The sequence below is a fragment of the Erwinia sp. 009765445 genome, from assembly GCF_058137865.1.
Genome location: NZ_JBYUWC010000005.1, coordinates 1 through 56,931, shown reverse-complemented (window position 1 = coordinate 56,931; position 56,931 = coordinate 1). Strand labels below are relative to the sequence as shown.

51 protein-coding genes and 3 pseudogenes (1 of these 54 only partly in view) are annotated in these 56,931 nt (G+C 56.3%); 22 read left to right on the top strand and 32 right to left on the bottom strand.

Features of this window, described 5'->3' with window-relative positions; translation table 11 throughout:
• Both hutG and hutI read right to left on the bottom strand, forming a co-directional pair.
• A protein-coding gene (gene hutG, locus AC3Y5R_RS06335) for an N-formylglutamate deformylase (RefSeq protein ID WP_489920628.1) crosses the window boundary here: on the bottom strand, positions 1 to 743 show its 5' portion. Its footprint begins 37 nt before the window's first position; the window shows 743 of its 780 coding nt (coding positions 1-743); the start codon lies at positions 741 to 743; its stop codon lies off the left edge, out of view.
• Positions 740 to 1,960 carry an imidazolonepropionase gene (gene hutI, locus AC3Y5R_RS06330; RefSeq protein ID WP_489920627.1) on the bottom strand — a complete coding sequence of 407 codons (1,221 nt, stop codon included), beginning with the start codon at positions 1,958 to 1,960 and terminating at the stop codon, positions 740 to 742. Before hutI ends, hutG begins: the two co-directional genes overlap by 4 nt.
• Positions 1,961 to 2,036: 76 nt before the next feature.
• Between hutI and AC3Y5R_RS06325 the strand changes: the two genes are divergently transcribed.
• Positions 2,037 to 3,392 (top strand): formimidoylglutamate deiminase, encoded by a 1,356-nt coding sequence (locus AC3Y5R_RS06325; protein WP_489920782.1) that lies wholly within the window; start codon positions 2,037 to 2,039, stop codon positions 3,390 to 3,392.
• Positions 3,389 to 3,943 (top strand): HutD/Ves family protein, encoded by a 555-nt coding sequence (locus AC3Y5R_RS06320; protein WP_489920626.1) that lies wholly within the window; start codon positions 3,389 to 3,391, stop codon positions 3,941 to 3,943. Before AC3Y5R_RS06325 ends, AC3Y5R_RS06320 begins: the two co-directional genes overlap by 4 nt.
• A gap of 71 nt (positions 3,944 to 4,014) precedes the next feature.
• Here AC3Y5R_RS06320 and hutC read toward each other — a convergent pair whose 3' ends face one another.
• Complete coding sequence (gene hutC, locus AC3Y5R_RS06315; RefSeq protein WP_489920625.1) at positions 4,015 to 4,770, bottom strand: histidine utilization transcriptional repressor HutC; 756 nt, start codon at positions 4,768 to 4,770, stop codon at positions 4,015 to 4,017.
• Between the two features lie 371 nt (positions 4,771 to 5,141).
• On the opposite strand from hutC, the gene hutH reads away from it, so the two are divergent.
• From hutH to AC3Y5R_RS06300, 3 genes are all read left to right on the top strand, one after another.
• Positions 5,142 to 6,701: a histidine ammonia-lyase gene (gene hutH, locus AC3Y5R_RS06310; RefSeq protein WP_489920624.1), complete on the top strand. Its 1,560-nt coding sequence runs from the start codon at positions 5,142 to 5,144 to the stop codon at positions 6,699 to 6,701.
• Positions 6,702 to 6,711: 10 nt separating this feature from the next.
• Positions 6,712 to 8,397 carry a urocanate hydratase gene (gene hutU, locus AC3Y5R_RS06305; RefSeq protein WP_489920623.1) on the top strand — a complete coding sequence of 562 codons (1,686 nt, stop codon included), beginning with the start codon at positions 6,712 to 6,714 and terminating at the stop codon, positions 8,395 to 8,397.
• A gap of 137 nt (positions 8,398 to 8,534) precedes the next feature.
• Entirely contained in the window at positions 8,535 to 9,707 is a 1,173-nt protein-coding gene (locus AC3Y5R_RS06300) for a M20 aminoacylase family protein (protein WP_158783215.1), read from the top strand.
• 159 nt (positions 9,708 to 9,866) lie between these two features.
• On the opposite strand, the gene ybiB is transcribed toward AC3Y5R_RS06300, so the two are convergent.
• The 3 genes from ybiB to AC3Y5R_RS06285 all read right to left on the bottom strand — a co-directional run bounded on the left by ybiB (position 9,867) and on the right by AC3Y5R_RS06285 (position 14,055).
• Positions 9,867 to 10,838: a DNA-binding protein YbiB gene (ybiB, locus tag AC3Y5R_RS06295; RefSeq protein WP_489920622.1), complete on the bottom strand. Its 972-nt coding sequence runs from the start codon at positions 10,836 to 10,838 to the stop codon at positions 9,867 to 9,869.
• An 86-nt stretch (positions 10,839 to 10,924) separates the two neighbouring features.
• Complete coding sequence (dinG, locus tag AC3Y5R_RS06290; protein WP_489920621.1) at positions 10,925 to 13,087, bottom strand: ATP-dependent DNA helicase DinG; 2,163 nt, start codon at positions 13,085 to 13,087, stop codon at positions 10,925 to 10,927.
• A gap of 68 nt (positions 13,088 to 13,155) precedes the next feature.
• Positions 13,156 to 14,055 (bottom strand): LysR family transcriptional regulator, encoded by a 900-nt coding sequence (locus AC3Y5R_RS06285; RefSeq protein WP_489920620.1) that lies wholly within the window; start codon positions 14,053 to 14,055, stop codon positions 13,156 to 13,158.
• 132 nt (positions 14,056 to 14,187) lie between these two features.
• Between AC3Y5R_RS06285 and speB the strand changes: the two genes are divergently transcribed.
• The 4 genes from speB (at position 14,188) to AC3Y5R_RS06265 (ending at position 17,409) form a co-directional block, all read left to right on the top strand.
• Positions 14,188 to 15,150, top strand: coding sequence for an agmatinase (gene speB, locus AC3Y5R_RS06280; RefSeq protein ID WP_489920619.1), 963 nt, complete (start codon positions 14,188 to 14,190; stop codon positions 15,148 to 15,150).
• A 37-nt stretch (positions 15,151 to 15,187) separates the two neighbouring features.
• Entirely contained in the window at positions 15,188 to 16,276 is a 1,089-nt protein-coding gene (locus AC3Y5R_RS06275) for an iron-containing alcohol dehydrogenase family protein (protein WP_158783220.1), read from the top strand.
• A gap of 198 nt (positions 16,277 to 16,474) precedes the next feature.
• Positions 16,475 to 17,014 carry a hypothetical protein gene (locus AC3Y5R_RS06270; RefSeq protein WP_489920618.1) on the top strand — a complete coding sequence of 180 codons (540 nt, stop codon included), beginning with the start codon at positions 16,475 to 16,477 and terminating at the stop codon, positions 17,012 to 17,014.
• A complete protein-coding gene (locus AC3Y5R_RS06265; protein WP_489920617.1) occupies positions 17,011 to 17,409 on the top strand; it encodes a putative T6SS immunity periplasmic lipoprotein in 399 nt (132 codons plus the stop codon). The genes AC3Y5R_RS06270 and AC3Y5R_RS06265 overlap by 4 nt, the downstream gene beginning before the upstream one ends.
• A 79-nt stretch (positions 17,410 to 17,488) precedes the next feature.
• Here the strand turns inward: AC3Y5R_RS06265 and AC3Y5R_RS06260 are convergent, their stop codons facing one another.
• The 10 genes from AC3Y5R_RS06260 to argH all read right to left on the bottom strand — a co-directional run bounded on the left by AC3Y5R_RS06260 (position 17,489) and on the right by argH (position 25,880).
• The gene (locus AC3Y5R_RS06260; RefSeq protein ID WP_489920616.1) at positions 17,489 to 18,265 is read right to left on the bottom strand and encodes a DUF3750 domain-containing protein; all 777 of its coding nucleotides are present in this window, start codon (positions 18,263 to 18,265) and stop codon (positions 17,489 to 17,491) included.
• A gap of 165 nt (positions 18,266 to 18,430) precedes the next feature.
• Positions 18,431 to 18,607: a type II toxin-antitoxin system RelE/ParE family toxin gene (locus AC3Y5R_RS06255; RefSeq protein WP_489920615.1), complete on the bottom strand. Its 177-nt coding sequence runs from the start codon at positions 18,605 to 18,607 to the stop codon at positions 18,431 to 18,433.
• Complete coding sequence (locus tag AC3Y5R_RS06250) at positions 18,607 to 18,915, bottom strand: type II toxin-antitoxin system prevent-host-death family antitoxin (RefSeq protein ID WP_489920614.1); 309 nt, start codon at positions 18,913 to 18,915, stop codon at positions 18,607 to 18,609. Before AC3Y5R_RS06250 ends, AC3Y5R_RS06255 begins: the two co-directional genes overlap by 1 nt.
• Positions 18,852 to 20,210 (bottom strand): MmgE/PrpD family protein, encoded by a 1,359-nt coding sequence (locus AC3Y5R_RS06245; protein WP_489920613.1) that lies wholly within the window; start codon positions 20,208 to 20,210, stop codon positions 18,852 to 18,854. Before AC3Y5R_RS06245 ends, AC3Y5R_RS06250 begins: the two co-directional genes overlap by 64 nt.
• A complete protein-coding gene (locus AC3Y5R_RS06240; RefSeq protein WP_489920612.1) occupies positions 20,207 to 21,088 on the bottom strand; it encodes a polysaccharide deacetylase family protein in 882 nt (293 codons plus the stop codon). The genes AC3Y5R_RS06245 and AC3Y5R_RS06240 overlap by 4 nt, the downstream gene beginning before the upstream one ends.
• Positions 21,081 to 21,929: a polysaccharide deacetylase family protein gene (locus tag AC3Y5R_RS06235; protein WP_489920611.1), complete on the bottom strand. Its 849-nt coding sequence runs from the start codon at positions 21,927 to 21,929 to the stop codon at positions 21,081 to 21,083. The genes AC3Y5R_RS06240 and AC3Y5R_RS06235 overlap by 8 nt, the downstream gene beginning before the upstream one ends.
• Before the next feature lie 2 nt (positions 21,930 to 21,931).
• Positions 21,932 to 22,753, bottom strand: a complete 822-nt coding sequence (locus tag AC3Y5R_RS06230; protein ID WP_489920610.1) for an ABC transporter substrate-binding protein — start codon at positions 22,751 to 22,753, stop codon at positions 21,932 to 21,934.
• 18 nt (positions 22,754 to 22,771) lie between these two features.
• A complete protein-coding gene (locus AC3Y5R_RS06225; RefSeq protein WP_489920609.1) occupies positions 22,772 to 23,536 on the bottom strand; it encodes an amino acid ABC transporter ATP-binding protein in 765 nt (254 codons plus the stop codon).
• Positions 23,537 to 23,547: 11 nt separating this feature from the next.
• Entirely contained in the window at positions 23,548 to 24,426 is an 879-nt protein-coding gene (locus tag AC3Y5R_RS06220; protein ID WP_158783229.1) for an amino acid ABC transporter permease, read from the bottom strand.
• Positions 24,427 to 24,452: 26 nt separating this feature from the next.
• On the bottom strand, positions 24,453 to 25,880 hold the full coding sequence (gene argH, locus AC3Y5R_RS06215) for an argininosuccinate lyase (protein WP_489920608.1): 1,428 nt from the start codon (positions 25,878 to 25,880) through the stop codon (positions 24,453 to 24,455).
• A 163-nt stretch (positions 25,881 to 26,043) separates the two neighbouring features.
• On the opposite strand from argH, the gene AC3Y5R_RS06210 reads away from it, so the two are divergent.
• A complete protein-coding gene (locus AC3Y5R_RS06210) occupies positions 26,044 to 26,994 on the top strand; it encodes a LysR family transcriptional regulator (protein ID WP_489920607.1) in 951 nt (316 codons plus the stop codon).
• Positions 26,995 to 27,037: 43 nt separating this feature from the next.
• On the opposite strand, the gene AC3Y5R_RS06205 is transcribed toward AC3Y5R_RS06210, so the two are convergent.
• Both AC3Y5R_RS06205 and AC3Y5R_RS06200 read right to left on the bottom strand, forming a co-directional pair.
• Positions 27,038 to 27,613 (bottom strand): Ail/Lom family outer membrane beta-barrel protein, encoded by a 576-nt coding sequence (locus AC3Y5R_RS06205; protein ID WP_489920606.1) that lies wholly within the window; start codon positions 27,611 to 27,613, stop codon positions 27,038 to 27,040.
• 205 nt (positions 27,614 to 27,818) lie between these two features.
• Positions 27,819 to 28,346, bottom strand: coding sequence for a GNAT family N-acetyltransferase (locus AC3Y5R_RS06200; protein ID WP_489920605.1), 528 nt, complete (start codon positions 28,344 to 28,346; stop codon positions 27,819 to 27,821).
• A 134-nt stretch (positions 28,347 to 28,480) separates the two neighbouring features.
• Between AC3Y5R_RS06200 and AC3Y5R_RS06195 the strand changes: the two genes are divergently transcribed.
• The 8 genes and pseudogenes from AC3Y5R_RS06195 (at position 28,481) to AC3Y5R_RS06160 (ending at position 34,307) form a co-directional block, all read left to right on the top strand.
• The gene (locus AC3Y5R_RS06195) at positions 28,481 to 29,212 is read left to right on the top strand and encodes a MerR family transcriptional regulator (protein WP_489920604.1); all 732 of its coding nucleotides are present in this window, start codon (positions 28,481 to 28,483) and stop codon (positions 29,210 to 29,212) included.
• 10 nt (positions 29,213 to 29,222) lie between these two features.
• Positions 29,223 to 29,654: a nuclear transport factor 2 family protein gene (locus tag AC3Y5R_RS06190; protein WP_489920603.1), complete on the top strand. Its 432-nt coding sequence runs from the start codon at positions 29,223 to 29,225 to the stop codon at positions 29,652 to 29,654.
• A pseudogene (locus tag AC3Y5R_RS06185) lies at positions 29,651 to 30,365 on the top strand (SDR family NAD(P)-dependent oxidoreductase). The gene AC3Y5R_RS06190 and the pseudogene AC3Y5R_RS06185 overlap by 4 nt, the downstream one beginning before the upstream one ends.
• 2 nt (positions 30,366 to 30,367) lie before the next feature.
• Positions 30,368 to 31,634 (top strand): annotated as a pseudogene (locus AC3Y5R_RS06180) (NAD(P)/FAD-dependent oxidoreductase).
• Positions 31,631 to 32,344, top strand: a complete 714-nt coding sequence (locus tag AC3Y5R_RS06175; RefSeq protein WP_489920602.1) for a DUF1365 domain-containing protein — start codon at positions 31,631 to 31,633, stop codon at positions 32,342 to 32,344. The pseudogene AC3Y5R_RS06180 and the gene AC3Y5R_RS06175 overlap by 4 nt, the downstream one beginning before the upstream one ends.
• A 3-nt stretch (positions 32,345 to 32,347) precedes the next feature.
• A pseudogene (locus AC3Y5R_RS06170) lies at positions 32,348 to 33,585 on the top strand (class I SAM-dependent methyltransferase).
• Positions 33,586 to 33,587: 2 nt separating this feature from the next.
• On the top strand, positions 33,588 to 34,121 hold the full coding sequence (locus AC3Y5R_RS06165) for a DUF3833 domain-containing protein (protein WP_489920601.1): 534 nt from the start codon (positions 33,588 to 33,590) through the stop codon (positions 34,119 to 34,121).
• Positions 34,122 to 34,202: 81 nt separating this feature from the next.
• Positions 34,203 to 34,307: a protein YohO gene (locus AC3Y5R_RS06160; RefSeq protein WP_158783236.1), complete on the top strand. Its 105-nt coding sequence runs from the start codon at positions 34,203 to 34,205 to the stop codon at positions 34,305 to 34,307.
• Here AC3Y5R_RS06160 and AC3Y5R_RS06155 read toward each other — a convergent pair.
• From AC3Y5R_RS06155 to osmF, 4 genes are read right to left on the bottom strand one after another with little or no spacing between them, the layout of a single operon-like run.
• Positions 34,294 to 35,019, bottom strand: coding sequence for an ABC transporter permease (locus tag AC3Y5R_RS06155; protein WP_489920600.1), 726 nt, complete (start codon positions 35,017 to 35,019; stop codon positions 34,294 to 34,296). The genes AC3Y5R_RS06160 and AC3Y5R_RS06155 overlap by 14 nt on opposite strands.
• Before the next feature lies 1 nt (position 35,020).
• A complete protein-coding gene (locus AC3Y5R_RS06150; protein WP_489920599.1) occupies positions 35,021 to 35,953 on the bottom strand; it encodes an ABC transporter ATP-binding protein in 933 nt (310 codons plus the stop codon).
• Complete coding sequence (locus tag AC3Y5R_RS06145; protein WP_489920598.1) at positions 35,950 to 37,110, bottom strand: ABC transporter permease; 1,161 nt, start codon at positions 37,108 to 37,110, stop codon at positions 35,950 to 35,952. The genes AC3Y5R_RS06150 and AC3Y5R_RS06145 overlap by 4 nt, the downstream gene beginning before the upstream one ends.
• A gap of 39 nt (positions 37,111 to 37,149) precedes the next feature.
• Complete coding sequence (osmF, locus tag AC3Y5R_RS06140; RefSeq protein WP_489920597.1) at positions 37,150 to 38,070, bottom strand: glycine betaine ABC transporter substrate-binding protein OsmF; 921 nt, start codon at positions 38,068 to 38,070, stop codon at positions 37,150 to 37,152.
• Positions 38,071 to 38,291: 221 nt separating this feature from the next.
• Here osmF and AC3Y5R_RS06135 point away from each other — a divergent pair, with 221 nt between their 5' ends.
• The gene (locus tag AC3Y5R_RS06135) at positions 38,292 to 39,770 is read left to right on the top strand and encodes an MFS transporter (protein ID WP_489920596.1); all 1,479 of its coding nucleotides are present in this window, start codon (positions 38,292 to 38,294) and stop codon (positions 39,768 to 39,770) included.
• A 370-nt stretch (positions 39,771 to 40,140) separates the two neighbouring features.
• Here the strand turns inward: AC3Y5R_RS06135 and idi are convergent, their stop codons facing one another.
• The 4 genes from idi to AC3Y5R_RS06115 form a co-directional block, all read right to left on the bottom strand.
• Positions 40,141 to 40,683, bottom strand: coding sequence for an isopentenyl-diphosphate Delta-isomerase (idi, locus tag AC3Y5R_RS06130; protein ID WP_489920595.1), 543 nt, complete (start codon positions 40,681 to 40,683; stop codon positions 40,141 to 40,143).
• A 130-nt stretch (positions 40,684 to 40,813) separates the two neighbouring features.
• The gene (locus AC3Y5R_RS06125) at positions 40,814 to 41,767 is read right to left on the bottom strand and encodes a nickel/cobalt transporter (protein ID WP_489920594.1); all 954 of its coding nucleotides are present in this window, start codon (positions 41,765 to 41,767) and stop codon (positions 40,814 to 40,816) included.
• Positions 41,768 to 41,853: 86 nt separating this feature from the next.
• The gene (locus AC3Y5R_RS06120; RefSeq protein ID WP_489920593.1) at positions 41,854 to 43,749 is read right to left on the bottom strand and encodes a methyl-accepting chemotaxis protein; all 1,896 of its coding nucleotides are present in this window, start codon (positions 43,747 to 43,749) and stop codon (positions 41,854 to 41,856) included.
• Positions 43,750 to 43,887: 138 nt separating this feature from the next.
• Positions 43,888 to 44,997 (bottom strand): suppressor of fused domain protein, encoded by a 1,110-nt coding sequence (locus AC3Y5R_RS06115; protein ID WP_489920592.1) that lies wholly within the window; start codon positions 44,995 to 44,997, stop codon positions 43,888 to 43,890.
• A 312-nt stretch (positions 44,998 to 45,309) separates the two neighbouring features.
• Here AC3Y5R_RS06115 and AC3Y5R_RS06110 point away from each other — a divergent pair, with 312 nt between their 5' ends.
• Positions 45,310 to 45,594, top strand: a complete 285-nt coding sequence (locus tag AC3Y5R_RS06110) for a hypothetical protein (RefSeq protein WP_489920591.1) — start codon at positions 45,310 to 45,312, stop codon at positions 45,592 to 45,594.
• Between the two features lie 106 nt (positions 45,595 to 45,700).
• Here the strand turns inward: AC3Y5R_RS06110 and AC3Y5R_RS06105 are convergent, their stop codons facing one another.
• Together AC3Y5R_RS06105 and bglX are read right to left on the bottom strand one after the other, a co-directional pair.
• Positions 45,701 to 46,573, bottom strand: a complete 873-nt coding sequence (locus tag AC3Y5R_RS06105; protein ID WP_489920590.1) for an oxygenase MpaB family protein — start codon at positions 46,571 to 46,573, stop codon at positions 45,701 to 45,703.
• Between the two features lie 89 nt (positions 46,574 to 46,662).
• Positions 46,663 to 48,960 carry a beta-glucosidase BglX gene (gene bglX, locus AC3Y5R_RS06100; protein ID WP_489920589.1) on the bottom strand — a complete coding sequence of 766 codons (2,298 nt, stop codon included), beginning with the start codon at positions 48,958 to 48,960 and terminating at the stop codon, positions 46,663 to 46,665.
• A gap of 196 nt (positions 48,961 to 49,156) precedes the next feature.
• Between bglX and dld the strand changes: the two genes are divergently transcribed.
• Positions 49,157 to 50,866: a D-lactate dehydrogenase gene (gene dld, locus AC3Y5R_RS06095; RefSeq protein WP_489920588.1), complete on the top strand. Its 1,710-nt coding sequence runs from the start codon at positions 49,157 to 49,159 to the stop codon at positions 50,864 to 50,866.
• On the opposite strand, the gene AC3Y5R_RS06090 is transcribed toward dld, so the two are convergent.
• From AC3Y5R_RS06090 to AC3Y5R_RS06080, 3 genes are all read right to left on the bottom strand, one after another.
• Positions 50,863 to 53,301 (bottom strand): DUF3772 domain-containing protein, encoded by a 2,439-nt coding sequence (locus AC3Y5R_RS06090; protein WP_158783250.1) that lies wholly within the window; start codon positions 53,299 to 53,301, stop codon positions 50,863 to 50,865. The genes dld and AC3Y5R_RS06090 overlap by 4 nt on opposite strands.
• Before the next feature lie 101 nt (positions 53,302 to 53,402).
• Complete coding sequence (pbpG, locus tag AC3Y5R_RS06085; RefSeq protein WP_489920587.1) at positions 53,403 to 54,350, bottom strand: D-alanyl-D-alanine endopeptidase; 948 nt, start codon at positions 54,348 to 54,350, stop codon at positions 53,403 to 53,405.
• Positions 54,351 to 54,529: 179 nt separating this feature from the next.
• Entirely contained in the window at positions 54,530 to 55,117 is a 588-nt protein-coding gene (locus AC3Y5R_RS06080; protein WP_489920586.1) for a Yip1 family protein, read from the bottom strand.
• Positions 55,118 to 55,466: 349 nt separating this feature from the next.
• Between AC3Y5R_RS06080 and AC3Y5R_RS06075 the strand changes: the two genes are divergently transcribed.
• Entirely contained in the window at positions 55,467 to 56,066 is a 600-nt protein-coding gene (locus AC3Y5R_RS06075) for a DedA family protein (RefSeq protein WP_489920585.1), read from the top strand.
• A gap of 6 nt (positions 56,067 to 56,072) precedes the next feature.
• On the opposite strand, the gene AC3Y5R_RS06070 is transcribed toward AC3Y5R_RS06075, so the two are convergent.
• Positions 56,073 to 56,849, bottom strand: a complete 777-nt coding sequence (locus AC3Y5R_RS06070; protein WP_489920584.1) for an SDR family oxidoreductase — start codon at positions 56,847 to 56,849, stop codon at positions 56,073 to 56,075.
• Between the last annotated feature and the right edge of the window lie 82 nt (positions 56,850 to 56,931).

Below are 56,931 nucleotides of genomic sequence, written 5' to 3'. Positions count from 1 at the left end.
AGCGGCTGCAGGCTGGCCGCCCTGTCTCCCCGCCAGTTAAACGGCGGCGTTTCATCCATATAATTCACCTGTGCCAGCTCCAGCTGCACCGCATGCTGATCTTCCTGCGGTTTGCCATAGGCGCGGGTGATATAGCCACCCTTAAAGCGCCCGTTCATCACCCAGCTGAAGTCTGACTGCGCGGCACAGAGATCGGTCAGTTTTTCAGTGATTGAAGGAGTGCAACTCAGTCCGCCATTGGTACCCAGATTCAGGTCAGGAAGCTTGCCGTCAAACAGGCGTGGGATCACCGAAGCAATCGAATGAGCATCAAACAGCAGCGCGTAGCCAAACTGCTGTTTAATTCTCGCCAGCTCCTGCTGAATTTTATCGTGATACGGCGTCCAGATGGTCTCCAGGTAGCCCTGACGCTGAGCGTCTGTTGGCGTCATGCCTGGCTTAAAGGTCGGCGTGCCGTCAAACAGCGTTTCGGGATAGAGCCCAGTGGTCGCCGTGGTGTAGAGCGCTTCGTTATCCGGTGGACGGTTCAGGTCAATCACAAAGCGGGAATAGTTTGCCACCAGCACGCTGGCACCCATCTCACGGACAAAATCATACAGCTGTGGAATATGCCAGTCGGTATCCGGCAGGCCTTTCGCTTCCCCGCTCAGCCCCTTTTCCACTTCTGGCGTCAGTGCGGTTCCGGCATGCGGGGCGCTGAACAGCAGCGGCAGCGTCCCCTGGGTAAACTCAAACGGTTTCATCGAATTGCCTCTCCTCTGAATATTACCTGGCAGGGCAGCTGCCCGCCAAGCCAGTAGACCAGTTCCGCCGGTCGCTGTAGCGGCCAGTGAACAAAGTCAGCAAATTTGCCGGCTTCCAGCGATCCCTGGCTCTCACCCAGACCTAATGCCTGCGCGCCATGGATCGTGACGCCTGCCAGCGCTTCTTCCGGCGTCATGCCAAACAACGTACAGCCCATATTCAGCATCAGACGCAGGGAAAGCGCGGGAGAAGTGCCAGGATTAGCGTCGCTGGCCAGCGCCATCGGTACCTTGTATTTACGGAACAGTTCAACCGGTGGCACCTGTTTTTCACGCAGCAGATAAAACGCTCCCGGCAGTAATACCGCGACGGTGCCGCTTTCGGCCATCGCTGCCACATCACTTTCGGTAGCGTATTCAAGGTGGTCGGCAGAGAGCGCTTTGAATTTCGCCGCCAGCGCGCCGCCGCCCAGTGAAGAGAGCTGCTCCGCATGCAGTTTAACCGGCAGTCCCAGACGCTGAGCCGCTTCAAACACCCGCGAGACCTGGGCCGGTGAGAACGCCAGATGTTCACAGAAAGCATCCACCGCGTCGGCCAGCTTCTCTTTCGCCACCTGCGGCAACAGCTCTTCACAGATCAGTGTGATCCAGCCATCCGGATCGTCTTTATACTCCGGCGGCGTGGCGTGCGCGGCCAGGCAGGTAGAGAGCACCTGCGCCGGAACCTGCTTCGCCAGTTGGCGGATGGCCTGCAACATGCGCAACTCACTGGCCTTATCCAGACCATAACCGGACTTGATTTCAACGGTAGTAACACCTTCTGCCAGCAATCTTTCCAGCCGCCAGCCCGCACTTGCCACCAGTTGCTCCAGCGTGGCTTTGCGGGTAGCGCTGACGGTGGAAATGATGCCACCGCCCTGCGCCGCAATCTCGCTGTAGCTGACACCGTTCAGACGTTGTTCAAACTCATGGCTGCGGTCGCCGCCAAACACCAGGTGCGTATGGCAGTCGACCAGCCCGGGCGTGATGATACCGCCTTCGAATTTGGTGTGGATATCGGCCTTGATCTGCTTCGCTTCCTGCCAGGGCCCTATCCACACGATCTTGTCCTGATTCACTGCGATCGCGCCGTTTTTGATGATGCTATACTTTCCCTCCTGCATGGTGACAATGTCAGCCCCGTACCACAGGTGGTCACAGCGTAGTTCTCCGCTCATCTTTTCTCCCGGCTTTACTGTTGATTCATAAGTATGTATATGTATATACAACTACATTGCCCGGGAAGCAACCATGATGGCTCGCTATTTTGCGCCGCGCGTCCTGCTCGGGGACCGCTGGCAACACGATGTACTGATTGAAGTTGATGCCGCTGGAAATATCAGCAGCCTGACCCCTGATGCCATCGCCGGTGATGCGCAACGCCTGAATGGCGCGGTGCTGCCGGGGATGGCGAATCTTCACTCGCATGCCTTCCAGCGCGTGATGGCCGGGCTGACCGAAGTGGCGGGGGATCCGCAGGACAGCTTCTGGACGTGGCGCGATCTGATGTACCGCATGGTGCAGCGGCTCTCTCCGGAACAGGTCGGAACCATTGCCCGCCAGCTTTATGTGGAGATGCTGAAAGGTGGCTATACCCAGGTGGCGGAGTTCCACTACCTGCATCATGACACCGACGGCCAGCCTTATGCCGACGACGTAATGCTGGGCCATCTGGTTGCTGCGGCTGAACAAGCCGGTATTGGTCAGACTCTGTTACCGGTGCTGTACAGCTACGCCGGGTTTGGTGCTCAACCCCCGCAGGCAGGCCAGAAGCGATTTATTCAGGACACCAAAAGCTATCTGCAGCAACACCAGCGTCTGCAGGAACTGATTTCGGATAAGCCGCTGCATAATCGCGGATTATGCTTCCACTCGTTGCGTGCAGTCAGCGAAGAACAGATGCGCGAAGTGCTGGCCGCCAGCGCAAGCGATCTGCCGATACACATCCACGTTGCCGAGCAGCAGAAAGAGGTCAACGACAGCCTGACCTGGAGCGGTGAACGGCCGGTGAGCTGGTTGCTTAACCGCTTTGAGGTCGACGCCCGCTGGTGTCTGATCCATGCCACCCATCTTGATGACAGTGAAATATCCCGCCTCGCAACCAGCCAGGCCGTGGCCGGACTTTGCCCGACCACCGAAGCGAATCTGGGCGACGGCATCTTCCCGGCAACAGAGTATATCGCCTGGGGCGGGCGCTGGGGCATTGGCTCGGACAGTCATGTGTCGCTGGACGTGGTGGAGGAGCTGCGCTGGCTGGAATACGGACAGCGACTGCGCGATCGTCGCCGTAACCGCATTGTCAGCGGCGAACAGAACTCGGTGGGCGACCTGCTTTACCGCCAGGCGCTGGAAGGTGGCGCGCAGGCCTGCGGCGTGAAGATGGGCCGCCTGGCGGTGGGCTATCGTGCTGACTGGCTGGTGCTGGCAGATGATGCTTTGCTCGGCAGCACCGCCGACAACGCCCTGCTCAACCGCTGGCTGTTTGCCGGTCATCGCGGGCAAATTCAGGATGTGTTCGTGGCAGGTAAACAGGTTATCCGTCAGGGCAAACATGCGCAGCAGCAGGAGATCGATGCAGCGCTGCGTGAAGTAATTGAGGCACTGCAATGATCCAGTTTTACGACAGCCAGACATTGCCAGTCAGCCGCTGGCGTAACGGTGGCGGCGAAACCCGGGAAATCATCAGTTTTCCGCCTGGTGAGCAGACGTTCAGCTGGCGGATCAGCATCGCCACTATTGCCACCGACGGTGCCTTCTCCCTTTTTCCGGGTGTGGATCGGGTAATCACCCTGCTTTCAGGGAATGGCGTGCAGCTGAACGCTGCGGAAAGCTACAGCCAGCTTCTGCAGCCAAATCAGCCGTTCGCCTTCGCCGGTGAAGATCAGATTCACTGCAGACTGACTGGCGGCGCCAGCAGCGACTTCAACGTAATGACGCGCCGTGCCACCCATCAGGCAGATGTCCGCGTGACCAGCGAAGCATTTTCGCCCGCCCCCGCTGCTGCCGGGGTCGTTTACGTGCTGGCCGGAGAGTGGGTGACTGGCGATCTTGCGATCGGGCCAGGCCAGGGGGTGTGGTGGGAAAGCCAGGGGAAATCGCTTGATCCCACCAGCGCGGAGGCCCTGCTCCTCGTCGCTGAGATCGCTCCGCGGGCTGAGTAAACCTGTCTTGTGGCGGAGGCCCGTGCGGGATAAAGGAGCATCCCCAGGGCCGAATCCATTCGCCCCGCTGCTCAGCCGTGGCCTTTAAACTTGCCTAACAGCTTGTATCTTGAACCCGGATACAACAGGCGCGCGCAGGTGACGATCTTCGCCTCGCTCCAGGTCTGACGGCGGATCAGCAGGCACGGCTCGTCAGACTCAAGAGAGAGCAATTTGCACTGCTGGCGATCCGGCAGCACAGCTTCCACAATATGCTCGCCCGCCGTCAGCGGTGCCACGCGCATCAGATAGGTATACGGCGTCTGGCTGTGGTAATCCTGCTGCAGATAGTCAGGCGCAACCTGCGGATTGACAAGACGATCTTCCAGCTGCACCGGAAGTTCGTTTTCATAATGCACAATCACCGAGTGAAACGCCGGGCCGCCACTGGTTATTCCCAGCAGAGAAGCCTGCTCCGGATCGGCTTTAATCTCGCGCAGTTCAATCACTTTGCAGCTGTGACGATGCCCACGCTGGGCAATCTCTTCCGCGATGTTATGCACTTCCAGCATGGCGGTGTAGCCTTTCGACTCTGCCACAAAAGTCCCGACCCCCTGCATGCGGATCAGGTAGCCTTCGCTGGTCAGCTCCCGCAGCGCGCGGTTAATGGTCATGCGGCTTACGCCCAGCTCGTTGACCAGCTCGCTCTCTGAGGGGACACGTTGATTTGGCTTCCACACCCCTTCAGCTATCTGGCTGACAATCGCCTGCTTCACGCGCTGATAAATCGGCGCAGGCTGGTCGCTCATGGCGGCTGAAAGTTGTGAAATGGCAGTCTGCCCGGCCATAACTGTTTCCTTCCTTAAAATAATTGCGCCAGTTTACTGACTACCTTGCTAAATGTATATACATCTGCGGGGCACTCATTGCACAGGATCGGGGCAAACCGCCTCATAATGGCGCATTTTGCCTGAACGCCAGCCACCTCCTGTAAAGCACTTACCGCCAGAAAAATCAGCACAGCGGGCCTGTCGCGCTGCCTGGCACGATGGCAAAAGTTTTGTGATCGAACTGGCACAAGCATTGCTAATTGTATAGACAAGACTATACACATCTGCTTCACTGCAGAACGTGACCTGTTAAGTGCCCGTGACAATCTGCCCGGGCTACCCTGAAAAAGGGATCACAGCATACGAACTTGTCTATACAGGAGTATACCATGTCAGTCACCCCGCATTCCTGTCAGCTGACCCCCGGAAAGGTTGAGCTGGCAACGCTGAAACGCATTTATCACGGCGGCCTTCAGCTTTCGCTGGATCCGAGGGCCCGTGCCAGCGTGCTCAAGGCACGTGAAACGGTGGAGGCCATCGTCAGCGAAGGCAAGGTCACCTATGGCATCAACACCGGATTTGGCAAGCTGGCGCAGACGTCTATCCCCGCTCAGCGCCTGGCGGAATTGCAGCGCAACCTGGTGCTGTCGCACAGCGTGGGGATTGGCGACCTGCTGCCAGATAATGTGGTAAGGATGATCATGGCGACCAAGATCATCAGCCTGGCTCGCGGCCACTCTGGCGTACGTATTGAACTGATCGACGGTCTGCTCGCGTTGTTCAATGCGGGCGTCATGCCCTGTATTCCGGAGAAAGGATCGGTTGGCGCATCGGGCGACCTGGCTCCGCTCGCCCATCTCTCCCTGATGCTTCTTGGCGAAGGCAAAGTGCGCGTGGAAGGAGAACTGATCCCTGCGGTTGACGGGCTGAAGCTGGCCGGTCTGCAACCTTTTGTTCTCGGACCAAAAGAAGGTCTGGCGCTGCTGAATGGCACCCAGGTATCCACGGCGTTGGCACTGCGCGGCCTGTTTGAAGGTGAAAAAGTGTTTGCCGCCGGGCTGGTTGCCGGAGCGCTGTCACTGGAAGCGATCAAAGGTTCAATCAAACCGTTCGACAGCCGTATTCATCAAGCGCGCGGCCAGCACGGACAGATTGCCGTTGCGGCAGCCGTCACCGCTTTGCTTGACGGCAGCGACATTCTGCACTCCCATGCCAATTGCGGGCGCGTGCAGGATCCTTACTCCATCCGCTGCGTGCCGCAAGTGATGGGAGCCTGCCTGGATAATCTCACCCATGCCGCGCGCGTGTTACAAATTGAGGCAAACGCCGCGTCTGATAACCCGCTGGTGTTCAGCGAGACCGGCGATGTGATTTCCGGCGGTAACTTCCATGCCGAGCCGGTCGCCTTCGCGGCCGACATTATCGCGCTGGCCGTGGCCGAAATTGGTGCGATCTCAGAACGCCGGATGGCATTGCTGCTCGATACGGGCCTTTCCGGCCTGCCGCCGTTTCTGGTAAACGATGGCGGCGTGAACTCCGGCTTTATGATCGCCCAGGTCACCGCGGCCGCACTGGCGTCCGAGAACAAATCGCTGGCCCATCCTGGCAGCGTGGACAGCCTGCCCACCTCTGCCAATCAGGAAGATCACGTGTCGATGGCGACCTATGCGGCCCGTCGCCTTGGAGCGATGTGCTTTAACACCGCCGTAGTGGTCGGCATTGAAGCGATGGCCGCAGCCCAGGGCATTGAGTTTCACCGCCCGCTGCAAAGCTCGGACCTGATGGAGAGCGAGCTGGCAGCCCTGCGTCAGCGCGTGGCCTTCCTCGACAAAGATCGCCTGATGGCACCCGATATTGAACAGATGCGGTTATGGGCAAGCAACGACAGCTGGCCAGCGCCCGTCGCAGCTCTTCTCCCAAGCCATGCCCTAAGCTCCCCGAAAAGTTAAGGATTAAATGATGAGTGATTCCGTAAGCAAAGCAGTAGCACGTGAAATCCGCGCTCCCCACGGCAGCGAACTGAACTGTGCGAACTGGCTGATTGAGGCCGCTTACCGCATGATCCAGAACAACCTCGACCCGGATGTGGCAGAGCGCCCGGAAGATCTGGTTGTTTACGGCGGCATCGGTAAAGCCGCCCGTAACTGGGACTGTTTTGAGCAAATTCTGCGCTCGCTGAAAGCCCTGCAGCCGGAAGAGACGCTGCTGGTGCAGTCAGGCAAACCTGTCGGGGTATTTCGCACTCATGCCGATGCCCCGCGCGTGCTGATTGCCAACTCCAACCTGGTCCCACACTGGGCCAACTGGGATCATTTCCATGAGCTCGATAAAGCCGGGCTGATGATGTACGGGCAGATGACTGCCGGTTCCTGGATCTATATCGGTGCGCAGGGCATCGTGCAGGGCACATTTGAGACCTTCGCCGAAGCGGGTCGCCAGCACTATAACAGCGACCTGAGTGGCAAATGGATCCTGACTGCCGGTCTGGGGGGCATGGGCGGTGCCCAGACTCTGGCTGGCGTGCTGGCTGGCGCTTCGGTACTGGCCGTGGAGTGCCAGGAGTCACGTATCGACTTCCGTCTGCGTACCCGTTACGTCGATTATAAAGCCACCAGCCTGGATGAAGCGCTGGCGATGATCGACAAAGCGAATAAAGAAAAACGCGCTATCTCCGTGGGCCTGTTGGGAAATGCGGCTGAGGTTCTGCCCGAGCTGGTGAAACGCGCCAAAGCGGGCGGCATGAAACCGGATATCGTTACCGATCAGACTTCGGCCCATGATCCGATCAATGGCTATCTGCCTGCGGGCTGGAGCGTTGCCCAATGGGAAACCTCTCGCAAGAGCGATCCGAAAGCGGTAGAAAAAGCGGCCCGTGCCTCAATGGCCGTTCACGTGCAGGCGATGCTGGACTTCTGCCATATGGGCGTGCCGACCGTCGATTACGGTAACAATATTCGTCAGGTGGCGCTGGATGAAGGGGTGAAAAATGCCTTTGATTTCCCGGGATTCGTTCCTGCCTATATCCGCCCGCTGTTCTGTGAAGGCAAAGGCCCGTTCCGCTGGGTCGCCCTGTCCGGCGATCCGGAGGATATCTACAAGACCGATGCCAAACTGAAAGAGCTGTTCCCGGATCACCACAACCTGCACCGCTGGCTGGATATGGCGCAGGAACGCATCGCCTTCCAGGGCCTGCCAGCCCGCATCTGCTGGCTGGGGCTGGGTGAGCGCCATATTGCCGGCCTGGCTTTCAACGAAATGGTCCGCAACGGGGAACTGAAAGCGCCGGTGGTGATTGGTCGTGACCATCTGGACTGCGGCTCGGTGGCCTCGCCAAACCGTGAAACTGAAGCAATGAAAGATGGTTCCGATGCCGTGTCCGACTGGCCACTGCTCAATGCCCTGCTCAATACCGCTGGCGGCGCGACCTGGGTCAGCCTGCATCACGGCGGGGGCGTAGGCATGGGCTTCTCGCAGCACGCTGGTGTGGTGATTGTCTGCGATGGCTCTGCCGAAGCGGATAAACGCCTGGGCCGTGTGCTGTGGAATGACCCGGCAACCGGCGTAATGCGCCATGCCGATGCCGGTTATGAACTGGCGCAGCAGTGCGCCGCGAAGCACGAACTGAACCTGCCAATGGTGAAGTAATCTCTCTGGCCGGGCACCCCGCCCGGCCTGTCTGTTTTCGCATCATATGGTGCGCCGTCAGCGCTCCTGCCAGCCTTTTTATGCTACCTTAATTCAGCCAGATGTCAGGATCACCCGCCTGGAGAGGAGAGGAAGAGATGGTCATTCCCGTTTCGCTGATTGAAGAAGCCACACAGTGGCGCAGGCAGTTTCACGCGCAGCCGGAGCTGGGCTATCAGGAACATCAGACCTCGCGCAGGGTCGCGGAACAACTACGGGTATTTGGGCTTCAGGTGCATACCGGCCTTGCCGGGACCGGCGTGGTGGGCACGCTGGAAAATGGCCCTGGCCCGACTATCGGCTTCCGTGCCGATATGGATGCTTTACCGATCACTGAACTGGGCAATAGCGAGTGGCGCTCCACCCAACCAGGCGTGATGCACGCCTGCGGCCACGACGGCCACACGGCAATGCTGCTGGCTGCGGCTAAGCATCTCAGTACCACCCGCCACTTCAGCGGCACCCTGCACTTTGTCTTTCAGCCCGCAGAAGAGAATCTTGGTGGCGCCCGGAAGATGGTGGCCGATGGTCTGTTTGAACTGTTTCCGATGGATGCCATTTACGGCATGCACAACTGGCCGGGGCTGCCGGTCGGGCATATCGCCATCAACAGCGGCGCAATGATGGCCTCGCTGGATGCCTTCGAAATTACCCTGCGTGGCAAAAGTTGCCACGCGGCGATGCCGGAAAACGGCGCAGACCCGATTGTGGCAGCCGCTCAGCTGATCCTCGCCCTGCAAACCATCCCGTCCCGTCGCCTTTCACCGCTGGCTTCAGCAGTGGTCAGCATCACGCAAATCAACGGCGGCGAAGCGATTAACGTTATCCCCGAAAATGTAGTGCTGCGCGGCACGCTGCGTTGCCTGCAAAGCGATGTGCGGGTTAAAGTGCGCAAGATGATTGATGAATTTGTGACCACCTTTACTTCGCCGATGGGCATTGAGGGCAGCATTGAGTATCTGACTGACTATCCGGTCACCTGCAATAACGCTGCCGAAGCTGAAAAAGTGCGGGATTGTGCGCTGGCCCTGCTGCCAGAGGAGCAGGTGCACTGGGAGATCAATCCGTCGATGGCCTCAGAAGATTTTGCCTGCATGCTGGAAGCCTGTCCGGGTGCCTACTTCTGGACAGGCGCCGATGGCGTAACGCCATCAAGGCCGCTACACAATGCTCATTATGATTTTAACGATGATCTGATCGCCCCTGGCGTGGCGCTGTGGACTGCGCTGGCGGAACGGCTTTTACCGGTCACCGGGCCAGAATATCGATGAAGTGGCCGGAGCCTGGGCCGATACCTGGGTGTTCAGTGACGGACACTGGCATTTTGATCAGGCCAATCCATCGCTGCGCAGTCTGCACTGTGTGGAAGGTGGGCCATTTTATGCCACCGGAGAATCACTTAACGTTCTTACTGCTCCACAGGAAAGAGATCAATAACCCGCTTTTTCCAGTTGTTCCAGACCACTTTCAATATCCTTCGCCCGTCCGGTTGCCACGTAGCAGCAGGCAATTTGCTGGCGCAGCGACTGGGGTACCGCCACTTCACGGTTCAGGCAGCGTTCAATCCAGTCAGCTGTGGTCTGGGCCTCTTTATTTTCCGGTAACTCTTCACGCCTGATACCGCTCTCCTCCTGCCGTGGCAACAGCACTTCAGGCTCCTCACCGGCAATCAGGCTGATGGCCGGGCAACGCTGCGGATTAGCATAAACTTCCCCTTCCGTACCGTTGAGCAGCAGCGCACGGCCGCCGACAGTATGGAAGAATTGAGCGACCCGTGGAATATATTCCGGATGCGACACGCTGGATAAACGCAGCGCTGCATCTTCCCCAAACGGAGTGAGCAGTTTGGCAAGCGTGTGGGCACTGTTGCGAACGCCCATCCGCCAGCGCAGCGAAAGCTGCCGATCCAGCGCCGGGCAGAGTACAGCCACGGAGATAAAGACCAGTTTGCCCTGCTCCAGCCTGGCTTGCGCCTCTTCCGCCGTGGTGACGGGCTGAATGCCCAACGCCGTGAAGACTTCTTCACTGGTTATCCGGGTGGGATCGTCACTGACGCCGTGGACCACTACCGGGAAACCCAGCGCGGAAAGCAACAACGCCAGTAACGGCGTCAGGTTGCTCTGCTTGCGGGCTCCGTTGTAGCTGGGGATCACCACCGGCATCGGCAGGCTTGCTGGCGGCGTGAGTTTCAGCACGCGCTCCTGCATCGCCTGATAGAAGCCGAGCATCTCCTCTTCACCTTCGCCTTTGATGCGCAGGGCAATCAGGATGCTGCCCATCTCCAGCTCAGGCACTTCTCCGCCCAGCATGCTTCGATACAGCTCGCAGGCGGTGGCGAAATCGATATCACGGGCATGATTTTTACCACGCCCGACTTCTTTGATTATTTTGCTGTAGTCCATGCTTCTGCTCTGTTCAGTTGTTCGCGACAACGGTCGGTCAAATAGCCACTCCCGCCCACGGTACCAGCGACTGCGGATACTTGTTATCAGCGGCGGCGGCGGCCAGGAGTCCGCTTGCTGCTGCTCACCGGAGTAGCTTTCGGCAATTCACCTTCCGGCATTGCCGGTTGCTCAATCGGGAATACCGGCAAGGCGCCCAGCAACCGTGCACCGTAGCTCTTGCTCAGTAAACGGCGATCGTAAATCACGATCTCGCCAAAGCATTCGTGGCTGCGGATCAGCCTGCCCACCTGCTGGATCAGGTTGAAGGAGGCACTCGGCAGGCTCTGCACTTCAAACGGGTAACGCTTCAGGCTCTTAAGCCACTCACCTTCGGTCAAAATAACCGGACTGTCCACCGGGGGGAAAGCAATTTTATGAATATGCACTTGAGACAGCAAATCGCCCTTGAGATCCAGCCCTTCGGCGAAGGACTGCAGGCCAACCAGCACGCTGGTCTCCCCCTGTTCAACCCGCTTGCGATGGAGAGCAACCAGCGCCGGACGGGGTTTGTCTCCCTGTACCAACATCATCAGCCGCAGTTCAGGCAGATAAGAGATAAACTGCTGCATCGCCCGGCCGCTGGCGAACAACACCAGAATCCCCCGGTGCTTTCCGGCTTTGATCTGCTGGCGGAAGAAGTGCGCCATCTCTGCCAGGTGCTCCACTTCGTTCGCCAGCATCGGCTCATAGCGCATCTGAGGGATAATCAGTTTGCCCTGGTCAATATGGTTAAACGGCGAGTCCAGCGCCACAAAGCGGTCACCGACCTTTTCACTCAGCCCGGACATCTCCTGCAGGCGCTGGAAACTGCTCAGCGAGCGCAAAGTGGCAGAGGTCAGGACCACATGGGGAATTTTGCGCCACAGTAGCTTCTCCAGCTGATCGCTGACGCGGATACCGGCACAATGGAAGGTCAGGTGTGCCGTGCCTTCACGAATGTCCCTCGTGGCCCATTTTGAGACCGGCGCACCGGAAGCATGCTCCATCGCTGCCAGCCGCCACAGTTTGCTACTGGCTTCAAACCAGCCCAGAGCACGGTTCATCTGCAACAGCGTGCGATGCAGGCGCACCACGTCGAACTGTCCGGACTTCTCGCTCAGATCGTTCAATAACGCTTCCGCCAGCCCACGCAGGCCGTCGCTCAGCTTGAACAACCGGGCGCACAGAGTCAGCACCTCTTCCGGCAACAATCCCATTTCAAAGCGATACTCACCTTCCTGATTGCCCGGCGGCAGAAGCTGCGCAAGGATCTGCGACAGCTGCTGCAACTGTTCGCGCACCTCTTCACAATGCGCCTTCAGACGTTCAGGATTGCTCAGCCCCGGCGGTCTTTTTGGCCGGAACTGCGCCATGCACTGCTCCACCAGCTTACAGAACAGGTCCAGTTGAATACTGCTCCAGCCCGGCGTGATATCGCCACTCATCTCCAGCGCATCACGCGCCACGTCCGGCAGATGATGCCCCTCGTCCAGCACCAGCAGCAGATTTTTCGGCGGTGGCAGCACCGATTCCGTTTCCAGCGCCGCCATCACCAGTGCATGGTTAGCCACCACCACATCGGCATGTTCAATTTCACGCCGCGCCACATAGAACGGGCATTCGCGGAACCAGTGGCAGTTGCTGCTCAGGCAGTTGGCCTTATCAGTACTCAGGCGCTGCCAGAGTGAATCGTCAATCGACTCTTCGCAGTGGTCGCGCAGACCGTCCCACTGGTGCCGATCAAGATTCTTTTGCAGTTGGGTACAGAGGGCGCGCTCATCCTTACTTGCGGTCATCGCATCATCAAGAAACAGCAGCAAATCTCCCTGCTTTTCCTCATCCGTTGCCAGCGCCGAGAGGTTGCGCGGGCAGACATAGCGCCCACGGCCAAAGGCTGCGGTAAACTGCAGGTCGGGAATAATTTTCTTCAGCAGCGGCAGATCTTTGCTGTAGATCTGATCCTGCAGCGCCACGTTAGCGGTGCTGACCACCAACGGCTTCTCTTCCGCGCGGCTCACCGCGATGCCAGGGATCAGATAGGATAGTGTTTTCCCCACCCCGGTCGGAGCCTCAATCGCCAGATGACGCCCATCGTCTCCCGACAGGGTCTTTGCCACTTCGGCAATCATCTGCCGCTGCGGAGCGCGGGGAATAAAATCCGGGATCTGTTGCTGGAGGGCTTTGTACCAACCGGCAATTTGCGCTTTCAACGCAGCATTTAGCGCCATGACAACCACTTTTGATTAAAACAGGCTGTATTTTTACACAGTATTTCCTCAGAGTCAGCCCTCTCTGTTTATTCCTCAGGGACAGCTCGCAATTTGACCAAATCGCGAAAGGTGCGGATCAGCGTTTCCCGACTGCGGCCCCGGCGGAATATCAACGAGAAGGGTGCCTGATAGCTGAACTGCTGCGGAGATAGCATCCGTAAACGCCCCTTCTCCACCCAGGGCTGTGCGCAATGCTCTGGCAAATAGCCTATGTAGCGCCCTGACAAAATCAGGATCAGCTGCGCTTCGATGCTCTCCACCGATGCCGAGCTGGCTTTGAACCCTCGCCGGGCCAGCTCCGACTGATTCCAGTAGCTGCGGGTAACAAAGCCATAATTTTGCAAATCTCCCGCTTCGTCATCAGCGCCGTCGAACAGCTGATGACGGTCGCTACAGTAAAGCCAGTGCTGCTCGTGGTGCAGCGGCACGGTCACCAGATTATTGACGTTGACCGGAAAATGGCCGATAGCCAGGTCAAGCCGGTTATCCAGCACCTGCTGCTGCAGTTCGTTTGGGTCACGGACGGAAAGATTCAGATAGACCGCCGGAAAGCGCTCGCTGAACTGGCTGATGCTTTCCGCGAGTCCAAGCTGGCTGTCGGTGGAAGTGGAGTCCACCACCCCCAGCGAGAAAGTACCGCCCTGTTCCGTCTTCAGGCTGTCTACCTGGCGATCAAAATCTGACAATGTACCCAGCAGCTGCAGGCTGTACTGTAAAAATTGCTCGCCTTTCGGCGTCAGTGCGAAACCACCGCGTCCACGCTGGCAGAGCACAAACCCCAGTCGCTCTTCCAGCTCGCTCATATAGCCGCTGATGGCAGGCGTGGTCATATTCAGCTCCTGTTGGGCGCGTGAATACCCCTGACAACGGGCCACCGTGGCGAAAATAGTCAGCAGTTTCAGGTTGGGCAGGCGGTTGGCACTCACGGAACGTCCTTCAGCAGAATAAAAAGATAGTTAAGTAATCTCTGAACTGATTATTTGTTGTCAATGATTTTTTCTCAGTCTGATCCGACAGATGATGGTGATCCGTCACATTCCTCAATGGAGAAAGTCCTGATGAGTTCTGAGTACGAACGCGATTTCCCCCAGCCGCAGAGCGGTAACGATATGCCCCGTTTTGCCGGTCGGGGCACGATGATGCGCCTGCCAGCGGCGGAACAACCGGATGACCTGGATGCGGCTTTTATCGGTATTCCGCTGGATATCGGCACTTCTCAGCGTTCAGGAACCCGCTACGGGCCAAGGGCCATTCGTGCTGATTCAGTGATGATCCGCCCGTATAACATGGCGACGGGTGCCGCTCCGTTCGATTCATTGCGCGTGGCCGATCTCGGCGATGTGCCAATCAACACCTATAATTTGCACAAGTCAGTGCAGATTATTGAAGACTATTACACCCATCTGAATGCCTTTCCCCTGGTGCCCCTGACGCTGGGCGGCGACCACACGCTGACGCTGCCGATACTCAGGGCGCTGGTGAAAAAGCATGGCCCGGTGGGCTTGATCCACGTGGATGCGCACACCGATACCAACGATGAGATGTTTGGTGAAAAAATTGCCCACGGCACCACTTTCCGCCGCGCGGTCGAAGAAGGCCTGTTGGATCTGCGACGTGTGGTGCAGATTGGTCAGCGCGCGCAGGGCTACGATGCGGGTGATTTCAAATGGGGAGTCGATCAGGGCTTCCATCTGGTCCCGGCTGAAAAGTGCTGGTATCAGTCGATGACGCCGCTGATGACCGAAGTGCGTGAGCGGATGGGCAGCGGACCGGTCTATCTTTCTTATGATATCGACAGTTTTGATCCCGCATGGGCTCCCGGAACCGGCACGCCGGAAGTGGGTGGTCTGACCTCGATTCAGGGGCTGGAAATCGTCCGTGGCTGCCGGGGCCTGAATCTGATCGGTGCCGACCTGGTCGAAGTCTCGCCGCCATACGATATCAGCGGCACCACTTCCCAGCTGGCGGCAAATATTCTGTATGAAATGCTCTGTGTGTTACCCGGAGTGAACCACAACTAACGGCGCACTGCGCCAGGCTACTGAGAGTAGGGTCAGCATGTCTGAACAAAATCTGGTTTTTCCCGCCCGCGTGTTGCGTGGTGCCGGAGTGATACATCAGCTCGGGGAGATCTGTCGCGAACTGGGACAGCGGGCGCTGCTGATTGGCGGCCATCAGGCGCTGAAAGCGGTTGAACCCCATGTCAGCTCGCAGCTGGCAGATGCCGGGGTTGAGCTGCTGGGCACTGAATGGTTTGGCGGTGAGACTTCGCTGCAGCAGATTGCCCGCCTGGGCGAGCTGGCGAACTCCCTGAAAGCAGAGGTGATTATCGCTGCCGGAGGGGGAAAATCACTGGATACCTGCAAAGCGGTGGGCGCAGAACATAACATTCCGGTGATCACCATTCCGACTATCGCCGCCACCTGTTCCGCCGTCACACCGCTGAGCATTCGCTATGACGACAACGGTAACTTCTTCGATATTTTCCCGCTTCCTCAGGCCCCGGCTGCGGTGATTATCGACAGCGAACTGCTGGCAAAGGCTCCTCTGCGCTGGCTGGCTGCCGGTCTGGGCGACACTCTGGCAAAATGGTATGAGTTCCGGGCCGTCAGTCAGCGTCACCCGGCGCTGGACGCCAATGCCCGTTCGTCACTGGCGCACAGCCTGATCTGCTATGAGGTGATTGCCGCTCACGGGCCTGCGGCTTGTGAAGCCGTGCGCAATAACCTGCCGGATCATCACCTGGACCAGTCGCTGGATGTGATCTTTACCTTCGCCGGGCTGACCTCGCTGATGAGCAACGGTGCCCATGCTGCGGCCGCTCATGCTATCTACGAAGGCTTTACCTTCTGCGATAAAACCCGCGAGTTTGGTCACGGCCTGCTGGTGGGTTATGGCAACCTGTGCCTGCTGGCTCTGGAACAGCGCAGTGATGAAGAGCTGCAGCGTGAAATGCGCCTGGCCCGCCAGTGCGGCGTGCCGTTAAGCCTGACGGAAATTGCCGATTTGACGGAAGCGGAACTGGAGGTGATCGTGCGGGAATCCGTTCGCGCACCGGATATGGAAAACATGGCAGAGCCGGTAACGGTTGAAGCGCTGTTCCAGGCTATCGCCCGTGTTGAAGGCCTTGCGGCTGAAGTGGGTTAAATGGCGGAAATAGTCTGATGGTTTAAGATCGTCACAGCTGAATGCCGTCATGCAGGAGGTAAAAGCCTCCTGCTGTTAAGCAAGTGCCGTCGTTAATGACGAACTCTTTTCGAACTGAATGTATAGCTTGTTTTTACTCCTTGCTAAAAAGCTCAATAATGATAAAGTTTACCTGCTTAATTCAGCAAGGAGAGCATAATGAGCACACAAGAAATTAATTTACGGGAATTAATTCCCGGTGAAATAGAAATTACAAAATTAATATTCAAAAATTCAGTTGATTTTCACCGGGTTAAAATTCATCGAGGAAGTTACTTTCCTTTCAACCTGCAGAACGAAAACACGGCTGTCACGCCCAATGGCGAGATTTACTTCATGCCGAAGAATTATTTTACCGATTTCTCTCTGGCCCCCCCAAGCTATCAACACTGGTTCATCCATGAGATGACGCATGTCTGGCAATATCAATTAGGCCTGAGTGTACGGCTCCGCGGAGCTCTGAGCTGGGCGGCAACATATCGATATTCGCTTTCTGACAAAAATCTACTGTCTGATTACGGAATGGAAGCGCAGGCCAGTTTAATTGCTGATTATTTTTACCTGGTCAGGTTTGGTGTCGCTGGATTTGATTCAATTTCCAATCTTGATGGCATCATAGGCCCCAATATCAAAAAACGATATGAGTGGGTTTTGCGTGGTTTTATAAGTCAACCTTCCAATAAAAGAAATTTGCCATGAAAAAATTAGTGCTGGCTATTGGTGTAATGTTTCTCAGTGGATGTCATCTGGAAAAACCAAATCAACATAATCTTGAAGTTTCCATTGAAAATAACATTCCCTGTTTTCATATCCCTTCAGAGTTAATCAGTGATAAAGAAGAAGTAAGAAATCGCGGAGCCATCATCTCCCGTAAAGAGGGAGAACGCTGGAATACTGTCTGGAGCTCACCAACAACTTCCCCTCTTCCTGTCATTGTCGCAGAGAAATGTATTTCTTATCCTCAATTAAAATGGGATCAGGGAACATGGTCGGTAATGCTCGGCATATCTGCAGACAATGATTCGACAAGATACCGCCTGGAAAAATCTTTTTCCCTGCAAAAGGATAATTCAGGTCACCTCTCTATTTTATAACGCCTCACGACATCATTCCCCGGGATAGCGCCTGTTAACGCTGTCGCAGGGATTTCTGTTGGCTATGGAGGCCGGTTTCTTAGCTCCCGCTATCAGTTTCAACCTTAGCCATCCCCAGTCGGCCAATAAACGGCAGGCGCAGAGCCGGTGTCCGGACATCCATACCCACGTTGAAGCCTAAAATATTGAACTCCACTCCCTCTTCAGCTCCCAGCGTCACCCCCAGCACACCCAATAGTGAAACCTGCACTCCTCTGCCTGAGGGCGGCAGGCCCACCGGATTACTCAGCGAACGGTAATCTTTGCCGATGGCATTGGCGGGTAAATCCAGTCGCAGCTCAGGCACTTCCCGGCCAATATGCGCCAGGAATGTATTGCTGTTCGGCCCCGGCCAGACCCGGTAGGTCTGCGGCCAGGGATAGCTGCGGATCGCCGCTTCAATCCGCGGGATCATCGTCCCGGCAGAAGCGCCACGGTGATCCACCAGCAGCACCGGTTTTGCGCCGAACCAGTAGCCATCCGGCAACGCATAATCCCGGCGAACCACATTGGTGCTGCCCCAACTGATCACCTCATAACGGCTGAATTCTGTCTCACCTGCTTTTTTGATAATGATCCACGGATGCACGGCAAGCAGCCCCCGCCAGCCAAACGTCGGCGCAGCATAAATCTGCACAATGGCTTCATCGCGGTTTTTGCGCGGATCGGGAGCCATTTCGGCAGAATCACGCCTCGCGGTGGACCAGCTCTGACCACTCAGCACCACGCCGTTGTGGGTGGCTTTGTAATAGCTCTGGGCAAAAGACAACAGCAGTACGCAGATAAACCCGATAACGATCGCTTTAATAAAGATCATCGCTTTATTGGCCTGGTGAAGGAAAAAAGGGCAAAACTATGATTAACGTGACAGCAGCAATCCGGGCAAGCGGCTTTGATGTGTCACGCCGATGACCGTAATGCCACCGGGGTTCAGGATGTAATATACCGTGTGGCTCACGCAGGGAAAACTAGACACACCCGGCTAGAAACTGGCGGTTTCATCATGACCCGTTTCCGCATTATCAGCCAGACTCTGGAAGGTGGTCCGCATTGCAGGCAAATACTCTTTCGCGACACCCTGTCCAAACTCCCGGATCGAGTAGCCCTTTATCTCGCGCATGTCCTCCTGCGCCTCCTGCGTCAGCGTGAAGCGGGCCATTAAAGATCCTTCATTAAATCATCAAAAAAGACATCCCCTTCTGCCACATTTCCTGTTTGCGCCTGCGCGATTGAGCGGGCGAGTGAATTTCGTAAAGACTGTCGCTTGAGATCTTCCAGCGCGTTGTAATCTTCAACCGACACTACCACTACGGATGGCTTGCCATTTTTTGTAAGATCCCTGCAAACAACCAAAAATAGTCGTTTAAACGCCGTATCAGTTTGTTTTACGAGAAGGCCCGCGATTACTTTTGCAACAGCCTGGCCACTATCGAAATATCTGGGATATCGACTAAGCCCAGACAGCATTCACGCAGCCGTTCTCGCTGTTCCGGTGCCATCACTCTGGCGGCAAGCTGGTCAAATTTAGCCAACAGCGCTTCATCGCTGAGCGGGTTTTGCGGTGCGCCAAGTGGTAGGGTGACCTGTTTCCGCCAGCGTTCACCGCTTAATGTTTCCAGCTCAATAATCGGTTCATCGCTGCTGACCTGCTCCGGATCGATATGTAACACAATACGCTGCAACATCGCGCTGATCTCTGCACTGGCACGTTTATCATCGTCATAAGCATCCAGCCCGGCATGCCCAAACAGTACCCTCGCCGCCAGCGCATAAGGCAGACTCATCTGTGCCGCCGCCAGGCTTTCACGGTCGGTATTACCACACATCTCAAGCAGGAACGGATTTAGGTAGACGTGAATATGCGCAATCTGCTCCGCAGTGCAGCGCTGTTCTTCCATCAGCAAGCCGATGGCATCAATGGCGGAATGCGTCCCCCGGCAGGAGGCGTAAGGCTTGATGGAGCACCGGTTGAGCTTCCAGACTTCCCCCAGCCCGGCGGTCAGCGCCTCTGGCTGACGGCTGAGCGGTGCGAAGGTTTTCAGGAACCCCCCCCAGACATCCTCAAAGGTCTGCGAAGCACCGGTGATACCCTTTTCAGCCAGCATTGCCGCCAGCAGGCCACCTTCCGCCGCTCGTCCTGCATGCAGTTTTTTGCTCTGTGATCCATCGTGAATGAAGCCCCACAGCCCGCAGCTGTTGCTGGCCGCAATGCCCAGCGCCTGCACCGTTTGCTGCTCACTCAGCTGCAGCAGGGAGGCCACTGCCGCCGCCGCACCAAACACCCCGCAGGTCGAAGTAGAGTGCCAGCCCGCTTCGTTATGCGGTGCGTAGCTGCCGCAGGCTTCCAGCACCCGGCGACCCACGTCATAGCCCAGCACCACGGCGGTAATAAAAGCCTGCCCTGAAACCGGCCCGGCACAAAGAGGCAAAGCCGCCATCACCGCAGGCAGCACCACTGCGCCGGAGTGATCGCAGCCACCGGTATCGTCCAGCTCATACATATGAGCCGCCACGCCGTTGAGCCATGCCGCATTACGCGGACTGGTTTGCAACGAAGAGCCCCAGATTGCCGACTGCGGCGTACAGCCTTCGGCCATCACGGTCTGCTGCACCACCAGCGCTATCGGACTGTTGCTGCCTGCCAGAGTAGCACCGAAGGTGTCAAGGATATGCCGTTGTGCCCGGGCCACCAGCGACTCCGGCAGATCGTCGAAGCGCGTTTGCACCACGAAACGGACCAGATCGATCATGCTCTGACTCATGCCTGCTGCTCCTGGATTTGCCGCTGGAAGATTTCTGCCGGATGCTCACTGACGTTATCCGGCTGCGTCTGCCACCAGTCTGCCACTTCTGCCGCCGTTGCCATCCACACCTTCTGGTGCCCGGCAATAAAATCCAGCAGCTCACCCAGCAGGCCAATACGCCCGGCGGTACCGATAATTTCCGGATGCAGACGCAATACGTAGCACAGGCCGAAGCGATGGAAGCCCTGAAAATCCAGCTTCATGTTCTGCAGCGTCTGCTGGTAAGAGGCAATACGTGACTGGCCCGGAGGCACGGCAGGGCTGAGGTTAAAGGCGAAATAGGGTTCATCTTCCAGCTCATAGTGCAGAGGCAGCTCCACCAGCCGGGTGGCCGGGTGAAAATACGGCAGATCGTCGCCGCGCCATGAGGATGACCAGCGGATACCCTGCTCTGCCAGCGCCTCTGCCAGCCCGGGTTTCCATTGCCCCGCAGGCGTGCGGAAGCCCACCACGTTCTGACCAGACGCGGCCTGAAGGCTGGCACAACCCTGCGTCACGCTGGCAATCTGCTCTGTCAGCGTCAGCGTGTCGAAATTCTGATGACGGTCGCCACTACAGGCGATTTCATGCCCTGCAGCCACAATTCGCGCGAAAACTTCGGGATTCTCTTCGGCCACAATCGCCGGTAAACACCAACTGGCACGAACGTTTTTCGCTGCCAGCAAGGCCAGCAAACGATCCACCCCGCGCAGTGTGCCATAGCGCCAGACAGACAGGGTTTTATCCCTTCCGGCGACGGCAGGTGTCTGGGTGAGAATGCCGTGAATATCGTTGAAGTCGATGGTCAGCACCACCGCCGATTGCTGGCCAGCGGGCCAGCGGGTCTGTTCAGTCATGCTGCTGCTCCTGCAGATACCAGTGGGCGATTTCCTGGCAGCGGGCAAACCACACATCACGCTGCTTCATATGGGCAATAAACTGCTCAAGCAGCAGGATGCGCCCCGGTTTGCCGCTGATTTTTGGGTGGAACAAGGTGGTCAGACACAGCCCTTCATCCATCGCGCCGTCAAACTCACGGCACCAGTTATCCAGCGTCAGCGCATAGCTGGCGATACGATCCAGCCCTTTCGGGAAATCCGGCTCGCGGGTATAGGCCAGCGAGGCGTAATCATCCATCTCCCATTTACCGGGGATTTCAACCAGCGGCTGCTGATAACCCGACACGCTGATGGCATACGGGCGATCGTCACCGCGCATGCTGCTGGAGTAAGTCACTCCAGCATCCAGCAACACACCCGGCGTCTCTTGATGCCAGTCGCCCGACGGCGTGCGAAAACCCCCGGCACGAATGCCGAGGTGCTGCCAGAATATTTCGCGGGATTTTTCCATAACCTGACGCTGTTCATCACCGCTGAGCGCATAAAAAGATTCATGTCGGTAGCCGTGATAAGCCACCTCATGCCCCTTTTCAACAATCGCCGCACACTGCTGCGGCCACTGTTCCACCACCCAGGCAGGAATAAAGAACGTTGCCGGAACGTCGTACTGTTCCAGCATATCCAGCAGTCTGCCCAGCGCCCGGAACGGGCCGTAGCCACCAAAGGTGAAATACTCAGGCTTCTGCCAGATCGTGCCGTTGAGCATCGCATCACCGGTCGGCCCGTCGAGGTCAAAAGCCAGCGCCATACAACCTTCGCGGCCTTGTGGCCAGCGCGTGCGAACGTCAGGTGCAGTCATGATTACTTCCCGTTCACGGTGGCCGTTTTAACGGCGTTATCTGCCAGGCCCCATTTGCTGAGGATCTTCACGTAAGTCCCGTCAGCTATCAGGTCGTTGACCGCGCCCTGAATCGCAGCAATCAGCGCCGGATCGTTTTTGTCGATCGCCATGCCGGTAAACTGAGTAGCAATCGCTTTATCCAGCGGCTTGTAGGTGTTTTTCTCCAGGTTCATCACGTACGGCAGGGTTTCGCTGCCCTGTACTGCACCGTCCAGACGGCGCTGGCGCAGCTGGGTACGGGCATCAGCAGTGCCTTCAGCACCCACCACCACGATGGCTGGCTTGCCTTTGGCTTCGCAGTTCGCCTGGCTCCATTTGGCAATTTCCTGCGGGAAAGTGGTGCGACGGCTGGTGCCCACTTTTTTACCGCAGAGGTCGGAAGCGGTATTGATGTCTTTACGCCCGGCCAGAGTGTAGAACTGCGGGCCGGTCGTGAAGTAGTCGATAAAACTGACCACTTTCTGACGTTCTTCGGTGTCGGTCATGCCTGACATCACCATGTCGACACGCTTGGTGGACACGGCGTTGACCATTTGCTCAAAAGCAATTTCCTGCCAGTTGATTTTGATGCCCAGTCTGGCGCCGATGGCATTGCCCAAATCGACATCCACACCGCTCAGGGTGTTGGTGGCAGGATCTTTAAACTCCATCGGTGGATAGTTCGGCATAATCGCTACCGTCATTTCCCCTTTCGATTTAATGGCCGCAGGCAGTTCGGCGGACCAGGCGGCAGAGTGCATCAGGACAGCGGCAGCAACGGCAGAAAGCACGATCTTTTTCATCTGAATATCCCTGGGTTGTTAAAGAAGAATGGCGGAGATAAAGTTCTGCATCCGCGGGTTTTGCGGATTAAGCAGGATGTCTTCAGGCGCACCGCGTTCAATGATGCGCCCCTCATCCATGAACACCACCTGGTTGGCCACTTCGCGGGCGAAGCCCATTTCGTGGGTCACAACCACCATGGTGGTTCCCTCCTTTGCCAGCGTGCGCATTACGGCCAGCACTTCCCCGACCATTTCCGGATCCAGGGCAGACGTTGGCTCATCAAACAGCATCAGCTTGGGTTTCATCGCCAGCGCACGGGCAATGGCCACGCGCTGCTGTTGTCCTCCGGACAGTGACTGCGGATAAGCATGGGCTTTGTTCGCCAGCCCGACCCGATCCAGCAGCGCCATCGCCTCTTCCGTTGCTTCGCGTTTTGGTCGCAGCAGCACACTGCAGGGGCCTTCAATCACATTTTCCAGCGCGGTCTTGTGCGGGAACAGGTTAAAGCGCTGGAAAACCATGCCGGTCTGCAGGCGCTGACGGGCGATTTGCTTGTCGCTCAGCGGGTGCAGTTTGTTCCCGGCGATGCGATAGCCAGCCAGTTCGTTATCGATCCAGATCCCGCCCTGGTCGACCTTCTCCAGCTGATTGATGCAGCGCAGAAAGGTACTTTTTCCCGACCCGGACGGCCCGAGAATGCACATGACCTCGCCGTAATTTACCTCCAGACTGACGTCTTTCAGCGCGTGAAAGTTGTCGAAATATTTGTTCACCTCAACGGCACGGACAATATTCCTCATCGCAATTCTCCTTAGTTACGGCGGCGCTGGCCGCGAGAGAAGTAGCGCTCAAGACGGCTCTGCCCGAACGACAGCACGGTCACGATAATCAGATACCAGATGCCCGCCACGAACAGCAGCTCCATCACGCGCGCATTGGCGTAGTAAATGTTCTGCGTGTTGTAGAGCAGTTCGGAGTACTGGATCATGCTTGCCAGGCTGGTGGTCTTGATCATGCTGATAAATTCATTGCCCACCGGGGGCAAAATGACGCGCATCGCCTGCGGCAGAATGATGCGGTGCAGCGCCTGCAGACGCGGCATGCCAATCGACTTGGCCGCTTCGTACTGACCGGTATCCACCGACAGCAGTCCGGCACGCACCACTTCCGAGGTGTAAGCGCCCTGATTAATACTCAGCCCCAGCAGCGCGGCGACAAACGGCGTCATCACATTGACCGTTTCCACGCTGAACACGCCGGGGATCGAGATGGTCGGGAACACCAGCGCCAGGTTAAACCACAGCAGCAACTGCAGGATCAACGGCGTACCGCGAAACACCCACGCATAGCCTACCGAGATGTAATGCAGCACCGGATTAGGCGACATATACATAATCGCCGCCACCACACCAAAAAAGATGCCCAGCGCCATCGCCAGAATCGACATCACCAGAGTGTTCACGACGCCATCAAGAATGGCGCGGGCGGTAAAGAACTGCCCGACATAGGACCACTCAATTTTGCCCTGCGAGAAAGCGTGAACCAGCGAAGCCAGCAGCAGGATGATCACCACCGTCGCGGTGATCCGCCCGTAATAGCGCTTCGGCACCATCTCATACTGCTTGAGATCGTATGAGGGCTCGCCCTGCGCCCGGATGCCTGCGGCACCGGGGTTTTGCGAAGTATTCATTCCGCCTCCGGAGTTAAATTGACGGGTTACAGACGGGGGCCCTGATAAGCGTTAACCCAGTCGGTCTGCTGCTGCATACGCGCCTGCAGACGGGTGATTTGTTCGGTGACTCGTGCCGGAGACGTGCCGCCAAAACCGTCACGGGAGTGGATTGCCGCTTCCAGCGTCAGGGCGCTGCGCACTTCCGCAGTCAGCCGCGTGTCCACTTCTGCCAGCTGTTCGTCGGTAAGATCGGTGAGTCCCTGTTGATGGAATTCACACAGCTGCACCAGCTGGCCGGTGATTTCATGGGCTTCTTTGAATGGCACGCCGCGCATCGCCAGCCAGTCGGCCACTTCGGTCGCCAGCGTAAAGCCATCCGGAGCCTGTGCCAGCAGCTCTGCCTCGTTCACCTTCATGGTCTCAATCATTCCGGCCATCGCCGGCAGCACCAGTAGCAGTGTGTTGACGGAATCAATCGCGCTGCGCTTGTCTTCACTCAGATCGCGGTTGTAAGAGAGCGGCATCGCCTTCATGGTGGCGAGCATCGCGGTGAGATTGCCGATCAGGCGGCCACTGCGGCCACGTGTCAGTTCGGCAATATCCGGATTCTTTTTCTGCGGCATAATCGAACTGCCGGTGGCGTAGCTGTCGCTGATCTCCACCCAGCGGAACTGGCGGGAGGTCCACAGACACACCTCTTCGCTGATGCGCGAAAGGTTGACGCCGATCATGCTGGTGATAAACAGAAATTCCGCCACGTAATCACGGCTGGCAACGGCATCAATCGAGTTCTCACACGCGCCGAGATAACCCAGTTCCTGCGCGGACATTTCCGGCTGACGGGCAATAGCAGATCCGGCCATCGCGGCGGAGCCTAATGGTGAGAAGGCACTGCGGCGATCCCAATCCTGCAGGCGATCGATGTCCCGCGAGAAAGATTGAGCGTGTGCCAGCAACTGATGGCCAAACACAATCGGCTGGGCCTGCTGCAGATGGGTAAAACCCGGCGCGATGGTATTGGTATGCTGTTGCGCCTGCCCTACCAGCGCCTGCTGGAGTGCCAGCAGCGCGGTAGTGATTTTGCGGACGTTGTCACGCAGGTAGAGGCGCAGATCGTTAACAGTCTGATCGTTACGGGAACGACCGGCACGCAGCTTACCGCCCAGCGCTCCCAGCCGTTCAGTCAGCACTCGTTCGATAAAAGTATGCACATCCTCATCGGCGAGGATCGGGTCAACTTTCCCAGCGCGGTAATCCGCATCCAGCTGGTCGATTGCGGCAACCATTTCCACCGTCTCCGCCGCAGTCAGCAGACCGGCACGCTCCAGTTCATGGGCATGAGCCCGGCAGCCCGCCAGGTCGTAGGGGGCCAGAGCGAAATAGTATTCCGGACTGCGCGACAGCGCGGTTAAGGCGGCGGCAGGCGCACTTTTGAAACGGGCACCCCATAAACGGTCGACACTGTCAGACATAATTCCTCTCTTAGCACAGGTTTCCGCTGCCGGAATAAGAAAATCTTCTGGTTGCGGCATCATCGATAAATAAAAGTTATTTTTGGCTGCCGTCTGGTAATTAGCGGCTAATTCAGGTTCACTCTTACTTTCACTGCATTTCTTTCGGGGATGAATAGTTAATATGGAAAGTAAGGTTTCCAATATGGGAAACATGAATTATCCCCGCACGGATAATTCCGCAGTCACCATTAACAATGTCGACCTGAAATTATTGCGGGTATTTAAATGCGTGGTGGAAGCAGGCGGCCTGACCTCGGCCAGTCACGAACTGAATATTGGTCTGGCGGCAATCAGCAAACAGGTCTCTGATTTGGAGATCCGCCTGGGGATGACGCTGTGCAGCCGGGGGCGCGAAGGCTTTGAGCTGACAGAATATGGTATCACTGTGTATCAGGCGACGCTGGAGCTGTTTGCCTCGCTGAGCACCTTCCGTGAAAGGCTGCATCACAGCCGCAGTGAATTGCTCGGCGACCTAAGCCTGAGCGTGGTGGATAACACTATTTCCGATCCGCAATCGCCGGTCACCAAAGCCGTGCAGCAGCTGCATAAGGTTGCACCAAAAGTTAACATTCGCCTACAGACCGCCCATCTGGATGATATCGAAAAAGGATTAACGGAGGGGCGATTTAATTGCGCAATTGCGCCGGTTTATGAGGAGAAAAGTGATTTCGACTATTATAAAATTTACACTGAAATCTCCTGTTTATATTGTGGCAGCGATCACTCTTTATTTCATCACGAGAACAACAGCATTACACTTGAACAATTAAAACAGCAGAAAATAATTAATCATACCTACGTCACACATCGCCATGGCAATAAGCTTTTTGCCTTTAGCGAAAGCAACATTCAGGCGGTGCAGGTAGAGGCGGTGGCGATGCTGATCCTGACCGGCCATTTTATTGGCTATCTGCCCGAGCATTATGCCCGTCGCTACGTCAGCGAAAATAAACTGCGCTCACTCGGCCCGCCGGAATTACAAATGGAAACGCCCTTCTGCCTGATCATTAAAAAAGGGCGCAAGATTAATCAGATCATCAAGCTGTTCATGGAGTCCCTGGGGATCGCCTGATGCCGCACTAAAACAGTGCATCAGGCGGAACAGCTCCGGCAGATCAAAAAGAGTAACCCACCCCGATGTTAAAACCACTCATGGTATAATCCTTACCTTCTATGCTTTTCCGGGTTCCTTCATAGCCCAGATCCAGCACCAGGTAGCTGACCGGATTAATCTGTAAGCCGCCGCCCCAGGCAAAGCTGGTGGCGTGCTTCATGCCATAAAGATTGTCATCCCCGGCAAACGGACGGCTCCCTGAGCTGTCCCGCAGCGGAGAGTAACTCACCTGACCATTATTCATACCGACCAGCCCGTACAGGCTGACATGCCGGTTAATACGGTATGCCGGGCCAACCAGCAAACTGGTCGTTTTTACTCTGACGTTGTTTTTCACCGTGCTACCATTGCTGCTCAGCCCATCGTAAGGATCGCTGCCTGAAACAAAGCTGAACGAACCGATCAACCCGTAACGGTTGTTGAACTCATAGCGGTATTTAAGGTTGATACCGGCAAACTGGTTAAAATGCTTCACTTCCTGATAGGCATAACCGGCTGACAGGGTATGGCTCTCGGCGTGGGCTGCGCCCATCACAAAAATGGCAGCCAGAGCCGCCCGGGGGAGGGTTTTCAACATGTTCAATATCCTTATCCTTCAATCCATCTATTCGTGCTGAACACGACAACCAGAGGTCCACTGCAGTCTTTGCTGCTGCAAACAAGGGACGCCGCCAGTCGGGCTGACCGGCGGCCCGGCAACTTTAGAGAGTCTGCTTTGACTGCGCAATAATCTTGAACATTTTTCAGACAACAGCCCACCCCGGCGCAAACTGGCCCGCCGGTCAGGCGGGATCCAGAAACTTGTACATCACTGTAGTGGCATCCAGCACCCCTTCGGTGGATAAAGCGTAATGCGGAATGCGCCCACTCACCTGCCATCCTCCCTTCAGATAGAGTTGCTCCGCCACATCCCCACTTCGGGTATCCAGCACCAGCAGCGTTCTGCCTGCCTGGCGGGCAAGCTGCTCACCACGACTCAGCAGCTCACGGGCAATCCCCTGGCGACGCGCATCCGGATGGACCAGAAGTTTAGAAATTTCCGCCCGGTGCTGACCGTTCGGCATCATCCCCAGCACCACGATTACCGTACCGACAATGATGCCATTCTGCCGGGCGACCAGCAGCTGCCTGTCACCGCTGGCAAGGCTGCTGAGCACGCCCTGCCAGAAATGACGCATTGGCTGCGGCTCAAGGCTGATAAACCCTACGCTGGCATCCTGCGCCACGCAGCCAAGAAGTACGTTAACCAGCGATGACAGCTCTGCTTTTGCCTGTTCAGCATTCAGGTTTTCATAATAGGTGTGAGTCATTTCGTTTCCATCCTGAAAGTCGTGAGATATCTCCCGAATTACCCCCCCTGCCAACTTGTACAGGAAAATATTAGTTGTACAACAATGAAGAGTTCGCTACGGTAAGAGTGTAAAGGACAGTACAGAGGAATTTAATGGCATTGTACAGCATTGGTGACGTTGCCGAACGTTGCGGAATTAATCCGGTCACTTTGCGCGCCTGGCAGCGCCGTTACGGATTACTGAAGCCCCAACGCACTGAAGGGGGTCACCGTCAGTTTGATGATGAAGATATTCAGCGCATTGAGGAGATCAAACGCTGGATTGATAGTGGCGTGCCCGTCGGAAAAGTCAAAGCGCTGCTGGAAGGCGAAAACGTTAGCATTCATGATGGATGGGTCACACAACAGGAAGAAATGATGACGGTACTCCGTCACGTCAGACCCGCCAAACTCAGAGCTAAAATCGCCACCATCGGCCGTGAAAACCCGGCTGACGCGCTGATCGACCATGTATTCATTCCTATCAGGCAGCGCCTGGGTTTGGATCAAAATACGGCCAGAGCCATGTGCAGTTTGCTTGACGGTGCTTTAATTGATTATGTTGCCTTCTGTTTAGCCGGCAGCAGAAAGCGCCCCGGCAAGGATGCATTGATCATTGGCTGGGGCACGGATGACCGCACCCGCATCTGGCTGGAAGCCTGGCGGCTGTCCCAGCAGGGTTGGCGTATGGATGTGATGGCTGAACCGCTGGATCTGCCGCGCCCTGAACTTTTTCCGGGACAGAACATTTTTGTCTTAACCGGCAAGCCCCTGACCCGTCGTCAGCAGGAACAACTTTCACACTGGCAGGAGCAGGGATTTTTAATCACCCATCTGGGCAGTTGAGGAGTGATTCATGACGCAGCAGACAACGCTGACAAAACTGGTGGCGTTTTATCAGACGCTCGACGCCAGTCAGCTGCAGCAGCTGGCCGAAATTTATCACGATGACGTATGCCTTGCCGACCCGGTGGGTGAGCATAACAGCCTGCCAGTAGTGGAAAACTACTTTGCCTCGCTGCTGAAAAACATGCACTACTGCCGGTTTGAAGTCTCGGAGTCCCATCTCCTTGAGGGGGCTGCACTGCTGATCTGGCAGATGATTTATGCCCATCCAGCCCTGCAACGCGGGGCTAAACAACAGCTGTCAGGCAGCAGCTACCTGCAATTCCGCGACGACAAAATCAGTTTTCAACGCGATTACTACGACATGGGCGCCATGCTGTACGAAAAGATCCCCGTGCTGGGGTCGGTAATCAGACAGCTTAAAAAGAGGTTAACACCATGAAACGGGTACTGATTACTGGCGCAAGCTCCGGAATTGGCTATCAACTGGCCCTCGATTATGCCGCCGATGGCTGGCACTTACCGCCTGCGGACGTAACCGGGCAAAGCTCGAACTCTGCGGGAAAAATTCAGCAATATGGTGCTGTGTGAATTTGATATCACTGACCTGGCGGAAACCCGCCGCGCGCTGGACGGCAAAAGCGCCAACCTGGTGATCCTCTGCGCCGGAACCTGTGAATACCTTAATCATGGCGTGGTGGAAGCAGAGAAAGTCCACCGGGTGATGAGTGCCAACTTCAGTGGTCCGGTCAACTGCCTGGATGTGTTGCTGCCTCAGCTGGCCCCCGGCAGCCGTGTGGCGCTGGTTGGCTCGACTGCCAGCCTGGTTCCCCTGCCCCGCGCCGAAGCCTATGGCGCTTCTAAAGCCGCGCTGGCCTATTTCGCCCGCAGCCTGGCTCAGGACCTTAAACGACAGCAAATCGCCATCAGTCTGGTGCAGCCCGGCTTTGTTGATACGCCACTGACCAGGCGCAATGATTTTGCCATGCCGATGATGATCAATGTCGGGCAGGCATCACGCTATATCCGTGATGGGCTGGCGAAGGGCAAGGCCGAATTTGCCTTCCCGCGTCTCTTTTCCATTATTCTGCGCATCACCTCGCGACTGCCGAATGCTATCCAGCGTCTTCTCACCCAGCAGATAGCGAGGTAAGAGTGAAAATAGCCATTGTTGGCAGTGGCATTGCCGGATTGAGTTGCGCGTGGAAGCTGGCTTCCCGTGCGGAAGTTCACCTGTTTGAAGCAGGCGATACGCTGGGCGGTCATACCGCTACGGTAGATATCAGGGGGGGCAGGCAAACACTATGCTATCGACACCGGTTTTATCGTCTTTAACGATCGTACCTATCCGCGCTTTCTCTCGCTGCTGGCCGAGCTGGGTCTGGAGAGCAAGCCAACGGAAATGAGCTTTTCGGTGCGAAATAATCAGAGCGGGCTGGAGTACAACGGCCACTCGTTGAACAGCCTGTTTGCCCAACGAGGTAACCTGTTGCGCCCCTCCTTCTGGCGTTTTCTGGCCGAGATTGTGCGGTTCAATAAACGCGGTAAGCAGTGGTTGCAACACCAGCAGAGCCAGGGCACCCTCGACGACTTCCTGCAAAGTGAAGGTTTCAGCCAGTTCTTTGCCCAGCACTACATTCTGCTGATGGGAGCCGCGATCTGATCAACTTCACTGGCGGAAATCCGTCAGATGCCGCTCTCCCTGTTTCTGCACTTCTTCAACCATCACGGTCTGCTGGATCTGACCCAGCGCCCGCAGAGGTATGTGATCCCCGGCGGTTCACGCGAGTATATCCACCGGCTGATGGCGCTGATTGGTGACAAATTGACAGTGCATCTGAGTACGCCGGTGATCCGCGCTGAGCGCCTCGTGGATGGCGTCACGCTGCACAGTGCACGCGGCAGTGAAACTTTCGATCAGGTTATTTTTGCCTGCCACAGCGGTCAGACGCTGGCCCTGCTCAGTGATGCCAGCCCCGAAGAGCAGCGGATGCTGGCGGGCGTCCCCTACAGCGCCAATGAAGTGATTCTGCATACCGACACCCGCCTGCTGCCGGAAAATCCACGCGCCTGGGCCAGCTGGAATTACCGGCTGGATGACACTCAGGCCGGGGACGAGTTGCTGGGTGCCAGCGTGACCTACAACACGAATATTCTGCAGGGGATCAAGGCACCCCAGACCTTTTGCGTCACGCTGAATGCCACACAGCCCATCGATCGTGACAAAATCCTGGGCCGGTATGTTTATCACCACCCTCAGTTCAGCCTGAAGAGTCTGGAGACGCAGAGCGCGCGTCTGCGGCTGAACGGCTTGAACCGCAGCTGGTATTGCGGAGCCTGGAGCTATAACGGCTTCCATGAAGACGGCATCCGTAGCGGACTGGATGTGGTCGCAGCCATGGAACAGGCTGGCCTGCTGTGAACAGCACCCTTTACAGCGGCCACGTTCGTCACCGGCGTTTTACTCCGGTAGACCACCGGTTCAGCTACCGGATTTTTATGCCGCTGATCGATCTGGATGAGCTGCCGTTGCTCGGGAGCGTCGGCATACGTCTGGGTAAATTTTCCCCGGCCTCGTTCTGCTCTGCCGACTATCTTGGCGGTGGCAACATCAAAGAGCGGGCGCAGTCGCGGATTACCGAATTAACCGGCGAACGGCTGACCGGCCGGGTAATACTGCTGACACAGCTGCGCTATCTGGGTTGTTCATTTAATCCGGTCAATTTTTACTACCTGTACGATAAGAGCGACAGCCTGCGGTGGATACTGGCCGAGGTGCGTAACACGCCCTGGAATGAACGCCATACCTACGCAGTTAAACCCGACGGCAGCGAAACAACCGAAAAGGTGTTCCACGTTTCGCCATTTAATCCGCTGGAGATGATTTATCACTGGCGACTCTCGGCTCCGGGGAGATCCCTCTCGGTGCATATTGAGAACCATCGCACAGGCAAAGAATTTGATGCCACCCTGCATCTTCGTCAACACCCGCTGACCCGAAAGTCGCTGCGCTACCACCTCTGGCGCTTTCCGCTGATAACCGTTCAAACTGCGCTGGCAATCTACTGGCAGGCGTGGAAGTTGTGGCGCAAGGGTGCGCCGGTGTATGACCACCCGAAGTCGGAGAAATAATTGATGTGCTCATCTGAACTGACGATTACCCGGCGGGGCAAGGCAGGCAAACGTTTGTCCGCCTCGAGACAGTTAATCTTCTCCCTGCTGCAGCATATTCAGGGAGCCGGACTGCACCTGCACGACCCGTATCTGGGCACGGACTTCTTCGGCGATGCCCAGGCAGATTTGCAGGCTGAAGTAGTGGTGAATCATTCACGAGCCTGGCGACGGGTGCTGTTTGGCGGCAGCATTGCCGCCGCTGAAACCTACATGGATGGCGACTGGGAGACGCCCGATCTGACGGCAGTGATCCTGACGCTGGCGACCAATAAGGCGGTGCTGGATAAGCTCGAATCACGACTGAGCTGGATATCCACCCCGCTCAACAAATTCCGGCATGCGCTGCGTCGCAACAGCGTACGGCAGTCGAGACGTAACATTGCGGCGCATTACGATCTCGGCAACGATTTTTATACCGCCTTCCTTGACCGTTCGATGCTCTATTCCAGCGGCTGGTACGCACAACCAGAGATGACGCTGGAAGATGCCCAGCAGGCCAAAATGCGCCGCCTGTGTGAGCAGCTGGCGCTGTCGCCTGCCGATCATTTGCTGGAAATTGGTACTGGCTGGGGGCGATGGCCGAATTTGCCGCGCGGGAATATGGCTGCCGTGTGACCACCACCACCATTTCACAGGAGCAGTATGATTACAGCTGCCAGCGTATCGCCAAAGCTGGCCTGAGCGACCGCGTGACAGTCATGCAGGAAGATTACCGCAACCTCAGCGGTCAGTATGACAAGCTGGTGTCGATTGAAATGATCGAAGCGGTGGGAAAGCAGTTTATCCCGCTGTTTTTTGAACGCTGTCAGCAGTTGTTAAAGCCGGGTGGACGTCTGGCATTACAAACCATCACCATCAGTGAATATCGCTTTGAAAGCTATGCCAACAGCGTGGACTTTATTCAGCGTTATATTTTCCCCGGCGGTTTTCTGCCTGCGGTCAGCCTGCTGCAGAAAAACCTCGCCGAAAACCGGTTCACCCCTCGCGATCTGTTTGAAATCGGGCCGGATTATGCCCGCACGCTGCAGGAGTGGCGGCACCGTTTTGACACGGCCTGGCCCGGGCTTAAAACCGAGCGCTTTGATGAACATTTTCGCCGGATGTGGCTGTTTTATCTCTGCTACTGCGAAGCAGGCTTTCGCGCCGGGACTATCGGCACCGTTCAACTGACTGCCGATCGGGCTCTGACAGGAGATTAATAATGTGGAAATATCTGTTACTGACCGCGAGCCTGCTGCTGAGCGGCTGCGGTGCCAGCATTGATGACTATCAGCAGGCCCATCCCAGGATCGATATTTTTAACTGGTTTAACGGTGAGTCCCGCGCCTGGGGCATGGTGCAGGATTACAGCGGCAAGCAGATCCGTCGCTTTGAGGTCGCCATTCACGGTACGGTCGCAGGCGATACGCTGACGCTGAACGAACAATTTATCTATGACGACGGTGAAAAACAGACCCGCGTCTGGCATATCCGTAAACTCCCGGACGGCAGCTACGTGGGAACGGCGGAGGATATTATTGGTACAGCTCAGGGACACGCGGCAGGCAACGCCTTCAACTGGCGTTACACCATGACGGTGAAAACCGACTCCAGCAGCTACAAACTGAATTTTGACGACTGGATTTACCAGCAGGATACCCGGCACCTGATGAACGTCACTTCAATGAAAAAGTTCGGCATCGAAGTGGCCCGCGTCACGCTGTTCTTTAACAAAGAGCGCGAAGCCGGGCAATAAAAAGCCAGCAAAGGCTTAACCCGCGGGGGCGAATGGCGATATACTTTTCCCTCTTTCAGCTTCAGACAAACGGGCAACGGCATGAACTGGCAAAAAATTGGTGTGATCTGTATTTTCCTGATGATGGCGCTTGGCGGCATCGGCGGCGTAATGCTGACCGGCTACACCATTCTTATCCGTTCTTAAACTGTCGCAGCAGGCGTTCAAACAGGCGGTCAGTCACAATCGCCAGCAGCGCCACCAGGCAGGCTCCCTGAATGACGTAGGCGGTGTTAAAGCCGCTGAGCCCTATTATCACTGGCGATCCCAGCGTTTTAGCTCCCACCGTGGAAGCGATGGCTGCCGTGCCGATGTTGATAATCACTGAAGTACGGACCCCGGCAAGGATCACCGGAGCCGCCAGCGGCAACTCCACTTTCCACAGGATCTGCCACGGGCTCATCCCCACCCCTTCAGCAATTTCCCGCGCACTGGCCGGTACTGCGCCAATCCCGGCAATGGTTCCCTGCAATACTGGCAAGAGTCCGTACAGCACCAGCGCAATAATGGCCGGTTGCTCACCAAAGCCCATCACCGGCACAGCAATCGCCAGCACCGCAACGGGGGGAAACGTCTGCCCTGCAGCCACCAGCGTTTCGACCATCGAGCGGAATTCTCTGCCCGCCGGACGGGTCACCAGAATGCCAGCGCCCATACCAATGACCACCGCGAACAGGCTGGAGAGCGCCACCAGCTCAATGTGCGCCAGCGCCAGTTGCAGGAAGCTGTCCTGCTGATAGAGCGGCCGGTCAAGCTGCGGGAACCAGTGGGCAAACAGCGGCCCGCTGTAAGGCATCAGCACCAGCAGCGCAATAAACAGCGCGATCAACCACAACAGAGGGTCGCGTATCCGATACATTTTAATTCCCCCGCTGCCGCAGCAGGTCTGCGAAGTGCAGCACGCCGAGAGGTTGCTGACAGCTGTCGACCACCGCCAGACGATCGGTTTGCCGCGCGATAAATTGCGACAGCGCTTCGCGCAACGTCATGGTTTCCGGAATCGCTTCCTCTTCCAGCCACTCGCCACGGCGCGCAGCTGCCCCCGCATTGCCCAGCGACAATAACCTGACGCCCAGCTCACTGCGGCCAAAGAAATCACGCACAAAATCATTGATTGGTCGGGTCAGCAATTCAACCGGGGTGCCCTGCTGCACCACTCTGCCTCCGTCCATCAACACCAGCCGGTCAGCCAGCGCCAGCGCTTCATCAATGTCGTGAGTTACCAATACGATGGTGCGCCCGGAGAGCTGGTGAATACGTACAATCTCCTGCTGCAAGGCCGCACGGGTGACCGGATCGAGCGCGCCAAATGGCTCATCCATCAGCAGCACTTCGGGATCGGCCGCCAGCGCCCTGGCCACGCCGACACGCTGCTGCTGCCCGCCAGACAGCTGATGGGGATAGCGATGGCGGAACTGCTCATCGAGATTTAGCAGTGCCAGCAGCTCACTGACCCGATCGGCGATTTTCTGTTTCGACCAGTTCAGCAGAGCGGGCACGGTGGCGATGTTTTTTTCCACTGTCCAGTGGGGAAACAGGCCAATTGACTGAATGGCATAACCCATTCTGCGACGCAGCACCTGCGGATTGAAACTGCGGATCTCCTCCCCGGCGAACTGGATGGTGCCCTGGTCGTGTTCGATCAGCCGGTTGATCATTTTCAGCGTGGTCGACTTTCCGGAACCAGACGTGCCGATCAGGACAGTGAACTCCCCTTTGGCAATATTCAGCGTCAAGTCGCTGACTGCGGGTTTTCCGGCAAAGTGTTTACTCACCTGGTTGAAGTTGATCATCGGCGCTCCGCCTCAATAACTGAAATCAAAAATTTGAACAGGGCGTCGGCAATCACCGCCAGCGCAATCACCGGGGTCACGCCCAGCAACACCAGATCCAGCGCGCTGCTGAGCAGCCCCTGAAAAATGATCGCGCCAAATCCCCCGGCACCAATCAACGCGGCTATCACCGCCATGCCAATGGTCTGGACGGTGATCACCCTCAGCCCGGCCAGCAGTACCGGCAGTGCCAGCGGCACTTCGGCATGCCAGAATATTTGCCCGCGAGTCATCCCCATGCCTACGGCGGTTTCAATCACCTCTTTCGGCACATTTTGCAGGCCAGTGACCACGCTACGCACCAGCGGTAACAGTGCGTAGAGCACCAGAGCAATCAGCGCCGGTGCCATACCAATACCACTGACACCAAGTTCAGCCAGCGCCGGAAAAGCGCGTGACAATCCGGCCAGAGGCGCAATCAGCAGGCCAAAGAGCGCGATGGAAGGGACGGTCTGGATAACATTCAGCAGGGCAAACACCGGCGACTGCCCCGCCGGATGACGATAACAATACCAGCCCAGCGGAATACCAATAATCAGCGTTGGCAGCAGCGTGCCGAGCAGCAATAGCAGATGACGTGAGAGGGCTTCATCGAAAACCTCCTGACGGTTGGCGTACTCTTTCAGTAGCGCCAGTTGATCGAGCTGGCCGCTGAGTAATAAAACAATGACCGGTAACCAGATTTGCCCGTTCAGCAACAGACGCCACAGCGCACTTTGCGTCACCCGGCTGATGGCATCCGCCGCGATCAGCAGGCAAAGCCCGGCTGAGAGCCAGAAGCCACTGCCGTAAGAGGTGCGGGCCAGCGAACTGCCCTTCTCAGCCAGCGTGCTGGCTTCATGGCCGCCAAGTGCAATCAGCGCAATAAACAATATTTCGCTGATGATCGCAATCAGTGCTAACCCGGAGCGGGTTTGCGGAAGAAAAGCCATCCCCCCCAACAAAACCGCAGGCAGCAACAGCATCAGCCCGTCACCCTGCAACAGCTGATGCAGAGGCAGCGGCTGACCGGAAACCAGCCTGTTTGGCGCGTAATTCAGAAATGGCAAAGCGGCCGCAGCCGCCACCAGAAGGATCGCCAGCGTCAGCACGACGCGGTTATGAATAGTGAAGCGCAAAATTCCCCCGCAAAATATCCGCCCGACCCGGGCAAAAAATTACAGCAGTTTTTTCTGCTGCAGATAGTCTGCGGCCACTTTTTTCGCGTCCATCCCCTCCACGGCGATTTTGGCATTCAGCTCCTGCAGGGTCTTCTCATCCAGCGAAGCGAAGACCGGCTTCAGCCAGTCAGCAATCTGCGGATACTCTTTCAGCACGGCATCGCGGATCACCGGCGTCGGTGCGTAAATCGGCTGTACGCCTTTTGGATCGGTCAGTGTCTGCAGGCCCAGCGCCGCTACCGGACCATCGGTCCCATAAGCCATCGCCGCGTTCACGCCGGATGTTTGCTGGGCCGCGGCTTTGATGGTTACGGCGGTATCTCCCCCGGCCAGCGACAGCAGCTGATCCTGTTTCAGCTTAAAGCCATAGGCTTTCTGGAAGGCCGGTAAAGCATCCGGACGTTCGATAAATTCTGCCGAGGCGGCCAGCTTAAACTCCCCGCCTTTTTTCAGCCAGGCGCTGAGATCGTCCAGAGAAGTCAGTTTGTTCTTCTCTGCCAGATCCCCACGGATGGCAATAGTCCAGGTGTTGTTGGCCGGGGAAGGCGTCAGCCAGGTGAGTTTGTTTTTCTCTTCATCCAGCTTTTTCACTTTCTCATAGCCAGCCTGAGCGTTTTTCCACGCCGCATCGTGCCCATCATTGAAGAAGAAAGCGCCATTGCCGGTGTATTCCGGGTAGATATCCAGCTCGCCTGAGGTGATCGCACCGCGAACCACCTGAGTGGTGCCAAGCTGAACTTTGTTGATGGTCTTCACCCCATGCTTGTCGAGCACCTGCAGGATGATATTGCCGAGAAGTGACCCCTCAGTATCGATTTTAGATCCCACTTTTACCGGATCTGCCGCCTGCGCGGTCCCTGCCAGCGCCAGCAAAACAGCCACCGCGATCGTGCCACTCCGTCCCATTATCTTGGTCATTTTTCTTTTCCTTTTCACCAGTTTAGTATCAAGCGTAGTCCAATAATTGATCGCCTTAAACCAGACGATTAAAATCCACTCACCCTGTGCTCAAAAGGTGTCCCATTTAAGGCCATTCTTTTCAATGACCATTTAGTTTTAAGTTATAACCAGCTGGAATTTATGTCTGTGGCCGGCGAGAGTATTCTCTGGGCTTATTCTTATAAAACGAACACAACATCATGACTGATTTAACTTCTTCCGCGCGGACGTCCATGGCAGGGAACACACCGACGGGCGAGCCCGTCACCATTCGTCGGGCTGCCGACGTCTCTCATCTGGTGAACACCAGCACCCAGGCCCGCAGCAATGCGCGGATTGTGATCGGTATCGCGCTGGGCGGTGTTTTCCTCGACGCTTACGATCTGGGGGCGCTGGCCTTCGGCATGAAAGATGTCACCCGCGAATTTGGTCTGTCACCCACCGGTGCCGGAATGGTGGCTTCGGCGATTGCCTTCGGGGCTATTGTCGGCGCAATTATCGGTGGCTACCTTACGGACAAAATTGGCCGCTATCGCGTCTTTATGGCGGATATGTTCTTCTTTGTGGTTGCCGCTCTGGCCTGTGCTTTTGCGCCAAATGAATATGTGCTGGCGGGTGCCCGCTTTGTGATGGGGCTGGGCGTGGGGATTGATTTGCCGGTGGCAATGGCGTTCCTTGCCGAGTTTTCGAAGCTTAAGGGGCGTGGCAATAAAGCCTCCAGCATTGCGATGTGGTGCCCCACCTGGTATGCCGCCATCTCCATTTCCTATTTGCTGGTGCTGTTTTTCTATTCGGTACTGCCTGAAGCGCACTCCGGCCTGCTGTGGCGCATTATCCTCGGCTTCGGGGCGGTTCCGGCCATTCTGATTATCGCTATCCGCAACCGCTATATGAGCGAGTCGCCAGTCTGGGCAGCGAATCAGGGAAACCTGCACGATGCGGCCGCGATTCTGCGAAACTCCTACGGCATCAATGCCCAGGTGGCAAAGGATGCCGACCTGTCGCCAGCGACACCGGTCCGAAAAGCCAGCTGGCGCAATTACGGCGAGCTGCTGAAAGGTGTGTATCTGCGCCGCACTATCCTGGCGACAGTGACCGCCATTGCTTCTGCATTTGCCTACAATGCCGTAGCCTTTGGCCTGCCGGTGATCATCTCCAGCTTCCTGGCCCAGTCAATGCTGACCACCATTCTGATCTCACTGACCCTCAACCTGCTGTTTGCCTTTGTCGGCGGCATCCTGGCCGTACGTCTGGTTCCGCGCTTCGGCGCATGGAAAATGACGGTGCTTGGCTACAGCTTCCAGTTTGTGGCGCTGATTGGACTGGCGCTGGTCGGGAAACCGGCGGATGGCGGCCAGGCGGCCATTTCGATTGCGATGCTGGCGTTGTTCCTGCTGGGCCAGGGCTTTGGTCCCGGTTCACATACCATGACTTTCGCTTCACTGAGCTATCCAACTTCACTGCGCGGCGTGGGAGTGGGCTTTAACCAGACGCTGATGCGAGGCAGCTCAACCGTATCGCTGTTCCTGTTCCCGCTGCTGTCGGCAGCACTGAGCACCAACGTGTTCTGGGTGATTGGCCTGGCTCCGCTGGCAGGACTGATTGCGCTGCTGGCCATCCGCTGGGAGCCTTCAGGGTATGATGTAGACGCTGAGGATTTTGCCATACAGGATCACTAATTCCAGTTCCCTGGCCGGTAGCACTGCTGCTGGCCATCATTGACGCTCGCCTCAGACGCTCATTTACCAGATAACCCACCCTGTCTGCTAAATATTCAATGTATGCAATATATTCAGAGGAGGGGTTATGTCATCAAAAAATTATCGCCAGCATGCCTCTGGCTTCATTTCGTCACAGTCAGCTAATCACCCAGGCTGAAATAACGTTAGCCAGTCTCGATCTTCCTTCTCTGGTCAAAATGCGGCTCAGTAAATGACTCATTCACAGCGATCCCTCAGAGTATCCGCTGACCCGGCACTGGGACCCGGTCTTGACCGAATTTCTTTGCCTGCCAGACCGGATGGGGAGCTTTATTGATGACTCTTCTGGCTAGCCAGCCAGGCGCTGGGCGGTAAAGCGCTCGAACTCGACGGGGATGCGGGCAAAGGTATGCAGGAACCAGGGAGTGAAGCGCTCGGGGTGCCGATCGATTTCCTGCTGTATTTCCGCCAGTGAAGCATACCGCCAGCCCTCAGCCTCTTGCGGATTGGGCTGCGGCAACTCATCGCTGAAGGTGAAATAGACGTGGCCGTATTCGTGTTCGGTCAGGCCATTGTTCAGCGGCAGGTTATAGCTCAGCTCAAACATCGGATGCAGCGTCAGGCGCAACCCCATCTCTTCGCGCAGCCGACGCTCTGCCGCTTGCTGGGTTGATTCCTGCGGACAGGGATGACCGCAGGTGGTGTTGCTCCACAGGCCGCCACAGTGATATTTGTCGTTCGCACGCTGTTGCAATAACAGCTGGTGGCGTGAATTGAACACGTAAACGGTGACCGCGCGATGCAGCAACCCTTTTTGGTGAACTTCAAGCTTTTCCATTCTGCCGATGGGACGATCGTGGCGATCCACCAGGATAACTTCGATTGCAGACATGCGTACTCCTTAAGACTAATCGCAGATATTGTGGCATATCTTCCGGCCTTATGGCTGCATAAAATCGTGCAATTATGTGACAAAAGGTGCCGCTAAAAGCTCCATTTAGTCACATTAAACGCCTTCTGAATTAACAGCCTGCAGCGATAAAATCGCCGTTGGCGCTGACCGGTATCACCGAGAAGAACAGCACAAAAGCGAAAAATATCAGCAACAATCCGGCGATCAGTGCGGTCAGACTGTAAGCACGACTGGCAAACCGCGAAAGCCAGCCCTGGTTCATCAGCAGCAGGTGGTTGCGGGTATGGGTGATCATAGTAGCGATCAACATAATGGAAAGGCTGGTGCCCACGGCCATACTCAGGGTTGCCAGCACGCCCCAACGATAAAAGCCTATCGCGTTGGCAAAGATCAAAATCAATATCGCCCCGCTACAAGGCCGCAGACCGATGGAGAAAATCACCCACAGGCGGGTTTTCCAGTCGCCCTCCAGCTGTTGTGCTGTGGGAAGGTGATTATGTCCGCAGCAGCAATTCTCCACATGCGCACGATCGCTGTGCTTGCTGTTGCTTTGAAACAGGCTCACTTTCAGCCCCACTGCCCGCAGCAGCAATGCAATGCCAAACAAGGCTATAAACACCGCGCTGCCCTTTTCCACGTAATAACGGCTGAGGCTCAGGTCGCCTGCGGACAGGTTGAAGATAACCGCCAGGATCCAGACAAAGACAATCGCCGTGATCCCCTGCATCAGGCTGCCCATCAGGGTAACCAACCGACTGGCTGCTACTTTTTCCGTGCTGGTAGCCAGCCAGGTGGTAATCACAAATTTACCGTGACCAGGCCCGACTGCATGCAGAAAACCGTAGACGAAGCCGCCCAGCACCAGCATAACGCCCCCTTTAATCTGCCCGCTTTGCTGCTGCAGCATATACATCACCAGGTAGCGATGCATGGTGATCTGGAAGGCGATACAGGCCTGAACAAAATCAGCCCAGTAAAAACTGAACAGGCCCAGCGCAAGGCAGACCAGTAGCAAAAGAGAAACGGTGTAAACAGGGTGCTGTTTCAGAACGGAAGAGTGCACAGGCGAACCCGCAAATGTTATCAATGGCGCGTTCTGGAGGGGCGTTCCCGTGAGAAAAGCCCGACGCGCCTGCGTCGGGCCTTATCTTACAGTTTAAAACTGCTGACAACCAGCTCCAGCTGGACAGTCTGCTCTTCCATCGCCTGAGCGGCAGAAGAGACCTGCTCCACCAGCGAGGCATTCTGCTGGGTGGTGCTGTCAAGCTGGTTAATGGCGGTGTTGATCTGATTGATCCCCATACTCTGTTCACGGCTGGCCGACATGATTTCGGCCATCAGCGTGGTCACGCTGCTGACGCCATTCATCAGCTCATCCATGGTGCTGCCTGCTTCCTGCACCAGCTGGCTGCCCTGGTCGATATTCGCCACCGACTCTTCAATCAGTTTCTTGATCTCACGGGCAGAGTTGGCTGAACGCTGGGCGAGGTTGCGCACCTCAGAAGCCACCACCGCGAAACCACGCCCCTGTTCACCGGCACGCGCAGCTTCCACGGCGGCGTTAAGAGCAAGAATGTTGGTCTGGAAGGCGATACTGTCAATGACGCCGATAATATCGACCACCTTGCGGGAAGAAGCGTTAATTTCGCCCATGGTAGTCACAACCTGTTTCACCACATTGGAACCCCGCTCTGCCACGCGCGAAGCGTCACCCGCCAGCTGGTTAGCATGGGTGGCGTTATCGGCGTTCTGTCGCACGGTGCCGGTCAGTTCTTCCATCGATGCGGCCGTTTCCACAATAGAGCTGGACTGCTCTTCAGTGCGAGCTGACAGGTCGAGGTTACCGCTGGCGATCTCTTTAGAAGCCGAAGTGATCGCCAGTGCGCTGTCACCAACCTGACGCATCAGGCCCTGCAGATACTCAATAAAGTTGTTAAAGCTCTGCGCGACCGCGTTGAACTCAGGGCTGCCGCTGGCAGGTAAACGCTGCGTCAGGTCAGCGCCGCCAGTAGACAGAGCCAGTATATTGTCGTTCAGACCGCCGAGACGTTTCATCATCGTGCGGATAAAGCCCAGCAGGACCAGAAGCAGCACGATGGCCAGCGGGATTTGCACCAGACCCAGACGGGTCAGGATGGAGTTAGTCTGTTTCGACAACAGCGCGGTAGGAACATCGCTGGCGATATACCACGGGCTGCCGCTGATTTGCTGAACAAATAGCGTATGGTTACCGTCTTCTCCCTCGTAGCTGCTCTGTGAGGGCTCAGACCCGGCACTTCCCAGTAACGCGCGCAGTGGAGCCGCCATCGGTATGGAAAGATCACTCAGATTGCTAAGCTTGGGCGCGGCATCAACCAGGCTGGCATCGCCCACGACTTTGCCGTCGGCTTCGACGATCAGTACCTGCCCCTGTACCGCCTGCCCCATCTCTTTCGCCAGATGGTTAAAGAAGCCCAGCGTCACGTCGATGGTCGCCACGCCCCAGGCTGCGCCATTGCGGTAAATGCCCATTGCGCAGTTGGTACGGGGCTGCGGGCTGGCCGCATCCTGATAGGCTTTCGCCCAGGCACACTGCCCTTTTGCGGCGGCCAGCCCGTCTTTATACCAGGACTGTTCGTAATAATTCGGGGCTTCGGCTGAGTTCCAGAAGGTATTCACCTGCAGGGTATTGCTGCTGTCGCGAGCGAAGAAGGTGCTGAATTTATCCTTCGCCGGATCGCGCATTTTAGGCAGCGGCCAGACGCCGCCGCCAAAGACGTTAACGTCCTGATACTGGTTAACCAGCGCGGGCAGAACCGTATCAATGCCAGTGCTGTCCAGCACCGCCACGGATTCGGTGATGCTGCGCTGCTGAGCCTGGATACGGTTCATCATTTCGGTAATACGTGAACCAATACTGTCCACTTCATAACGCACCAGCCGACTCTCACTGGTCGTAAGCTGGGGCGCAACAAAGATTTTAATGACCACAACCGTGATCAGCAGCAGCAAGGCAAAGAAGCCGACGATCAGGAGGGTAAATCTGCCCTGGGTAGTTTTCAACATGGTGAGCCCCACTCAACTCAATCAGGCACAATTGCCTGATCGAGTTAACGGCTCGTTAAAAAATAACTTGAGGTGATCTGGATCAATATTCAGAGAATTATTTTGCTAAAGTAATCCTTATAAATCCGCTGACAGCAGTTAGTTCTGTGATTCAACAACTTGCTGGCGAGGTCTGAAAATATGGTTTCCACCGGCCTCGCGCAGTCGGCTGACCAGCCGATTGCCGCCATTATCATCGTTTTCTGCGAATTCACGTTCAGCGGTGGTGACCGGCGTCGCCCAGAGAAGATTAACCTTTTCCCCTTCACGTTTTGGCAAAGTGAACTGACCGCCTTCCTCAGCCAGCTCGCCTGACAGCAGAAAACCTTCAAAGCCAACCGGTGCCACAGCTGACTCCAGCGTGTGTCCTTCCCCCAGCCAGCTGAGACGCGCCCAGGGGAAATGCGCGAAGCTTGCCAGTGCACTTGCCATCTGCACCGCGTTCTCTTCGGTCATCACTTCCGCATCAATCGCCATTGCCAGCTCGGTGCGGCGATACTGCGGGGCCAGATCTTCATACAGAAAATCCACGCCCGGCATCGGCCGGATGCTCATCCCCAGCGTCAGGAAGTACCAGCTTCCCTGATGATAATGCTGGGAAATCGCCATCGGCGGCCAGTTACCCTGGTCTACAGAGTAATATTTCAAGGATTCACCAAACTGCGCCTGATAGCACTGCAGCATATCGTGCTGCATCGTTTCCCACAGGTGACCATCGTGCCAGTCACGCCAGAACAGGCGATGCTTTTCCGCCTGAGCGTAGTAATCATTAGTGGAGGCCGATCCCAGCGGCGCAGTCAGGCGGTTTTCCTTAATGCAGGCTGCCGAAAAGCTGACCTGTTTATCCTGATACAGGCTCCAGCCGGGGATCACCGCCAGCAGCTGGCCCTGATACCACAGCGCCGCACCGTCGTCGGTCGGCTCCCAGATCACCTGGAGTCCCGCAGGATCCAGTATTGGTTCCGCTTCCAGCGTGCGGCAAAATTCCGCGCTGAGCAGTGGCGGGATGCCCTGCTCCATCGCAGCACGATCTTCATGCGCGGGCGCGGGCAGCAGATTTCTCAGCCAGCAGCCGCGCACGGCAAACTGGCTGCGAAAAGGCTCTGCGGGCCAGATGTAGAAATAAGCGGCACGCTCATCCTGTTCAACCATGGCGATTAGCGTTTGTTGCTGATTTGTCACCTCAGCAATCCGATACGACTGTGTCATAAAGCCTCGACGGTGGGTGGAGGGATCCCTTTTTCCGGAGAATAGAGCAGGATGTCCCGTTCTGCCACGTCAGAGCAAGGGTAAAAGTCTCAAAATCCCCCTTGCCGGGAAAGATTAAATAACGGCATTAGTTGATCCACGATAGTTTTTATTGCCCTCTGCCATCGTCATAAAAATATGTGGACGTGCCGGATTTTTGATCCACGGTGATAGCAGGAAAGATCCGGGCACCGCATCTAATAGTTGCATTGTTTCAGACTATGAATTCAGAAAAGAAATCTGGGACAATCATGACAAGGAGATAATCGTAGAATGAAATATTTAATTTTAGTGATGATGACAATGACAAACTTCGCGCTGGCCGATGTCGTTAAGGAAAATAATTATAAAATCCCAATTTCAGGCAAGGGAATAGAGATGACGGAACAAATGTATACAACAATGAGGATCGACACCAGTACAACAGATGAAGAAAAAACGAAAACTGAGTTAATTACAAACCTGCCAGTAAGCAACTTTTTAGTACAACAATATGCAATGGAAAGCTACAGGAAAGATCCTGACGACTGGATATCGATAAAGGATACTTCAAAATGAATACTGAGCATAACGTCAGAAATTTAAAAATAAAATTCACCTACGAAAATAAAAAAAAGCAGAACGTTTTTCTTCCCGCCGTATTAAATCCATAAAACCAGGATTTTCACGCCTCCCTTCCCACCCGCCTCATCGCACGGTGATATGCGCCGTTGCGAATACACCAGCGGAGCAGCGCAGCCAGAAAATTAAGGCGCTTGCGGATTAGCGTGCGCTTTAGCGGAGAGAAACGAAATCCGAACTGCTGCTGCGCCCATTCCGGCAACAGCTCAATACCGGCCATCATCATCGCGTGCATCGCCGGGCCTGCCTGCCAGCTCGGCGCGGGGGCCTGGAGTAACAGGGTTAACACTTCCCGCGTCCTCTCATCGCAACGCAACTGTGGCTGTAACGCCTGCAGATAATCCTCCACCGCCTGTACCGTTTTCGGCACATTTGCTGCACCCAGCGCTTCCGCCACAACGGCAGCTTCGGCGTAGTAGCGATCCTGTTCTGCCAGGCTGAACTGCGGATTTTTGTAACGCAGGTGAGAAGCCAGGAAACGGCTGGTTTCCGCCACGTGTACCCATGTCAGGAGTGCCGGATCGCTGGCGGCATAGGGCGTGCCCATTGCGTCAATGCCTGTTACCTGCAGATGGATGCGCTTCACCCGTTCAATCAGCGTGTTGGCGTCAGCGGTATTGCCGAAGGTGGTCACGGCGATAAACTGACTGGTCCGCCGCAGCCTGCCCATCATATCTTCCCGAAAGGTGGAGTGGTCCCACACCCCAGCCAGCGCGAGCGGGTGCAGCATCTGCATCAGCAAGGCCGAGATGCCGCCGCACAGCATAGAAGAAAAGTCACCGTGCACTCGCCAGATAACGCTGTCCGGACCATACAGGCCCGGGTCGCCTTCCGGTCGGGAAAGGTCGAAATCATTGCTTGCCAGACCGTTCAGGCGAAAAATCTGCTGCTGAATTCTGTCGCGAACCGACAACATAGTGCTACCTGGTTATTTTCAAATAAGATAAGGGACGACAATATCGTCCCTCAAGTGACTCAGGAGTCAGACTTCCCTGTGCAGCCCTGCTACAGGTACTCAAATTCCGCGTTGTTGGTGCGGGCAGAATCCAGCCCGATCATCACGTTGAATTTACCCGGCTCAGCCACCTGCTGCATTCTTGCATTCCAGAATTGCAGCGCCTGAACATCAATCGGGAAGGTTACCGTCTTCGTCTCACCCGCTTTTAGCATAATGCGCTTAAAGCCCTTCAGCTCTTTTACCGGACGGCTGATGCTGGCCATTTCGTCATGCAGATACATCTGCACGACCGTTGCCCCCTCGCGGCTACCGGTGTTGGTTACCGTCACGCTGGCATTGACCGTGCCGTTACGCGGCATGGTTTTCGATGACAGGGTAACAGGCGACATCTTGAAGGTGGTGTAGCTCAGACCATAGCCGAACGGGAACAGCGGACCGTTGGCGGCATCATAGTAGTGCGAAGTGTACTTATTAGGCTTATTCGCATCATACGGACGACCAGTGTTCAGGTGATTGTAGTAAATCGGGATCTGACCGACCGAGCGTGGGAACGACATTGGCAGTTTACCCGACGGGTTGTAATCGCCAAACAGCACATCAGCAATGGCATTACCCCCTTCTGTACCGCTAAACCAGGTCTCCAGCAGTGCATCAGCCTGCATATTCTCTTTGACCAACGCCAGTGGACGGCCGTTCATCAGCACCAGCACCAGCGGTTTGCCGGTGGATTTCAGCGCGTCGATCAGCGCCAGCTGGCTTGGCGGAATGGTGATATCGCTGCGGCTGGAGGCTTCGTGCGCCATGCCCTGCGCTTCACCCACTACAGCCACCACCACATCAGATTTCTTCGCTGTGGCAACCGCTTCGTCGAGCATTTCTTTTGGCGAACGCGGGCCAACCGTCACCGCTTTCTCATAGATATTCAGGAAATCCTGAATCCCTTTGTTGTCGGTGATGTTAGCACCTTTGGCATACAGCACCGTGGCTTTACCTGCGGTGGCATTTTTCAGCCCCTGCAGCACAGTCACCGACTGTGAAACCACACCTGCAGCCGACCAGCTGCCCATGATGTCACGCTGGCTGTCGGCCAGTGGGCCAATCAGCGCGATGGTGCCGGATTTTTTCAGCGGCAGCGTTTCAAGACGGTTTTTCAGCAGCACGATGCTTTTACGTGCCACATCACGGGCTTCCGCACGGTTCAGGCGGCTTTCCGCATTGGTGTCAGCCGGATCGCTGCCTTTCGGGCCCAGGTGGCTGTACGGGTCATTAAACAGCCCCATATCATATTTGACGTTCAGCACGTGACGGGTGGCATCGTCGATCTCTTTCTCGCTTACCGCGCCACTTTTCACCAGGCCCGGCAGGTACTTGCTGTAGTACTCGTCGCTCATGCTCATGTTGACGCCAGCCTGAATCGCAATGCGCACTGCATCCTGCGGGTCGCTGGCCACGCCATGCTTCATCAGCTCTTTGATTGCACCATGATCGCTGATGGTAATGCCCTTAAACTTCCAGTCATCGCGCAGCAGGTCTTTCAGCAACCAGCTGTCCGCCGTGGCCGGGACGCCATTCAGCGAGTTCAGTGCCACCATCACGCCACCGCTCCCGGCGTCCAGAGCAGCCTTGTAAGGCGGCAAATAATCCTGAGCCAGACGCTGCGAGCTCATGTCCACCGTGTTGTAATCGCGCCCGCCTTCCACCGCACCATAAGCCGCGAAGTGCTTGACGCTGGTCATCACCGAGTAGCGATCGGCCGGACTTTTACCCTGCATGGACTGCACCAGGGTGCGGCCCATCTGCGAAGTCAGATAAGTGTCCTCGCCAAATCCTTCAGAAACCCTGCCCCAGCGGGGTTCACGTGTGACATCCACCATCGGTGCCCAGGTCATGTTCAGGCCATCATCTGCCGCTTCATACGCGGAGATACGCCCCACTGCAGCCACTGCGTCCAGATCCCAGCTGGAAGCAAGGCCAAGCGGAATTGGAAATACCGTGCGCTGGCCATGCACCACATCATAGGCAAAAAACAGCGGAATTTTCAGGCGGCTGAGCTGCATCACCTGGTCCTGCATCGCCCGGATATCCTGACGGGTAACCGTGTTAAAAATGGCACCGACCTGCTCATGTTTGATCATTTCACGGATAGCCTCTTTCGGGTTATCCGGCCCGACGCTGATCAGCCTGAGCTGGCCAATTTTCTCGTCGAGGGTCATTTTTTTCAGCAGATCCGTCACAAACGCATCGCGGGCTTCCGGGGTTAAGGCATGTGGACCAAACAAGTCATCAGCAAAAGCAGGGTGTAACGTTATGGCGGCAGCAAGGCTGACAGAGCAAATCCATTTCATCAGGGCGGTTTCTCTCAAGTAACTGCGGGGCAAGGATTTATTGAGTGACAAGGTTATAAGGCATTCAGTGTGCCATAAGTTGAGGATAGCAGGTAGTTTTCAACTCACTGCCGCGATCCACCTCTGATTTTTTAAAACCGGCAGCCAGTTCAGGGGGTGCTAAAATCAGCACGTGACATAAAAAAGGACAAAGGATATGCACAATGCCCCTTCCCCGGTCAGCCAAAAGCTGGTCACTGAGCTGGCCCGAGTGGTTGGCCGCCCCCATCTGCTGACCGATCCTCAACAAACTGAACGCTACCGTAAAGGTTTTCGCTCCGGCTCTGGCGAGGCGCTGGCCGTGGTGTTCCCCGGCACGTTGCTGGAGCAGTGGCGGGTTCTGCAAGCCTGCGTGGCTGCCGATGCAATTGTTCTGATGCAGGCAGCAAACACCGGCCTGACCGAAGGCTCCACGCCGAATGGCAACGATTACGATCGCAATATCGTCATTATCAGCACCCTGCGGATGGACAAGATCCAGCTGCTCGACGAGGGCAAACAGGTGCTGGCTTTTCCCGGCAGCACGCTCTGGCAGCTGGAAAGAATCCTCAAGCCGCTGGGGCGTGAGCCACATTCGGTCATCGGTTCTTCCTGCATTGGCGCTTCGGTACTGGGCGGTATTTGCAATAATTCCGGCGGCTCGCTGATTAAGCGTGGTCCGGCTTACAGTGAAATGGCGCTGTATGCGCAGATCGATGCCGGAGGCAAGCTGACGCTGGTCAATCATCTGGGAATCGATCTTGGCAGCACGCCGGAACAGATCCTCAGCCGCCTGGACGATGAAACCTGGCAGCAAAGCGACGTGAAGCACGATGCGCGCCATGCCTCAGATCATGAATATGCCACGCGCGTGCGCGATGTGCAGGCAGACACGCCTTCTCGGTTCAACGCCGATGCCCGCAGGTTATTCGAGGCGTCAGGGTGTGCGGGTAAACTGGCCGTGTTCGCCGTGCGGCTGGACACGTTTGCCAGTGAAAAGTCGCAGCAGGTCTTTTATATCGGCACCAATAACCCAGGCGTACTGGATGAGCTGCGCCGCCATATTCTCAGCCAGTTCAGCGAGCTGCCGGTGGCGGGTGAATATCTGCACCGCGATATCTTTGACATTGCGGAAGTCTACGGGAAAGACACCTTCGTGATGATCGACAAACTGGGCACCGACAAGATGCCGCTATTTTTCACGCTTAAAGGCCGCGTGGATGCCTGGCTGAAAAAAATCAGTTTCGTTAAGCCAAACCTGTCAGATCGCCTGCTGCAGAAAGTCAGCAATCTGCTGCCCTCACACCTGCCCGTGCGCCTCAGGCAGTATCGTGACCGGTATGAACATCACCTGATGCTGAAGATGGCCGGAGCGGGTATTGATGAAGCCCGCGAGTATCTGCAGAGCTACTTCGCTCAGGCCGAAGGGGAATTTTTTGAGTGTACAACGGAGGAAGGTGAGAAAGCGTTTCTGCACCGCTTTGCTGCAGCGGGCGCGGCCGTACGCTATCACGCCGTCCATCATGACGAGGTCGAAGACATTCTGGCGCTGGATGTTGCCCTGCGCCGTAACGACAGCGACTGGTTTGAGCAGCTGCCCGCAGAGTTTGACGATGCGCTGGTGCACCGGCTCTATTACGGCCACTTCTTCTGCCACGTTTTCCATCAGGATTACATTGTGAAAAAGGGCGTGGATGCCCACGCCCTGAAGGAGAAGATGCTGGCTATTCTGGCCGATCGCGGGGCCGAATACCCGGCTGAACACAACGTCGGCCATCTGTATCAGGCCAAACCACAGCTGAAAGCCTTTTATCAGCAGCTTGACCCTACTAACAGCCTCAATCCTGGGATCGGCAAAACCACCAAAGCGAAAAACTGGGGGAATTAAGGAAGGTCGCCCTGATCCACCACCACTTTCTGACCGTTCCGCTGTTCCACAATCATCGTCTGCGGCGTGGAGAGCACCACGCCCTCTTTCCGCAGGCGGGTGAGAATATCAAACAACAGGTCGCTCTTCGCGCCTGATACCTGGCGCGGGCTGGCCACGTTGCCGGTCACCGCCAGCACAATTCCTGCCGAAGTCAGGTCTTTGAAGCTCACAGAAGGTTCCGGTGTTTCCAGGATCCGTTCATTTTCAATAAACACATCCAGCAGCAGCTGACGAACCAGCACCGGGTCGATATCCAGCGGGAATGTCAGGGTGATGGTGGTTACGCCCTGCGCATTGCCCATCGTAGCGTTACGCACATTTTGCGAAATAAACTGCGAGTTCGGCACGATCACCGTTGATTTATCGCTCAGCTGGATCTCGGTGGCACGCACATTAATGCGGCGGATATCCCCTTCAATCCCACTGATGCTCACCAGGTCCCCTACTTTCACCGGACGTTCCGTCAACAGGATCAGGCCGGAGATAAAATTCTTCACGATCTCCTGCAGGCCGAAACCGATACCTACCGACAGGGCGCTGACGATCCACGCCAGTTTGTTCCACTGCAGTCCCATAATCGACAGCGCCAGCAGGAACACCACCACGTAGCCAACGTTGCTGAACAGAGTGATCAGCGAGACGCGCATTCCGGCGTCCATAGTGGTTTTTGGCAGGAAGTCCTGGTCGAGCCAGCGCTTAACCGAACGCAGCACGTAGATGCCGACAATCAGGCAAAGCAATGCATTCAGCACGTGGGCTGGCACAATATTCAGCGACTCCAGCCCCTTACCGCCCCAGAACTCAATGGCTTTCTGTACCAGCTCGATCGGGGTCGCGCTGCCAAAAGTCCCGTTGAGCAGCGCCATCGCAGCCGCCAGCACCAGAATGGTTTTTCCGATCGCGCCAAGCAGTGCCGCGACCTGCGACAGGTGGCGCTCATCCACATTCAGCGAGCGCTGGATGCTTTTACCGGAAGCGTTATTGGTCGAAAACAGACTTTCGCTGCCATCCGCTACCAGCTGGCTGAGAATATAGAACGAGCCGAACACAATGCCCATCCAGATCAGCTCATAGCTCAGGAAGCGCGCCAGCGTCACGTAACCAATCACCAGCGCCACCAGAATGGCCACGCCCACCAGGGTGATGGCCATCTGGATCAGACCGACCAGCGTGGATTTGGCTTCCGGCTGCCCGCCTTCCAGAATCATTTTGCGGCGAACGCGGTTAGTACGAATGCTGATGGACAACGCCATGGCACCAATCAGCAGCGCGGTAATGCCATTCGCCAGCACCGTCGTGCCCACACTGGTATTGGCGCTGCTGTTGAGGATCTCAATGGTCTGGAAGACGAACACCAGCGCGGCAGTCAGCGGCGGGAACGGCTTCAGCGCCAGGGCAACCTGGTTGGAGATATTTGGCAGTCGCCAGGAAGGACGGCGCGTTGACAGGAATGCCCTGCCCAGCCCGGCAATCAGCCCGCAGAGAATGCTCAGGCCGACCAGCTTGTCGGCAAATGTCCGTACATCATCCACCACGTCGTCATGGCGGGTAAAGGCAAGGTCGAGGAAATTAAAGGCCAGCACCACAGCGGCAAGCGTGGTCATGGCGATCGCGGCAGCGAGGAAGCTACGGCGCAGGCGTCCTTCCGGCAGCAGATGGATGCCCACCCAGGCCAGAAACTCTTCCAGATAGCGGCGGCCAAAAGTGGCGACCAGCCCGGCCAGCACCACCCAGAACACGGTGCCAATCCGCCAGCCCGGCTGCCAGGAGAGCACGGCGGTATCCGCCAGTTCACCAATAAAATCACTGACTTTAGCTGCGTCATCGCTTTGGGTATTGAACATCGGTGCCCAGAAACGCGGGCCGAAGATACTGCCGGCATTCAGCGCCAGCTGGGTTTTCAGCGCATCACGGCGCAGGTTGACGATCTGTGCAGAGAGGTTAATCGCCCCGCTTTTAATCGCCTCAGCCTGCTTGATCTGATCGTCCGTTTTGCCCTTCTGACTCTCCAGGTTTTTGCGCTTGCTGGTGACTTCGGCGGTCTCTTTCACGCCGCTTTCCGGTTTGGGAGCCGGACCCAGCACCGCCAGCTGAGCCTGCAACTGCGCACGCTGGGGGATAATCCCCTGCATCAGCGTATCGGCATCTCCCGACAGCTCCAGCGCCATATCATTCAGCGCGGAGAGGCGGCTGTCGTTGGTTTCGCCGGAAACCTGCTGCTTAATCTTATCCAGCACCTTCTGCATTTTCGGCAATTCAACTGCGGCGTTCACTTTGGCCGGAGCGTCACCATTTTGCTGGCTGGAGTCGTCGGAGGCCGCCTGAACCATCACCGGAGAGCAGGCGAACAGGACCAGAAGGCAGACGCGAAAGAAGGTTAACAAGGTAGACATGAAAATTTCCAGATATAAAGACGAGGCCGGACAAGACCGGCGCCAGAAAATCTTGCGCCAGTCTATGCTTTTGCCTGGTCTGAAACTATAGGATTTCTTAACTACTCGACGTTTTCTGCAACACTGCCGTTACTGACCATATCTGCCGCTTTCTGTTTCTTATAGCTCAGCGCGGCGGCCGGGACCGGCGAGGCCTTACCGGTTTCCATCCAGGTCCGCAGACGGTTAGCGTCAGCAAAATGGGTATATTTACCGAAGGCATCCATCACCACCAGCGCCACCGGACGCTGATTGATCACCGTACGCATCACCAGACAGTGACCGGCTTCATTGGTAAAACCGGTTTTGGTCAGCTGGATATTCCAGTCCGGGCGATAAACCAGATGGTTGGTGTTACGGAAGGGCAGAGTGTAGTTCGGGCTTTTGAAGGTCGCCATGTCTTCATGGGTGGTGCTGAGCTGGCCAATCAGCGGGTAGCGTTTGGTGGCAATCAGCAGTTTAGTCAGGTCGCGTGCCGTTGAAACGTTCTCGACAGACAGGCCGGTCGGCTCAACGTAACGGGTATGGGTCATGCCCAGTTCGCGGGCTTTGACATTCATCGCGCGGATAAAAGCGTCGTAGCCGCCCGGATAGTGATGGGCCAGGCTGGCTGCCGCACGGTTTTCAGAAGACATCAGCGCCAGCAGCATCATATTTTTACGGCTGATTTCACTGTTCAGACGCACGCGGGAGTAAACGCCGCGCATCTCTGGCGTATGGCTGATATCCACATTCAGCATCTCGTCCATCGGCAGATGGGCATCCAGCGTCACCATCACCGTCATCAGTTTGGTGATTGAGGCCATCGGACGAACCAGATCGGGGTGGCTGGCGTAAATCACCTTATTGCTGTTGAGGTCGACGATCATCGCGCTGCCAGAGGCGATTTGCGGCTGTGTCAGAGGGGCCACATCAGCGAGACGATTGCTGGCATCGGCCTGAGGCACGAAAACCTGTCCAGAAAAAAGCAAAGCCAGACTCAAGAGAGATATGCGAATTTTTGCAGGCATCTTTTAAAAACTTAACCGGGGAGTGATTCAGGTGCGACACGGCCGCACGCCGCCACCGCGAAAAGCAGGCCTCACGGGGCTGGCTAGCGCATAATACGCCGGAGACTAAGTTTTTTCCTACAGGATATTTGTATCTGAGCGTGAGGGAGCTGCCGCCTGGAACCCGGCGGCAGAAAATGTCAGAAAAGTTGATAACCGTAACCCCATAACACCACGGTCAGGGCCATTAATACTTCAAATACCAGAATGCCAATTGCCAGCGTTGAGCCGGAAAAACGCAGGCTCTCTTCGCGGTCGATATTCAGAAACATTGGGATACCGACGTAAAGTAAATAGCCGGTATAGACCAGAGCCAGCGCACCGACAAAAACGCATAGCCAGACCAGCGGATAGAGCGCGACCAGCCCACTGATAAACAACGGCGTTGCCACATATCCGGCAAACACGGTACAGCGGCGCAGACCCGGGCGCTGCGGGTAATCACGGGCCATCCAGTAAATCACCCTGCCCATTACCGCCACCCCGCCGAGGATCAGGACATAGAAAAGGATCGCCAGAGCAAAGGCGTTAAACAGTGAGAGAGGGATGTTTTGCTGAGAGCCAAGATCCCAGCCAAACTGCGTGGTGCCGATAAACGCACAGATCACCGGGATCAGTGCCATAAGCAGGACGTGGTGCGTGTAGTGATGAGAGACCGTTTCGTTCTCTTGCTTGATATCACGCATCTCCCGGTCAGGATGCGCAAGAAGTCCCCAGACATGGTTCATATCTTCACTCCTCTGCTACAACGGGCCGCCGGTCAGTGGGAAGATGGCGGATTACTTCAAGTATAAATGGTCGTGACATGTTTGTTTTTTCGCCAGACTGACTTCGCGCTAATCAATTCAATTTGCAGTGAAAAAAAACGCAAATATCGCTAACTTTCAGCCCGGTTTAAGCCAAAGCGGTTAGACTTACCTGCTTTACAGCCAAAATAATTCAAGCTACAGGAAGACGGCCAGCGAGCAAATCCGCTGGAACTTACCTAAGTAAGTGCCAGGGGTGCGCTCGTGCAGCCAACACACCTGTAGCTTGAAGTATGGAGGCTAAGCGCATCAACCGCAGGAGGAAGGGCATATGGATGTCAATCATCTGATCTCGCAGTACGGTTATCTGGCGCTGTTTATTGGCTGTATTGCCGAAGGGGAAACGTTCACGCTGCTGGGCGGCGTGGCGGCGCATGAAGGGCTGTTACACTATGGCCTGGTGGTTCTGGTCGCTATGGCTGGCGGCATACTGGGCGATACCGCCCTGTTCTTTGTTGGCCGCCACTACGGTTCGGCGATCCTGAAGCGGTTTAAAAAGCATCAGAAGCAGATCGCTAAAGCCAACAAACTGATCCACAAACGTCCGGTCCTGTTTGTGATCGGCGTAAGATTTATGTACGGCCTGCGCATTCTTGGCCCGATTATTATCGGAGCCAGCAGGCTGAAACCACAAAAATTCTTATTGCTCAACGTGATTGGTGCGGTGGCCTGGGCGCTGATTTTCGTCACTCTTGGCTACGTGGGCGGCCAGGTGATTGCCCCGTGGTTGCACACGCTGGATCACCACCTGAAGAAACTGTTCTGGGTGCTGCTGGCGATAGCGATAGTCTGGGGGATCCGGCTGTACTATAAGCACCGCTCGGATCGCCAGCCAGATGACGAGGAAGAGGACGATCCTAAAGCTGGGTAAATTCCGTCACTTCTGCATAAAGAACTGCGGATTAGCCAGCATAAAACCGCCGTCGACAACAAATGACTGTCCGGTAGTGTAGGTCGACCACTGCGAGCAGAGCCATGCAACCAGACTGGCCACTTCCCGCGTGTCGCCCGGCCTGCCTGCCGGGATTTCCGGTATTGAAATGCGGTGTGCATCTTCATTGGTCATGTTATTGATCGGTGTGGCAATTGCGCCAGGTGCCACCGAGTTGACCAGAATTTTATGCGGTATCAGGCTCAGCGCCATGGATTTAGTCAGGCCGCCCAGTGCATGTTTCGCTGCGGTATAAGCCACCGATCCCGGCAGCGGCGTGTGCTCATGCACCGAGGTAATATTGATAATTCTGCCGCCTTGCCCCTGTTTGACCATGTGACGCACCGCAATCTGCGAGCAAAGAAAGGCTCCGTCCACGTCTACCGAAAAAACCTTACGCCAGTCTTCAAAGGTGGTCTCCAGAAAATCGGCTTTCAGGTTTGCACCGGCGTTATTGACCAGCACATCAATCCGCCCAAGTCGGGCAATCAGCGCTTCCAGTGAACGACTGCCTTCCTGCGGGTCGCCCAAATCTATTTGCTCAATTTCGGCCTTTTTACCCAGTTCCCTGACCTGCCGGGCCGTCTCTTCCGCGCCCTTACTCTCCGACCGCCAGGTGATACCAAGGTCAAAACCCTGCTGCGCCAGCATCACGGCACAGGCCTGTCCGATACCGGAATTCGAACCGGTCACAATAGCCACTTTATTCTCTGGGATGCTCATGGTTCTTATATGAACGCGTCCCGTTTGCAACGGCTTCCATTATTCTGACGCTGACAGATAGGTTGCAGCTTTATATCCGGCT

Bases quoted from the DNA above. Each gene is read 5' to 3' on its own strand.
- hutI (WP_489920627.1), bottom strand. From the start codon at position 1,960: ATGAGCGGAGAACTACGCTGTGACCACCTGTGGTACGGGGCTGACATT.
- AC3Y5R_RS06325 (WP_489920782.1), top strand. From the start codon at position 2,037: ATGGCTCGCTATTTTGCGCCGCGCGTCCTGCTCGGGGACCGCTGGCAA.
- AC3Y5R_RS06320 (WP_489920626.1), top strand. From the start codon at position 3,389: ATGATCCAGTTTTACGACAGCCAGACATTGCCAGTCAGCCGCTGGCGT.
- hutC (WP_489920625.1), bottom strand. From the start codon at position 4,770: ATGGCCGGGCAGACTGCCATTTCACAACTTTCAGCCGCCATGAGCGAC.
- hutH (WP_489920624.1), top strand. From the start codon at position 5,142: ATGTCAGTCACCCCGCATTCCTGTCAGCTGACCCCCGGAAAGGTTGAG.
- hutU (WP_489920623.1), top strand. From the start codon at position 6,712: ATGAGTGATTCCGTAAGCAAAGCAGTAGCACGTGAAATCCGCGCTCCC.
- AC3Y5R_RS06300 (WP_158783215.1), top strand. From the start codon at position 8,535: ATGGTCATTCCCGTTTCGCTGATTGAAGAAGCCACACAGTGGCGCAGG.
- ybiB (WP_489920622.1), bottom strand. From the start codon at position 10,838: ATGGACTACAGCAAAATAATCAAAGAAGTCGGGCGTGGTAAAAATCAT.
- dinG (WP_489920621.1), bottom strand. From the start codon at position 13,087: ATGGCGCTAAATGCTGCGTTGAAAGCGCAAATTGCCGGTTGGTACAAA.
- speB (WP_489920619.1), top strand. From the start codon at position 14,188: ATGAGTTCTGAGTACGAACGCGATTTCCCCCAGCCGCAGAGCGGTAAC.
- AC3Y5R_RS06275 (WP_158783220.1), top strand. From the start codon at position 15,188: ATGTCTGAACAAAATCTGGTTTTTCCCGCCCGCGTGTTGCGTGGTGCC.
- AC3Y5R_RS06270 (WP_489920618.1), top strand. From the start codon at position 16,475: ATGAGCACACAAGAAATTAATTTACGGGAATTAATTCCCGGTGAAATA.
- AC3Y5R_RS06265 (WP_489920617.1), top strand. From the start codon at position 17,011: ATGAAAAAATTAGTGCTGGCTATTGGTGTAATGTTTCTCAGTGGATGT.
- AC3Y5R_RS06260 (WP_489920616.1), bottom strand. From the start codon at position 18,265: ATGATCTTTATTAAAGCGATCGTTATCGGGTTTATCTGCGTACTGCTG.
- AC3Y5R_RS06255 (WP_489920615.1), bottom strand. From the start codon at position 18,607: ATGGCCCGCTTCACGCTGACGCAGGAGGCGCAGGAGGACATGCGCGAG.
- AC3Y5R_RS06250 (WP_489920614.1), bottom strand. From the start codon at position 18,915: ATGCTGTCTGGGCTTAGTCGATATCCCAGATATTTCGATAGTGGCCAG.
- AC3Y5R_RS06245 (WP_489920613.1), bottom strand. From the start codon at position 20,210: ATGAGTCAGAGCATGATCGATCTGGTCCGTTTCGTGGTGCAAACGCGC.
- AC3Y5R_RS06240 (WP_489920612.1), bottom strand. From the start codon at position 21,088: ATGACTGAACAGACCCGCTGGCCCGCTGGCCAGCAATCGGCGGTGGTG.
- AC3Y5R_RS06235 (WP_489920611.1), bottom strand. From the start codon at position 21,929: ATGACTGCACCTGACGTTCGCACGCGCTGGCCACAAGGCCGCGAAGGT.
- AC3Y5R_RS06230 (WP_489920610.1), bottom strand. From the start codon at position 22,753: ATGAAAAAGATCGTGCTTTCTGCCGTTGCTGCCGCTGTCCTGATGCAC.
- AC3Y5R_RS06225 (WP_489920609.1), bottom strand. From the start codon at position 23,536: ATGAGGAATATTGTCCGTGCCGTTGAGGTGAACAAATATTTCGACAAC.
- AC3Y5R_RS06220 (WP_158783229.1), bottom strand. From the start codon at position 24,426: ATGAATACTTCGCAAAACCCCGGTGCCGCAGGCATCCGGGCGCAGGGC.
- argH (WP_489920608.1), bottom strand. From the start codon at position 25,880: ATGTCTGACAGTGTCGACCGTTTATGGGGTGCCCGTTTCAAAAGTGCG.
- AC3Y5R_RS06210 (WP_489920607.1), top strand. From the start codon at position 26,044: ATGGAAAGTAAGGTTTCCAATATGGGAAACATGAATTATCCCCGCACG.
- AC3Y5R_RS06205 (WP_489920606.1), bottom strand. From the start codon at position 27,613: ATGTTGAAAACCCTCCCCCGGGCGGCTCTGGCTGCCATTTTTGTGATG.
- AC3Y5R_RS06200 (WP_489920605.1), bottom strand. From the start codon at position 28,346: ATGACTCACACCTATTATGAAAACCTGAATGCTGAACAGGCAAAAGCA.
- AC3Y5R_RS06195 (WP_489920604.1), top strand. From the start codon at position 28,481: ATGGCATTGTACAGCATTGGTGACGTTGCCGAACGTTGCGGAATTAAT.
- AC3Y5R_RS06190 (WP_489920603.1), top strand. From the start codon at position 29,223: ATGACGCAGCAGACAACGCTGACAAAACTGGTGGCGTTTTATCAGACG.
- AC3Y5R_RS06165 (WP_489920601.1), top strand. From the start codon at position 33,588: ATGTGGAAATATCTGTTACTGACCGCGAGCCTGCTGCTGAGCGGCTGC.
- AC3Y5R_RS06160 (WP_158783236.1), top strand. From the start codon at position 34,203: ATGAACTGGCAAAAAATTGGTGTGATCTGTATTTTCCTGATGATGGCG.
- AC3Y5R_RS06155 (WP_489920600.1), bottom strand. From the start codon at position 35,019: ATGTATCGGATACGCGACCCTCTGTTGTGGTTGATCGCGCTGTTTATT.
- AC3Y5R_RS06150 (WP_489920599.1), bottom strand. From the start codon at position 35,953: ATGATCAACTTCAACCAGGTGAGTAAACACTTTGCCGGAAAACCCGCA.
- osmF (WP_489920597.1), bottom strand. From the start codon at position 38,070: ATGACCAAGATAATGGGACGGAGTGGCACGATCGCGGTGGCTGTTTTG.
- AC3Y5R_RS06135 (WP_489920596.1), top strand. From the start codon at position 38,292: ATGACTGATTTAACTTCTTCCGCGCGGACGTCCATGGCAGGGAACACA.
- idi (WP_489920595.1), bottom strand. From the start codon at position 40,683: ATGTCTGCAATCGAAGTTATCCTGGTGGATCGCCACGATCGTCCCATC.
- AC3Y5R_RS06120 (WP_489920593.1), bottom strand. From the start codon at position 43,749: ATGTTGAAAACTACCCAGGGCAGATTTACCCTCCTGATCGTCGGCTTC.
- AC3Y5R_RS06115 (WP_489920592.1), bottom strand. From the start codon at position 44,997: ATGACACAGTCGTATCGGATTGCTGAGGTGACAAATCAGCAACAAACG.
- AC3Y5R_RS06110 (WP_489920591.1), top strand. From the start codon at position 45,310: ATGAAATATTTAATTTTAGTGATGATGACAATGACAAACTTCGCGCTG.
- AC3Y5R_RS06105 (WP_489920590.1), bottom strand. From the start codon at position 46,573: ATGTTGTCGGTTCGCGACAGAATTCAGCAGCAGATTTTTCGCCTGAAC.
- bglX (WP_489920589.1), bottom strand. From the start codon at position 48,960: ATGAAATGGATTTGCTCTGTCAGCCTTGCTGCCGCCATAACGTTACAC.
- dld (WP_489920588.1), top strand. From the start codon at position 49,157: ATGCACAATGCCCCTTCCCCGGTCAGCCAAAAGCTGGTCACTGAGCTG.
- AC3Y5R_RS06090 (WP_158783250.1), bottom strand. From the start codon at position 53,301: ATGTCTACCTTGTTAACCTTCTTTCGCGTCTGCCTTCTGGTCCTGTTC.
- pbpG (WP_489920587.1), bottom strand. From the start codon at position 54,350: ATGCCTGCAAAAATTCGCATATCTCTCTTGAGTCTGGCTTTGCTTTTT.
- AC3Y5R_RS06080 (WP_489920586.1), bottom strand. From the start codon at position 55,117: ATGAACCATGTCTGGGGACTTCTTGCGCATCCTGACCGGGAGATGCGT.
- AC3Y5R_RS06075 (WP_489920585.1), top strand. From the start codon at position 55,467: ATGGATGTCAATCATCTGATCTCGCAGTACGGTTATCTGGCGCTGTTT.
- AC3Y5R_RS06070 (WP_489920584.1), bottom strand. From the start codon at position 56,849: ATGAGCATCCCAGAGAATAAAGTGGCTATTGTGACCGGTTCGAATTCC.